Genomic DNA, 52,210 nt, shown 5'->3' on the forward strand with positions numbered 1-52,210 from the left:
ATGGTGGGCTCCTGCGAGCTCCCCCCGCCTCCCCGGCGGCAGGCGGGCCAAATCTGCCCGCCCGTTCGAAGCGTTCATGCCTCGAACCGGCAGCCTACTCATAGACTATTGCGTTGTGGTGAAAGTCACAGCACCAAGGACATGAATGTACACTTGTGCACTGAAATTTTTATTCAAGCCCCTTTTGAGGCTCATTCGGGTGCCTAAGACTGCCGCACTTTCGCTTTTCACGCCAGTCGCAGATGGTGGAAAGACCATCACTACGACACCCACCGCTGCAGAATCTGCTGCAGATCATTACGTTTGAACGGCTTCGCCAGATAATCGTTCATCCCTGCCGACAGACAGGTTTCGCGGTCTCCCTGCAAAGCATTGGCAGTCAGCGCGATGATCGGCACGTCGTTGCGCCCGGCCAGCTGGCGAATCTGCCGGGTGGCCTCATAGCCATCGATGATCGGCAAACGACAGTCCATCAAAATCACTTCGAAATCATTGCCCTCGGCACTGCGCACTGCCTGCGCGCCGTCGGTGGCGACACTGACAGTAAAGCCCAGGCTGCGCAGCATTGCTTCAATCACGGTCTGGTTGACCGGGTTGTCTTCCACCAGCAACACATTGCGCCCCTCGCCGTGGCCATTGCCGTTCAGCGCACGGGGGGCGGCCAGTTGTGGCAACGCCTGCTTATAAAGAGCCAACGGAATTTCCAGGGTGAATACCGAGCCGCGACCTTCCTCGCTCTGGGCACGCAAGGTGCCGCCCATGCGTTCGGCGAGGGTGCGGGCGATCGGCAGGCCGAGCCCGGTGCCGCCGTAGCGCCGCGAAATCGAGCTGTCGGCTTGCTGGAATGCGTTGAACATCGACTCCAGGCTCTCGGACGAAATACCGATGCCGCTGTCGCGCACCGAGCAGGTGAACCACAGCAGCTCGTGATCGAGCGACTGCCATTGCGCCTCGATGCTGACCCGGCCCTGTTCGGTGAACTTCAGGGCATTGCCGACCAGGTTGACCAGAATCTGCCGGATCCGTGTCGGATCGCCCTGTACCTGCAAACCGCGCATGTCCTCGGGAATCCGCAGATTGAGGGCCAGGCCACGTTGCACCGCGCTGTGCTGGAACGACTGCGCGCAGGCGCCGATCAGTTCGGCGAGGTTGAACGGAATGTGCTCAAGCTCCAGCTCCGAACGCTCGATGCGCGAGAAGTCGAGAATATCGTTGATCACCTTGAGCAGATGCTCGGTGGACTCGGAGGCGAGGGCGGCGTATTCGATCTGCTCCTCGGTCATCTCCGTGGTTTCGAGTAATTGCAGCATGCCCAGCACACCGTTCATGGGCGTACGCAATTCATGGCTCATCATCGCCAGAAAGTCGGATTTGGCGTTGTTGGCCTTTTCCGCTTCTTCGCGGGTCTGGATCAATTGCGCCATGGCCTGCTGCTGTTCACGGCTGGCCTGTTCCAGCGCCTGGGCGAGGTTGTTGATGTGTTGCGACAGTGCGCCGAGTTCGGTGTCATCGACGATCGGCAGCGGGGTTTTATAGTCGCCGTCCTGAATCGCCTTGACCGCGTTGCCGATATCGCGAATCGGCTGCGAGAGACTGCCGGCCAGACGTCGCGCCAGAACAAAAGTGAAGAGCAGGGCGAACAACGCCAGAATCCCCGCCTTGAAAAGGATCTCCTGCTGACGCTGGCTGAAGGCGTCGTTGGACAGGCCGACGATCACCCGCCCCAGATAGTCCTCGCTGGCCCCGCCATTGCTGACTTTGGCGTCCTGGAAGAAGTCATTCTGCAAGGCAATCCGTTGCAAGCGCACCGGCGCCTGAAACACTTCGACCTGATGCGGGCGGCTGTGGGCGTTCGCGGGTTGTTCGACATACACCAGAATGCGGTTGGCGCTGTCCTGCACTTCCAGAAAACGCACATTGGGCGTCGCCAGCGTGGCCTTGAGCAGGCTTTCGAGGACTTCGTTGTTACCGGAAATCACCCCGTACTCGGTGGCGGGCGCCAGTTGGTTGGCGATCAGTTGGCCGGTGTGATTCAGCTCCTGGCGCAAATCCTGAATGCGCACAAAGGTAAAGAAACTGATCAACAGCAAGGTCAGCAACAGCGCGGGGCCCAGACTGATCAGCTGGGTGCGGGTGTTGATGTCCCAACGACGACGGAAACTCATGGGCGGCTTTCTCCTTCAGCCAACGCGCTGGCAACAGACGCTTCATTCAGTGGTTCGATTCCAAGAGAACGAGCCACCTGGGCATTACTTGAGACTTTGAACGATGCGGGATAAAGCGTGCGCGGCCAGTTGGCGGGTGGCTGGTCGAGCAAATGGTCGAGCACACTCAGCCAATCGTTCTGGTCGCTGTAAGTGCTGGCCAGGCTGCCGGCCCGGACAAACGCGGCGTTCGGGCCGATCAGCGCCAATTGTCGTGAGTAGCTGCTGAGCAGCAGGTTTTTCGCGGTTTTCGGGTTGTACAGATCGGGATCGTCGAGGCCCAGCAGCACGTCGCTGTTTTTCAGCACCGTTTGCAAGGGGCGACTGTCGTGGGTGTTGTCCCAGCGCTGGCTGACGATTTCCAGATTCAGTGGCTGCGCCGCCAGATGCAGCTCTTTAAGGAGAAACTCGCTGTGCTGGTCGAACAAAACGCCAACTCGACGCGCCTGCGGCAGGATTCGCCGGATCAATTGCAGTTGTCGGCCCAGCGGTGGATCGCTCCACAACAGGCTCAAGCGGGATGGCTGAGCCGAGCCGAAACGTTGACGGGCTTGCAGGCGACTGATGCGCAACACCAGCGTCGCCGGGCCCTGGGATTCTTGCAGGCGCCAGTCGAGGCTCGGCAGATCGAGCAGGATCAGGCGCAGGCTGGCCGGCAATTTACCCGGCGCCGGCAGGCTGGCCAGTGGCTGGAAGCGGACGGTGTCGGTCGGGCGCAGCTCACTCAGCGCCTGCACGAAAGCTTGCACACCGGGGCTTTCTTCGGCGCCGGTCAACAGAATGTCGGCGGCCTGCACCGCCACACCGTGCAGCCACGCAGTCAGAAACAGACACAACCCGGCCAGCCATTGAGCCAGAGTTGGCGTCTTGCGCGGCATGCCGTAGCGCACCTTAGAATTCCAGCTCGGCGCTGAAGTACAGCACGCGGCGCTCGTCGTAATTGTTGTCGACGAAAGTGGTCGGCTCATGGTCGAGACGTTGTTGCAGCACGCCGGCCAATTGCACTTGAGCCTTGCCCAGCGCAATGCGCTTGGCGATCCGCGTGTCGACCCGCTCGAAGCGGTAGCCGTTGAGCGCATTGTCGCCGTAATAGAAGAGGGCACTGTTCCAGCCATGGCCCCAGTCGCGCAGCCAGCCGGCGGAACCGCTGTTGCTGGCGGTGAATTGCTGATCCAGCGGATTGCTCGCCTCGGCATCGACGTAGGCGTAGGTCAAACGCAGGCGGTCGACGGTGCTCAGGCGCCAGTCGAGTTGGGTTTCGGTGCCGCGAAAGCGTGAGCTGTTGGCGTTGCTGGCGATGTATTGGTTGTTGCGCAGCGGTTCGCTGATCATCCCGGTGATCTCGTCGTAGAACAGCTTCACGTCGAGCGCCAGACCCAGATCGGCGAAATAGCCGTTGTAGCCCAGCTCCCGCGAGCGCATGTGTTCCTGATCGAGATCGCCCGGGCCGCGAGTCTTGACGAAGTAACGCGCCGAAGACTGGCCGTAGGCCGAGGGCCGCAGCTTGCTGACCTGGTAGCTCCAGTTGACGTTGTTCTCGAACATGTCGGGCGAGCGAATCGCCTCCGAATACACCGCGCGCAGGCCGTGGCGCGGATTGATCAGGTAATTGACCGCGAAGCGTGGCGTCAGCGAACTGCCGATCAGTTGCGTGTCTTCGAACATCGCGCCGCCCTGCAACAGCCAGTGTTCACTGGCGCGCCATTCCAGTTGGCCGAACGCGCGCCAAGTGGTGTCGTCCAGCGTGCCGTTGAAGTAAGTCTCGGAATCAGCCCGGTCGTAACGATAGTTCATGCCGCTGACCAGACGCACGCTGTCGGACAGGCTGAGGGTGTCTTGCAGTTCGAGGTCGTAGCGCGATTCGCGGGCGCTCTGGTCGATCTCGCCGCACAGAGTCTGGCTGGCGCCGTTGCGCCATTGATCGAGCACGCGGTTGGCCAACGCCATTTCCTGCGGCGTACCGGGGGCGGCGCCCGGGCCGGTGAAGCGGGTGATGTTGCGTGCCAGACGTTCGGTGTAATTCGGGTTGAGCTGCCACAGTTGCGTCAACTCAGGGCTGAACGACACCTCGGCGTCGCAGGCACGCCAGGTTTGCTGACGATCCCAATGCTGCGCCGAGCCCTGGATATAAAGGCTGTGCTCCGGGTTGATGTCGAGATTCCAGCGCACCGAGCCGGCGTAGTCCTTGGCCACCACGTCGGAATTGTTCCCGGCGGCGGTAATCCCCGAGAACACCGGCCGGTACGTGTAGGGCCGCTGGTTAGTGCCATCCTTAGCGTTGACCTGCCAGTCGAGGCTTTGGTTGTCGCTGAGGGTCTGGCTGACGGCGAGGCTGAAGCGGTTCAAGCGGCGGCTGTCACGGTAATCGGCACCGCTGCGGTCGTGGTCGAAACCATCGTCTTCCTGGCCGGACAGCGACAGGCGCAGATCGCCGCCATTCCAACCGGTGCCCTGGCTGGCATAGAAGTCATTGATGCCGCGTTGGCCACGGGTGTACTTCAGGCGCGTGCCGTGGCTGTCCGCCGGGTTGCGGGTGATGATGTTGACCACCGCCATCAGTGCGTTGGCGCCGTAGCTGACGGTGTTCGGGCCGCGAAAGACTTCGATGCGCTCGATGTCCTCGATGGCCACCGGAATGTCGCTCCAGTCCACCGTCGCCAGGCCTGCGCGATAAACCGAGCGGCCATCGATCAGCACCTGCATGCGCCGCGCTTCGGTGGCGTTGGTGCCGTGGTAATTGACCGCCGCCTGATTGCCGCTGATGTTGCCGACCATCATCCCCGGCACCAGCCGCAGCAGTTCACTGATGTCGCGGGCACCGCTGGCGTTGATCAATTCGCTGTCGAGTACGGTCATGCTCCCCGGCACTTCTGCGGGCGTCTGCTTCAGACGCGTGGCGGTCAACACCTGCGGCAGCGCTTCGCTGTCCATGAACAGGTCGTCCGCCTGCAACACCGGGCTGAACAACAGCGCGAGCAGCAGGGAGGAACGCGGTGGGAGAGCGGCAAAAAACACGACACAGCCTATAGAGCGAAGAATTGGCGCGCATGTTAACCGAGGGCAGCGACTTTTCCAGTCACGTTAGAGGCATTTTCCTAGGTTTTATTGGTCTTCTTCCTACAAGTGTCGGTAATTGACGCGGGGGCTGGCCGCGACCGGGTCGCCCCGTATAATGCCGGCATCGCCACTGGTATGGATTAACGGATTGCATATGACTGAACAGCGCCCGATTGCGGTCCTGGGAGGCGGAAGTTTTGGAACCGCCGTGGCCAATCTTTTGGCCGAGAACGGCCATCAAGTCCGGCAGTGGATGCGTGACCCCGAGCAGGCCGAGGCCATCCGGGTCAATCGCGAAAACCCGCGTTACCTCAAAGGCATCAAGATTCTGCCGGGGGTGACCGCCGTCACTGACCTGCAGGAAACCCTCGACGCCTGCGACTTGTGCTTTGTCGCGCTGCCGTCCAGTGCCTTGCGCACGGTGCTGGCGGCTCACGCCGAGCGCTTGCGCGGCAAGATGCTGGTCAGCCTGACCAAAGGCATCGAAGCCCACACCTTCAAACTGATGAGCCAGATCCTCGAAGAGATCGCCCCGCAAGCGCGCATCGGCGTGTTGTCTGGACCGAATCTTGCGCGGGAAATCGCCGAGCATGCGCTGACCGCCACGGTGGTCGCCAGTGAAGACGAAGAACTGTGCAAACAGGTGCAGGCCGCATTGCATGGCCGCACCTTCCGCGTGTACGCCAGTGCTGATCGTTTCGGTGTCGAGCTGGGCGGGGCGCTGAAAAACGTTTACGCGATCATTGCCGGCATGGCGGTGGCGCTGGAGATGGGCGAAAACACCAAGAGCATGCTGATCACTCGCGCCTTGGCCGAAATGACCCGGTTTGCGGTGAATCAGGGCGCCAACCCGATGACCTTCCTCGGTCTGGCCGGTGTTGGCGACTTGATCGTGACGTGCTCGTCGCCGAAGAGCCGCAACTATCAGGTCGGCTTCGCCCTGGGCCAGGGCCTGAGTCTTGAGGACGCGGTGTCGCGCCTCGGTGAAGTCGCCGAAGGGGTCAACACCCTGAAAGTGCTCAAGGCCAAATCCCAGGAGGTGGGCGTGTACATGCCGCTGGTCGCCGGGCTGCACGCGATCCTGTTTGAGGGGCGCACGCTGGAACAGGTCATCGGTCTGCTGATGCGGGCCGAGCCGAAAACCGACGTCGACTTTATTTCCACCAGTGGTTTCAACTGATTCAGCAGGGAGTGAGCCATGAACGATCCGAAAACCGAAGCCAAGTACGAATCCATCCTGCTGCGGGTGTTGTGGATGATCGTCTACATATTGGTCTGGCAGGTGGCGCAGTTCATCCTCGGCGCGGTGGTGCTGGTGCAGCTTGTATATAGACTGATCTACGGCGCCCCGAGCGCCAGCCTGATGAATTTCGGCGACAGTCTGAGCCAGTTTCTGGCGCAGATCGGCCGCTTCGGCAGCTTCCACAGCGACCAGAAACCGTGGCCGTTCGCCGACTGGCCAACGCCGCGTACGCCCGAAGGTGAGGCGCCACACGCCGTGCCGCCAGCACCGCACCCGGCCCGCGATGAGGAGCCCAAGCTATGAAGCTCTGGGTGTTGCGTCACGGTGAGGCCGTGCCTTACGGCTCGTGTCCTGACTCCGAGCGGGAACTGACTGATCACGGTCGCCAGGAAGCCTTGAGCAGCGCCGCTCGCCTGATCGGCCAGCCGCTGACGGCGATCTACGCCAGCCCCTATCTGCGCGCGCAACAGACCGCGCAGATTGTTCGCGAGGCGTTGGCTTTTGAACCGGAGATCCGTACGGTCGATTGGTTGACGCCGGAGGTCGATCCGGACCGGGTGGCCGAACAACTGGTGTCGGTGAGCAATGTGCTACTTGTCAGCCACAACCCTTTGGTGGGCAATCTGCTCAGCTATCTGCAGCATGGCGCCGGGTATCCGCCGGAGAAGGTCAGCACCGCTGGCCTGGCTGAGCTGGAACACAGCGAGTTGCTGATCGGTTCGATGAAGCTCAACAGCCTCAAGCACCCCTGAGATCGAGTCGCCTTCATCTCTGGCAAGCCAGCTTCCACAGGATCTTTTGTGAACTTGAATTGAAAGATCACACTGAATCTGTGGGAGCTGGCTCGCCAGCGATGAGGCCTGCAAATCCGATGAAATTATTTGTTTGAATTTTCCAACCAAGCACTTGCTTGGTTGACTACGCTTGCTCCAGACCCAAAAAACAGGAGCGAGTCGCATGTCTGCCGCATTCCGTTTGCCGCTGGACGTGTTTTACGAACGCGAGGCCCGGCATCCGCGCCAACGCTTTCTCGTACAGCCCATCGGTGGCGGGCAGGTCGAGACCCTGACCTGGGCCGACGTCGGCCATCAGGCCCGGTGCGCCGCGTACTGGCTGCGCGCGCGGGAGTTGCCGCCCGGCAGCCACATCGCCCTGATCTCGAAAAACTGCGCACACTGGATCATCGCCGACCTCGCCATCTGGATGGCCGGGCATGTTTCGGTGCCGCTGTATCCCAATCTCACCGCCGACTCGGTGGCCCAAGTGCTCAAGCATTCGGAAAGCGTGCTGGCGTTTATCGGCAAACTCGATGACTGGCCCGGAATGGCGAAAGGCGTGCCCGCCGATTTGCCGACCATCAGCTTGCCGCTGCATCCACCAGGCGAGTTCGATTTCAACTGGGCGGACTTGCAGCGTTGCTCGCCAATTCAGGACGATCCGCGTCCTGCCGCTGAACAACTGGCGACGATCATCTATACCTCCGGCACCACCGGCCTGCCCAAAGGCGTAATGCACAGCTTTGCCAATCTCGGTTTCGCCACGACCCGTGGCACGCAGCTGTTCGGGCTCAATGAGAACGACCGGCTGCTGTCATACCTGCCGCTGTGCCACGTTGCCGAGCGCATGTTCGTTGAACTGGCATCGATCTACACCGGGCAGACAGTGTTCTTTGCCGAAAGCCTCGACACCTTCATCACCGATCTCAAGCGCGCGCGGCCAACCGCGATGTTTGGTGTGCCACGGATCTGGACCAAATTTCAGATGGGCGTCTACAGCAAGATCCCGGCGAAGCGTCTGGATTTTCTCCTTGGCCTGCCGTTCATTGGCAAGCGGATAGGGCACAAAGTGCTGGCGGGGTTGGGTCTGGATGCCTTGCGCGTCGCTTTGTCCGGCGCGGCGCCGGTGCCACAGACCTTGCTTACCTGGTATCAGAAACTCGGCCTCGATGTGCTGGAGGTCTACGGCATGACCGAGAGTTGCGGTTATTCGCACATCTGCCTGCCGGGCCAATACAAGCAGGGCTGGATCGGCAAACCCTGCCCGGATGTCGAGGTGCGTATCGACGAGTCGGGCGAGGTGCAGGTGCGCAGTCAGGCGAACATGCTGGGCTACTTCAAAGAACCACAGAAGACCGCTGAGACGCTGACCGAGGAAGGCTTTCTGCGTACCGGCGACAAGGGCGAACAGGATGCCCAAGGACGTTTGCGCCTGACCGGTCGGCTCAAGGAAATCTTCAAGACCAGCAAAGGCAAATACGTCGCTCCGGCACCCATTGAAAACCGTCTGGCGGTGCATTCGCGGATCGAACAGGTATGTGTGGTCGGTGATGGCTTGAGTGCGCCGTTGGGTTTGTGTGTGCTGTCGACGGTCAATCAGGAGGAGGGCCGGGCGAGTCTGCATTCGAGCCTGGAGAAACTGCTGGAGGAGGTCAACGCCGTGCTCGACAAGCACGAGCGTCTGCGCCGACTGGTGGTGGTCAAGGACAGTTGGGCGGTGGAAAACGGCTTTCTCACGCCGACCCTGAAAATCAAGCGCAACGTTATCGAAGACACCTACGGCGCCCGCTTCGAAGAATGGAGCGAGCGTAGCGAGGCGGTGCTGTGGCAGGATTGAGCGTCGACCAAAACAACAAAGGAAGTCTGCGATGAGCCTGTGGCGTACCACTCCCGACATCGAGCAGTTGAACGCAATCCAGAAAAACACCATCGGCGAAGTGCTGGATATTCGCTTTGAAGCGTTCGACGAAGAGTCGCTGACCGCGAGCATGGTCATCGACCATCGCACTCATCAGCCTTACGGCTTGCTGCATGGCGGCGCGTCGGTGGTGCTGGCGGAAACCGTCGGTTCGATGGCCAGTTATCTGTGCATCGATGCCAGCAAGTTTTACTGCGTAGGGCTTGAGATCAACGCCAACCATCTGCGCGGCTTGCGCAGTGGCCGGGTGACGGCGGTGGCCAAGCCGATTCATATCGGCCGTACGACGCACGTCTGGGATATCCGTTTGACCAGTGATGAAGGCAAGGCCAGCTGTGTGTCACGCCTGACCATGGCGGTGGTACCGCTGGGTGAGCAGCCGCCGGCACGGTAATTGTCGATTTGCCCATGGCGTTGACCTGACTGTCATCATTCCTGGCAGTTACGGTCATTGCCGCAGAACGTGGTCTTGCGGACAATCAACGCCACGTTTCCCGTTCATGGATTTGCCTGTATGTCGCAACCTATCTTTTTCGCCCACGCCAACGGGTTCCCTTCGGGCACCTATGGCAAGTTGTTCGCGGCGCTGGCGCCCGAGTATCGGGTTGCGCATCTGCAACAGCATGCGCATGACCCGCGTTTCCCGGCGGATGACAACTGGTACAACCTGGTCGACGAGTTGATCCACCATTTGCAGCAGCAGGATCAACCGGTGTGGGGTGTCGGTCATTCATTTGGCGGCGTTCTGCACCTGCACGCGGCGCTGCGTTGCCCTGAGTTGTATCGCGGTGTGGTGATGCTCGATTCCCCTGTACTGACCCGCAGTGATCAGTGGGTCATTCGCGCCGCCAAACGCTTTGGTTTCATCGACAGGCTGACCCCGGCCGGGCGCACCCTGGGGCGCCGTGAGGAGTTTGCCGACCTCGACAGTGCGCGCAGTTACTTCGCTGGCAAGTCGCTTTTTCGCGGTTTCGATCCGGAATGCTTCGACGCTTACCTGCAACACGGTTTACATCCGGTGGGCGACAAGCTGCGCCTGCGTTTCGACCCAGCCACCGAGATCAGCATCTATCGCGGCGTGCCGCACACAAGCCCAGGCCGTACCCGGCAATTGAAAGTGCCGCTGGCGGTGGTGCGCGGGCACAAAAGCAACGTGGTCATGCGCCATCACACCCGTTTCGTGTCGCGCATGCCACAAGGTGAGGCGCTGAGCATGCCCGGCGGGCACATGTTTCCCCTTGAGCGCCCGCAAGACACCGCACGGTTGCTGAAAAACCTGTTCACCCGCTGGGAATCCCGTCAGGACAAGGATTGCGCATGAGCCCTGTTTTCGAAGAAGTGCGCCTGAGCCTGCCGCATATCGAACTGGCGGCGCATTTGTTCGGCCCCGAGGACGGCTTGCCGGTGATCGCCCTGCATGGCTGGCTCGACAATGCCAACAGCTTTGCGCGGCTGGCTCCGAAGCTCAAAGGCTTGCGCATCATTGCGCTGGACATGGCCGGGCACGGGCACTCCGGGCATCGGCCCAATGGCGCTGGCTATGCGCTGTGGGACTACGCGCATGATGTGCTGCAAGTCGCCGAGCAACTGGGCTGGACGCGTTTCGGCCTGCTCGGGCACTCGATGGGTGCGATTGTCTCGCTGGTGCTGGCGGGATCGTTGCCCGAGCGGATCACGCATCTGGCGTTGATCGATGGGGTGATTCCTCCTACAGATAAAGGCGAAAACGCTGCCGAGCGCATGGGCATGGCTCTGCAGGCACAGCTGGATCTGCGCGAGAAGCGCAAACCGGTCTACAACACCCTCGACCGCGCCATCGAAGCGCGGATGAAAGGCCTGGTGGCGGTCAGTCGTGAAGCCGCCGAGTTGTTGGCTCAGCGCGGCTTGATGCCGGTGCCCGGGGGTTACACCTGGCGGACCGACAACCGCCTGACCCTGCCATCACCGCTGCGCCTGACCCAGGAGCAGGCCATGGCCTTCGTTCAGCGCATCACTTGCCCGGCGCAACTGATCGTCGCCGCCGACGGCATGCTGGCCAAACACTCTGAACTGCTGGAGCGTCTACCCTTTAGCCGGGAACAGCTGGCAGGTGGGCACCATTTGCACCTGAACGATGAGGCCGGCGCGGATCTTGTCGCAGACTGTTTCAATCGCTTCTTCGCCATTCCTTGACTTGCCGCGGGCAACTGTCGAGGCTGGGCGGGTTGAAATGGGAGACAACCACGATGGATTTCTATACCGCTACGACCCCGAACCGCCAAGCCATGCCGATCCGATGAGCCTGACCAAGCGATCACTCAGTCTGCTGGCACTGTGCTGTTTCAGTTCCGTTTCGTTCGCCGCCGATGTGCCGGGCAGTCAGGATCTGCAGATCGTGCCGCGTCTGGCCGATGCGCAAATCGTCGACTATCGCCCGCCGATGGAACTGGAGCGGATCTACCCGCTGGGCGCGATCCGCAAGATCAGTGGCCAATTGCGTTTCGACGGTCAGGTGACTGCCCGTGGCCAGACTACTTCGGTGACCTACGAGTTGCCGCCCGAACATTCCGCCACCGAAGCCTTCACCGCCGCCCGCGAAGCCCTGCAAAAGCAGGACGCCGAGTTGCTGTTCTGGTGTCAGGCTCGGGACTGCGGCGAAAGCAGCCTGTGGGCCAACGAGGTGTTCGGTAATTCCAAGTTGTACGGGGCTGACGAGCAACAGGCCTATCTGTTGCTGAGGCTGGCGGCACCGAAGGACAACACGCTGGTGGCGCTTTACAGCATTACCCGCGGCAATCGCAAAGCCTACCTGCATGTCGAACAGTTCGAGGCCGTTGCGCCACTGGGTGAGTTGCTGCCGACGTCGGCGACTCTACTGCGCCAACTGAAAAGCACCGGTGAACTTGATTTCCCTGATCGCGTGAATGATCCGGATGACACCTGGCTACGCCTGATTTCCCGTGGTCTTAATCTCGATACGACGTTGCGCGTGACGGTCTCCGGGCCGAAAGCCGAGGCCTGGCGTCAGGCCCTGATCAATCAGGGCGTGCGCGCGGCGCGGATGGAAACCGGCAGTGTCGACGGCTCTGGCTTACGCATCGATCTGTTGCGATAAGCTCTCTCGGGCGAGCACGCGCGCTGTGTTCGCCTATTCTTGGCCTGACTGATTTTTTCGAGACTCTACATGCTCAATAACGATCGACTGCTGGTGCAGATCCTGCTGCTGGTGTTGTTTGGTGCCAGCCTTTGGGTGATGGCGCCGTTCTGGTCGGCGCTGTTCTGGGGCGCGGTGCTGGCGTTTGCCAGTTGGCCGCTGATGCGGCTTCTGACCCGGCTGCTCAATGGCCGAGAGTCGCTGGCTGCGGCGATCCTGACCCTGGGCTGGATGTTGTTGGTTGCGGCGCCATTGGTCTGGCTGGGGTTCAACCTCGCCGATCATGTGCGCGATGCCACCGCCTTCATCAAGGACGTGCAGGTCGATGGATTGCCGGAAGCGCCGGCCTGGCTCGGTACCTTGCCGTTGGTGGGCGAGCGATTGGTCGGGATCTGGAACAGCATCGATCAGCAGGGCGCGGCACTGATGGTGTCGATCAAGCCTTATCTGGGGCAGGTCGGTAACTGGTTGCTGGCGCGCAGTGCGCAGATCGGCGGCGGGATTCTCGAGCTGACGCTGAGCATTGTCTTTGTGTTCTTTTTCTATCGCGACGGGCCGCGTCTGGCGGCGTTTGCTCATCGGTTGCTGGAGCGTTTGATTGGCGAGCGCGCCGGGTATTACATCGAGTTGGTGGCTGGCACGGTGCAGCGGGTGGTGAACGGGGTGATCGGCACGGCGGCGGCGCAGGCGGTTCTGGCGTTGATCGGGTTTTTGATTGCCGGGGTGCCGGGGGCGCTGGTGTTGGGGATCGTCACGTTTCTGCTGAGTCTGATTCCGATGGGGCCACCGTTGGTGTGGGTGCCGGCTACGGCTTGGCTGGCCTGGAAGGGTGAGTATGGGATGGCGGTGTTTTTGGGGATCTGGGGGACGTTTATCATCAGTGGTGTGGATAACGTTCTGAAGCCGTATCTGATCAGCCGGGGCGGGAATCTGCCGTTGGTTATTGTGTTGCTTGGGGTGTTTGGCGGGTTGATTGCGTTTGGGTTTATCGGGTTGTTTATCGGGCCTACGCTTTTGGCTGTTGCTTATAGTTTGTTGACGGATTGGAGTAAGAGTCAGGCTCGGGTTTAGGTGGGGTTTTTTTGGGGGGTTGTGAGCATATCCGTTGCTGCGGGTGTTGCTGATTAGGGTTCCGCCCTTACGGCGGGTCACTTTTTCCAGACGCCGAAAAAGTAACCAAAAAGGCTTTACCCTGACGTACGGCCCTCGCTGTGGCTCGGGTTCCTTCGCTGCGGGATCGATCCGGGGGTCATCGCCTCCGGTTTGCTGCGCTGCACCTCCTCTCGATGTGTTTGGCTTCGCCAAACGGTCGCTGCGCTCCCACCCCCGGATCAATCCCTCCGCTCAGCCTTCCGACGGGCGCTTAAGATCAAGAGCGGTACTCGAGCTAACGCTCATTGTGTTGAGTGGGGCGGCATGCGCCGCGTGCGGGGGTGTACTCATTTTCTTGTGGGAGCTGGCTTGCCTGCGATGGCGGCCTGATAGCCGACCTGTTTATGTCGGTTGTACTCCACCCCTGTGGGAGCTTGCTTGCCAGTGATGGCGGCCTGACAGCCGACCTGTTTCTGTCGGTTGTACTCCACTCCTGTGGGAGCTTGCTTGCCAGTAGTGGCGGCCTGACAGCCGACCTGTTTCTGTCGGTTGTACTTCACCCCTGTGGGAGCTGGCTTGCCAGCGATGGCGACCTGACAGTCGACCAAGCTTTGGCGGTTGTACTTATGCCTTGTAGGCACTGCCGAAGGCTGCAATCTTTTGATTGGCTTTGGCTTTGGCTTTGGCTTTGGCTTTGGCTTTGGCTTTGGCTTTGGCTTTTGATCTTGATTTTCAGGCCCATCGGCAGGCCGAGCGGAGGTGTTCATCCGGGGTAGGCGCGCAGCGCCGTTTGGCGAAGCCAAACACATCGAGAGGAGGTGCAGCGAAGCAAACCGGAGGCGATGCCCCCGGATGGACGCCGTAGCGAGGGAACACTGAGCCTAAGCGAAGTGCCGTACGTCCGGGAGCAGCCTTTTTGGTTACTTTTTCGGCGTCTGGAAAAAGTGACCCGCCGTAAGGGCGGAACCCCAAGCAGCCATCACCGCAGCAACGGATATGCTCAGAAAACCCAAACCCCAGATGCTTATCAAAAAACCTGGCAAACCCTGCGATCTTCCGCTCTAGCATAAAAACTCCAGATCAAAAGATCGCAGCTCTTAATACACAGTCATTTACGTAGCAACATTGAGATATTTGCCCACCGGCGCGGCGCTGGTAAGCGAATACTGCCTACTCAGATTGGCAATCATGCGGTTCAGCACTTCGGCCGTGGTCTGCGCACTGGCCGTCTCTTCATCCGACGGACGCTCACGCCCCGCCTGTAACGCGGCCTTCAATTCATCACTGCTCACACCACCACTACTGTCGCTATCCAAAACCTTCAGCAGCGCCGCACTGGTATCAGTGCTGGTTGTCGAGGTGCTGTCGCTAACCTGCAACCCGCTACTCAATTCGCTGGCGGTGACGCTGCCATCACCATCGGCATCAAGCTGGCTGAACAGTTCGTCGCTGTTGACTTGTGGTGGAGGCGGCGGTGGCGTCAGGCTGGCGGTGAGTTCGTCCTGACTGACGGTGCCGTCCTTGTTTTTGTCCAAGGCCGAGAAGATTTCGTTGCTGTCGACGGTGCTGCCAGCGCTGGTGAGGCCGCTGCTCAGTTCGTCGCCGCTGATGGCGCCGTCGCCATCGGTGTCGAGGGCGCTGATCAGGGCGTCGGCGAGGTCGGTGTTCGGGGCCTGATCTCGTGGCGGTGGCGGCGCCATGGCGGTCATTTCTTCGGCGCTGAGGTTGCCGCTGCCGTCGCTGTCCAGATCGCCGAATTGTTTGCTCAGGTTGACCAGCAGACCATCGTCGGACTTTTGCGACAAGGCGCTGTTGAGTTCGTCTTGATCCACCGCGCCGTCGCCGTTGCTGTCGAGCTTGGCGAACAGTTGTTTTTGCAGTTGCTGGCTGCGGGCGTTTTGCGTGGTGGTGCTGCTGGTGCTGGTATAGCTCGTGTAGTTGCTGACGCTACCGATCATCGGGCTCACTCCTTGGACGGTAAAACCGGTGGGCGTACCGGCTTATGCAGCCTCAAGGGGCAAGTTGTCGTGGGTATGTGGGGTTTGTACCGGTGGGTACACAGATCTTTAGATTCTTGGCAGGCGGATGATGGCGGTCAGGCCGCCGCCCGGGGTTTCTTCCAGATTCAATTGCCCACCCAGACGCTGAGCCGCTTCCCGGGCGATGGTCATGCCCAATCCCACGCCACCGGAATTGCGGTTGCGCGAACCTTCCAGGCGATAGAACGGCTCAAACACCGCCTCACGTTTGTCCTCGGCAATCCCTGGCCCATGATCGATCACACGGATCAGCAGTTGCTCGCGCTGATCCTGCAGTTCGATGCGTGCCTGGCCGGCATAGCGCAGGGCGTTGTCCATCAGGTTGTTGATACACGAGCGCAGTGCCATCGGTTGCACTGGCAGTGGCGCGCAATGGCCGCTGACTTGCACGTCTGCGCCTTGATCCTGGGCGTTTTCGCACAGCGATTCGACCAGCGCCTGCACGTCCATCAGTTGCAGCGCTTCGCTGGTACGTTGTTCGTGCAGATAGGTGAGGGTGGCGTCGAGCATGCCGATCATGTCGTTGAGGTCCTGACGCATCTGACTTTGCAGCTTGTCGTCGCTGATATTTTCCAGACGCAGTTTCAGCCGCGACAGCGGTGTGCGCAGGTCATGGGATACCGCACCGAGCATGCGCGCGCGTTGCTGGACCTGTTCTTGAATGCGTTGTTGCATCAGGTTGAAGGTATGCGCGGCTTGCCTTGCTTCTCGCGGGCCGGACTCGTCGAGAGGGGGGCTGTCGAGGTCTTCGCTGAGGCGCTCGGCGGCGTCGCTGAGGCGCTGGATCGGTCGGCTGAGCAGTTTGGCGCCGTACCAGGCAGCGATCATCAACGAGACAAACTGAAAGGTCAGCGGCACGATCGGCCCGCCAAACCAGGGGCGCGGCGGGCGTGGCGGATAACGTGGATCCGGGGGCGGTCGCTGCCCCTCGGCGGTTTGCGAAAACTCCGGCGGAGGTGGTGGCGGAGGCGGGCCGTAGTGGTGGAACCAGGCGAAGGCCAGCAGGTGCGCGAGGACGATCGCCACGAACAGCACGCCAAACAGGCGACCGAACAGCGTGTCGAAGCGCGCCCGCATCAGCCGATGTCCCGCGCATCGAAAAGGTAACCCTCACCGCGTACGGTTTTGATCAGTTGCGGAGCCTTCGGATCGTCGCCAAGTTTTTGCCGCAGTCGCGAGACGAGCAGGTCGATGCTGCGGTCGAAGGCTTCGATCGAGCGGCCACGGGCGGCGTCGAGCAACTGTTCGCGGCTGAGCACCCGGCGCGGGCGTTCGATGAATACCCAGAGCAGGCGGAATTCGGCGTTGGACAGCGGCACGACGAGGCCATCGTCAGCGATCAACTGGCGAAGGACGCTGTTCAAGCGCCAGTTATCGAAGCGAATGTTGGCCCGTTGCTCGGTGCGATCGTCGCGTACCCGACGCAGGATGGTCTGGATGCGAGCGACCAGTTCACGGGGTTCGAACGGTTTGGCCATGTAATCATCGGCGCCCAGTTCCAGACCGATGATGCGGTCGGTGGGTTCGCAACGGGCAGTCAGCATCAGGATCGGGATGTCCGATTCGGCGCGCAGCCAGCGGCACAGCGACAAGCCGTCTTCGCCGGGCAGCATCAGATCGAGCACGACGACGTCGAAGTGCTCGGCCTGCATCGCCTGACGCATCGCCGCGCCGTCGGTGACGCCGCTGGCGTGGATGTTGAAACGCGCGAGGTAATCGATCATCAGCTCACGGATCGGCACGTCATCGTCGACGATCAGGGCACGGATGCTCCAGCGCTTGTCATCTTTGGGCTCATCAGTTGCGGTCGTTTGGGTGTTGTGCATGGGGTTGTTCATCTGCCAGTTGGCCGCCAACCACAAAGATGGGCTGCGAGGTGGTGGTTTCAGCATAGGCGTCCAGCCGAGGGGCGGGAAGTGCTGATGTAAGGACGTGTTGCGGCTGGCGAGGCTAGCGTGGGCGCTTGTTGGCGGCGTGTCGGTTGTGTATCGAGTTCGACACAATAGCAGCGAGCGCTATGCTGATCACGGCCGGGGCGACGATTTACCGATCATCGGGTGCCGCGCCGCCGCCGGTTCCGCTACAATGCGCGCCGATTTCGACTTGCCTGAGAGCCCATCCATGTCCGCCTGCCAGACTCCTATCATCGTCGCCCTGGATTTTCCCACCCGTGACGCCGCACTGAAGCTGGCCGACCAGTTGGACCCGAAACTGTGCCGGGTCAAAGTGGGCAAGGAACTGTTCACCAGTTGCGCCGCCGAAATTGTCGGTACCCTGCGTGACAAGGGTTTTGAAGTGTTTCTCGACCTGAAATTCCACGACATTCCCAACACCACCGCGATGGCTGTGAAAGCTGCCGCTGAAATGGGCGTGTGGATGGTCAACGTACACTGCTCCGGCGGCATGCGCATGATGGCGGCCTGCCGTGAAGAGCTGGACAAGCGCACCGGCCCGCAACCGCTGCTGATCGGCGTGACCGTGCTGACCAGCATGGAGCGTGAGGATCTGGCCGGTATCGGCCTGGATATCGAGCCGCAAGAGCAGGTGCTGCGTCTGGCGGCACTGGCCGAGAAAGCCGGGATGGACGGTCTGGTGTGCTCCGCGCTGGAAGCCCAGGCCCTGAAAACCGCCCACCCGTCGTTGCAATTGGTGACCCCGGGGATTCGTCCGGCGGGCAGCGCGCAGGACGATCAACGCCGCATCCTGACCCCGCGTCAGGCGCTGGATGCAGGTTCCGACTATCTGGTGATCGGCCGTCCGATCAGCCAGGCCGCTGACCCGGCCAAGGCATTGGCTTCGGTAGTCGCCGAAATCGCCTAAGCAAACACCGCAACACCCTGTAGGAGTGAGCCTGCTCGCGATAGCGGTCTGTCGGTCAACATTACCGTTGTTTGACAGATCGCTATCGCGAGCAGGCTCACTCCTACATTTGTTTTGTGGTGGCCTTAAACTTTGAGCACCAACTTGCCAAAGTTCTCGCCGCTGAACAATTTCATCAGCGTCTCCGGGAAGGTCTCCAGTCCTTCGACGATGTCTTCCTTGCTCTTGAGTTGCCCCTTGGCCATCCACCCGGCCATCTCCTGCGCGGCACTTGCGTACTGCGCCGCATAGTCCATCACCACAAAACCTTCCATTCGCGCGCGATTGACCAGTAGCGACAGATAGTTGGCCGGGCCTTTGACCGCTTCCTTGTTGTTGTACTGGCTGATGGCACCGCAGATCACCACCCGCGCTTTCGGCGCCAGGCGACTCAGCACGGCGTCGAGAATCTCACCGCCCACGTTATCGAAATACACGTCCACGCCTTTCGGGCATTCACGCTTGAGCCCGGCCAACAGGTCTTCGTTTTTGTAATCGATGGCGCCGTCGAAGCCCAGTTCATCAATCAGGTATTTGCACTTGTCAGCGCCGCCGGCGATGCCGACCACGCGGCAGCCTTTGATCTTGGCGATCTGCCCGGCAATGCTGCCCACCGCACCGGCTGCACCGGAGAGCACCACGGTGTCACCCGCCTTCGGTGCGCCGACATCGAGCAAAGCGAAGTAGGCGGTCATGCCGGTCATGCCCAGCGCGGACAAATAGACCGGCAGCGGCGCCAGTTTCGGATCGACTTTGTAGAAACCTCTGGGCTCACCGAGGAAATAATCCTGCACGCCAATGGCACCGTTGACGTAGTCCCCGACCGCAAACCCCGGATTGTTCGACGCGACGACTTTGCCTACGCCCAGGGCGCGCATGACTTCGCCGATGCCGACCGGCGGGATGTAGGATTTTCCCTCGTTCATCCAGCCGCGCATGGCCGGATCGAGGGACAGATATTCGTTCTTGACCAGAATCTGTCCCGCCGCCGGCTCGCCCACCGGGACTTCCTGATAAGTGAAGGTCTCGCGGGTCGCAGCGCCCACCGGGCGCTTGGCGAGCAGGAACTGGCGATTGGTCTGGTTGGTCATGGCAGGCACTCGAATTGAATGAAGCCTTGTTGATAGACCTTCAGTGACGATGTCGCAAGGTTGGCTGATGCGGCGAATGCACGTCGATCCAGTGCAGTGATAGTCACCGGCATGGGTTTATCACTGCGGCGCATGGGCGCCTAGACAGCCCTCTGATAGTGCTGACGCCCTACGGACCCCTGTGGCTATGCTGTGTTGCATAAAAGCTCCCCTGCATCTATCCGTTCGAGGACATAACAATGAGCATGACGTTTTCCGGTCAGGTTGCCGTAGTCACCGGCGCCGCCAACGGCATTGGCCGGGCGACCGCCCAGGCATTTGCCGCCGAAGGCTTGAAAGTCGTGGTGGCGGATCTGGACGCTGCCGGGGGCGAAGGTACGGTGGCGCTGATTCGTACAGCCGGTGGCGAAGCGACCTTCGTGCGTTGCAACGTCACCGTCGAAAGCGAGGTGAAAAATCTGATGGACGAGGTAATCAATACCTACGGCCGTCTCGACTATGCCTTCAACAATGCCGGGATCGAAATCGAGAAAGGCAAATTGGCCGAAGGCTCGATGGACGAGTTCGACGCGATCATGGGCGTCAATGTCAAAGGCGTCTGGCTGTGCATGAAATACCAGCTGCCACTGTTGCTGGCGCAGGGCGGCGGGGCGATCGTCAACACCGCCTCGGTGGCCGGGCTCGGTGCGGCGCCGAAAATGAGTATTTACGCGGCATCGAAGCACGCGGTGATCGGCCTGACCAAATCGGCGGCCATTGAATACGCGAAGAAGAAAATCCGTGTCAACGCAGTGTGTCCGGCGGTGATCGACACGGACATGTTCCGCAGGGCCTACGAGGCCGATCCGAAGAAGGGCGAGTTCGCCAACGCCATGCACCCGGTCGGGCGTATCGGCAAGGTCGAGGAGATCGCCAGCGCCGTGCTGTACCTGTGCAGCGACGGTGCGGCATTCACCACCGGTCATTCGCTGGCGGTGGACGGCGGCGTTACCGCGTTCTGAACCCTGTCGCTGGAAGAAGCCCGCATTCGTGCGGGCTTTTTTATGGGCCGCGTTCAGTTCCCTTAAACGCCTAAACAATGTGTATCAAATGATTAGATCGGTCGCTTTTGGCGGCGTTGTCGCACAGCCTGTGCGGCGCGGCTGTGATTAACTGCCGCCAGCAAAACGGACAGGAGTTTGCTTGCTCATGGAATTGAGAATTGATCGACAGGCAATGGTGCCGGTCGTGCAGCAGATTGTTGACGGACTGACTGAATGGATCTTGCAAAGCGGGGTACCGCCGGCCACTCGCTTGCCCTCCGTTCGGCAAATTGCCAAGGGTAATCTGCTCAGTCAGTCATGTGTCGTCGAGGCCTGCGAGCGGTTGGTATCGCAGGGCGTTCTGACCACGCGCCAAGGCGCAGGTTTTATCGTCGCAGCATCGCCATCGAAGCAGAGCGAAGAGGAAGAATCGTTGCCGTTCGAGGGACGCCATGCCTGGTGCGATGTGGTGTGCGGCGCTGCCGGCGGCTTGAAACTGGGTGCTGGCGGCTTACCGGAGAGCTGGCGCGAGCCCGACGATCTCAGTTACGCGTTGCGTGAAGTGGCGCGCACCGACATGGCCAGTCTGTTCAACTACAGCACGCCCTTGGGCCTGCCGGCCTTGCGCGAGCAGATTGTCAAACGCCTGAAACTGTTCGGCATCGAAGCGCGCAGCACGCAGTTGCTCAGCACCGGCGGCGCCAGTCATGCGCTGGATCTGATCGTTCGCACCTTGTTCAAGGCCGGCGACTGCGTAGTCGTCGAAACGCCCGGTTATGCGCCGCTGTTCGACCTGTTGCGCCTGCATGGCATCCGCATGCTTGAAGTGCGTCGCACGCCGAGCGGGCCGGATGTCGAGGCACTTGAAGCATTGCTGCGGCAATGTCGGCCCGTGGCGTTGTTCATTAACAGCCACCATCACAATCCCACTGGCAGTTGCCTGACACCGGCGGTGGCCCAGCGCATCGTGCAATTGAGCAAGACCTACGATTTGCGCCTGATTGAAGACGACGTCTACGCGGACTTGCACACGGGCAATGGCACGCGTCTGGCCGCGCTGGATGATGAGGGGCGGGTGATTTACGTGGGCAGCTTTTCCAAGACGTTGAGCAGCTCGTTGCGAGTCGGGTTCGTGTACGCCGACAGCGAGTTGGTTGCGCGACTGGCTCAGGTCAAGATGGTCAGTGGTCTGGGTGGCTCAAGGTTTGCCGAGGCCGTGCTGGCCAGCCTGATGGCGACGGGTGCCTACCGCAAACTGGTGCAGCGCCAGCGCCAGCGCCTGAATGCCGATCGCGCTGCGGCGTTGCAGGCACTGGAGGATGCCGATTGGGAGATATTCGGCAAACCCTGCGGTGGCTTGTTTATCTGGGCGCGTTCGCGGATGGCCGATCAGGCCGGGGTGCGCAGACAGGCTCAACGCTGCGGCGTACAGCTATCGGCCCCGGATGCGTTCAGTCCCAGTGGCGAGGCCGGCGAGTGGTGCCGTATCAACGTGGCTTACGCCTGTGATCCGCGGGCTCGACTGTTTTTTCGAAATACCGGTGTGGATCGACCTCAAGTGTTCTGAAAACGACGCGGGCGTAGCTTTTTGCCATTATTCCGACGCCAGAGACTTGTGCTGGTTCATGGCCATTGCGACTCTTCGTCAACTGACTATGGCAGGGGATTACGCGCAATGATTTCGGCCGTGCAAGGACGTTTTGCCAACCTCGGTATGGCGAAAAAACTGGGTATCGGGTTTGTACTGGTGCTGCTGTTGACCGCGCTGGTCGCCGCCATTGGCGTCTGGTCCCTGCAGACCATCAGTCAGCGCTTCGACGGGCTCAAGCAGATGTCATCGCTCAATAGCGGTCTGCTCAAGGTGCGCCTGCTCGAACAGGAATACGCCTTGCGCGGTAACCCGAAAACCGCGGATGCCTTGCGCGAAGGGCTTGATGGGCTCATCGCCAAGGCCAACGAACTCAAAGCGCAGTCGTCGGCCAATGTGCCGGTCATGACCGATGTCGAACAGTCGCTGGGTGCCTATCGCAAGGCGTTCGATGAGTTCGTCTCCTTGACCCAGGCCAAGGATCTGGCACTGGAAATGGCCAGTTGGTCGGTATCCAGCGTAGCCAACAACCTCGACGTGTTGCAGGCCGGGCTGGCCGATGACGGTGCGTATACCTTGAAGGACACTGAGGGCAAGGACGGCGCGCAGTTCATCGAACAGGCCAGTCAGGTCAGTCAGGTGTCGAGGCTGATGCTGCAAGCGATGAATGAAGCGCGGATCCGTCTCGATCAAAGCCGCAAGGGCGATGCCGACAGTGCCGGCAAAGGCAATATCGAACAGGCCGCGCAGGCCCAGGCCCAGGCCGAGGCGCTGAAATCCACGGTCAAGGACGAGGGTTATCTAACGGTGCTCAATGAAGTCTCCGGGCACATCGCCGGGTTCAACGACAAACTGGCCGAGTACACCGGACTGCTGGCTCAGGAAAAGACTGTTTACGAACAGCTGCATCAGCGCGCTGCACAAGTGATGGACCGGGTGGATCAGGCTTACGTCGCCGAAGACGGGGCCATGCAGGCAGAGCTGAAAAAGAACTCGGTGCTGATTCTCGGTTCTTCGGCGCTGGCGCTGCTGGTCGGGCTGCTGGCCGCGTGGGTGATCACGCGTTTGATCGTCGCGCCGTTGCGCAGCGTGATCGAAGTCGCGCAACGGATTGCTGCGGGTGATTTGAGTGCCACAGTTGACGTCAGCCGACGTGACGAAATTGGCCAGTTGATGTTGGCGATGCAGCAGATGGGGGCGGGGTTGAGCACGATTGTCAGCGGGTTGCAGGCCGGCATTGAACAACTGGCCAGTTCCGCGCAATCGTTATCGGCGGTGACCGAGCAGACCAATCTTGAGGTCAGCAGTCAGAAGGAAGAAACCGAGCAGGTGGCCACGGCCATGAACCAGATGACCGCTACCGTCCACGATGTTGCGCGCAATGCTGAAGAAGCGGCGTTGGCGGCGCAGACGGCGGACGGCAAGGTCGAGAGTGGTCAGCAGGTGGTGCGTCAGAGCATGGCGCGGATTGAGCAATTGGCGGATTCGGCGACATCGGCCAGTTCCAGCATCGAAAGCCTCAGTGCCGAAATCCAGAATATCGGTACGGTGCTGGAGGTGATCAAAAGCGTCGCTGAGCAGACCAATTTGCTGGCGTTGAATGCGGCGATCGAGGCTGCGCGGGCCGGGGAGCAGGGCAGGGGGTTTGCGGTGGTGGCCGATGAGGTGCGTGCGTTGGCGCGGCGTACGCAGCAATCGACCGAGGAGATCGAACGGTTGGTCAGTGCCTTGCGTGCGGCGGCGCATTCGTCGGTGCAGCAGATTCAGAGCAGTGGTGAGTTGGTGAAACTGGCGGTGAGTGATGCGCTGCAGACGGAAAGCGCGTTGGGGAGTATTGCGGCGGCGGTGTCGTTGATTCAGCAGATGAATCAGCAGATTGCGGCGGCGGCCGAGGAGCAGAGTTCGGTGGCTGAGGAGATCAATCGCAGTGTGACGAGTATTCGCGCGAGTGCTGATCAGTCTTCGTTGGCGATGCGCGGGAATGCGGCTTCGAGTATTGAGCTGGCGCAGTTGGGGAGTGAGTTGCGCGGGATGGTTGGGCATTTTCGGCTTTGACTTGGCGGCCTTTGGGCCGACCATGTTCTTGGGGTTTGGGGGGGATATCCGTTTTTTGGGTGATGGCGGCTTAGGGTTCCGCCCTTACGGCGGGTCACCTTTTCCAAACGCCGAAAAGGTAACCCAAAAGGCTTTGCCCTGACGTTCGGCCCTCGCTGTGGCTCGGGTTCCTTCGCTCCGGGATTGATCCGGGCGCATCGCCTCCGGTTTGCTTCGCTGCACCTCCTCTCGATGTGTTCGACTTCGTCGAACGGCGCTACGCGCCTGCCTCCCGGATCAATCCCTCCACTCAGCCTGCCGACGGGCGTTGAGATCAAGAGCGGTACTCAAGCTAACGCTCATTGTGTTGGGTGGTGAAGGTCAAAAGCGGTACTCGAGCTAACGCTCATTGTGTTGAGTGGTGAAGGTCAAAAGCGGTACTCGAGCTAACGCTCATTGTGTTGGGTGGGGCGGCATGCGCCGCGTTTGGGGTGTACTCATTTCTTTGTGGGAGCTGGCTTGCCAGCAATGGCGGCCTGATAGCCGACCAAGCTCTGGCGGGTGAGCTGGCTTCAAATTGTGGGAGGGGGCTTGCTTCCGAAGACGGCGGTTTGGTCAGCGAGGGTCTGGCGGTCGGAACTTTCAGTGCACAAAAAAGCCACCTTTCGGTGGCTTCTCTTCAGCATCTGTAATCAGTCGTAGATCACTTTCTTTTTCCAGTCTGCATCCGCCTCAACATCTTTGAGGCCGGCTGTCAGTTGGTTCTCTTCACCTTCTACCGGTGCAATTTTGTCCATCACTTGGGCGTTGGCGCGGGCGAGGAGTTTTTCCAGGTATTGCAGTTGTTCCGAGTAGATCTGCGGGTTCTGCTGTTTGCGCAGGTACTGCACGCCGCGTTCGAAGGCGAGGCGGGCCTGGCCGGGCTGGTTTTGTTGCAGGGACTGTTGGCCGAGGTTGTTGAAGAACTCGATGTGCAGCAGGACCAGAATATGGCGGACTTCGCGCACCCAGTGTTTGGCTTCGTTCGGTGGCAGGAAGCCGTCATGGGCGGCGCGGGTGATCTGGCCGTGCAGGGCTTCGAGGAGGAAGCGTACGTCTTTGGCTTTGGCTTCGGTCAGGATCGGCGCGGGCGGGTTGTTCACGGGGATCGATTCACCCTGGGCGACCAGTGCGCTGAGTTCGCCGATGCGTGCCTTGGTGGTTGCGCTGGTTTTCTCAAGGTTCAGCAGGCGCTGGCAGACGTTGAGTTCCAGGCGGGTCAGCAGCAGCTTGAGTGCCGGGGTCATGAACTGGCCGGGAAAGGTTTCGGTCAATTCGCCACAGCGGCGCAAGCGGTCGTTGAGTTCGACTTTGGTGCGGGCCTTCTCCAGTTTGTTGTTTTCCACCACATGGTTCATGTAGCCAATGGCGATCAGAATTGCGATCCCGGCTATGACTAGCAGGGTGATCATGAGTGGTGTCACCGGTAAGACCTCTTTATAGGGTTCGCATGCGAGTGTAGTGGCTGGGCATTTAGGCGCCTAGCACCGCTCGACGAGTTGGATCGGCTGGTCAATCTGTATCGGCCGCGTGCTGCTTATATGAATGCTGGCGCTTGATATGCAGATTGCCATCACTGTGCGCGGACTATAACGTCTTGGCGACTGCCGGAATATAGGCGTCAATCGTCGGTCGACGGAAAAGCCTGCCTGGCCCCGTAAAGCAGGTCGAAGTCATTGATTTAAATAAATTTATATCTGGGGGTTGACGACCTCCCAATCCATCCATAGAATGCGCGCCACTTGCAGCGTAAAGCACACAGCGAAGCGCAGCAGGGAGTGAATGTTGTAGTGTGTCCCCTTCGTCTAGTGGCCTAGGACACCGCCCTTTCACGGCGGTAACAGGGGTTCGAGTCCCCTAGGGGACGCCATTTGCGGGAATAGCTCAGTTGGTAGAGCACGACCTTGCCAAGGTCGGGGTCGCGAGTTCGAGTCTCGTTTCCCGCTCCAAATTCAAAAACGCCGCTCAGTGAGCGGCGTTTTTATTAGTGAAAGTTGTAGTCTGTCCCCTTCGTCTAGTGGCCTAGGACACCGCCCTTTCACGGCGGTAACAGGGGTTCGAGTCCCCTAGGGGACGCCATTGCGGGAATAGCTCAGTTGGTAGAGCACGACCTTGCCAAGGTCGGGGTCGCGAGTTCGAGTCTCGTTTCCCGCTCCAAATTCACAAAAACGCCGCTCAGTGATGAGCGGCGTTTTTGTTTGTGCGTTTTTTGTATTTCTGCCCTCTGTTACAAATCTCCTACAGCGAAAACGAAAAATCCGGAAGCGTCCGACAGCCAGCGCAAGGTTGATTCTGGGATAACGATCCCGTCGTCGGCTCCCGTGGCCGATCCCGTTTATCGCCTCTCAGGATCTTCTCTTAATGTCATTGATATCTGCATCTCGTGGCGCTCTGCCCGAGGTTCGTGCAACGGCGCTTCTGGCGCTGCCGTTGGTCGTGGGGCACGTGTGTGCCGGATTGATTGCCTTCGTTGACAATCTCATTGCCGGCAATCACGGCACAGACACCTTGGCCGCCGTGACGCTTGGCACCGCGCTGCTGTGGCTACCGATGCTGGTGCCGATTGGCACGTTGATCGCGCTCACGGCCTCGGTGGCGCGCTTGTCTGGCGCTGATCGCCTGTCTGAGATTGGCCCGATTTTTCGCCAGGCTTTGTGGCTGGCGTTGTCGATGGGCCTGCTGATGTTTGTCTTCCTGAGTATCGCGCCGGTGCTGCTGGAGCCTGCCGGCATCGCCGAGGAGATGATTCCCGGGGCGCAGGCCTTTTTGCACGCGGTGCGTTGGGGGAGTCCGGCGCTGACGTTGTTTTTCTGCATGCGCTATTTATGCGAAGGGATGCACTGGATGCGCCCAACGATGATTTTCAGCTTCGGCGGGCTGTTGGTCCTGGCACCTCTGGGGTATGTGCTGACCAACGGCAAGCTCGGGTTTCCCGAGTTGGGCGCGCAAGGTCTGGGCATCGCGTCGGCGATCATGATGTGGCTTCAAGCACTGCTGTTTGCCGGGTATCTTTGGTACGGCAAACGTCTTGCGCATTTGCAGCTGTTCGCCCGTTTCGATCCGCCATGCGGTGCGGCAATCGCCGATTTGTTGAGGACGGGCATGCCGATTGGCATTGCCATCCTGATGCAGGGCAGTCTGTTTATTGTCACGTCGTTGTTGATCGGGCGGCTGGGATCGACTTTTCTTGCAGCTCATCAGATTGCGGTGAACCTGGCTCAGTTGTGTTTCATGATCCCGGTCGCCGTGGCCGAGGCGACGACAGTACGCGTCGGGCATGCATTGGGGCGCGGTGATTTCAAGGGTGTCAGGCAGGCCGCATGGGCGGGGTGTGTCATCGTCCTCGCGGCCCAAAGTGTGTCGGTGCTGATACTGCTGTTGGGCAATGAAGCGATCGCCAGTTTGTACAGTTCGGACATCGCCGTGACCGCGTTGGCCTCGACGCTGTTGTTGTACGCCGCGGCATTGCAATTTCCCGACGGTTTGCAGATGTTGTCCGCCGGCGCGTTGCGCGGTTTGCAGGACACTCGCATACCCATGTGGATCGCGATCTTTTGCTATTGGGGAGTGGGCGTACCGCTGGGTGTCGGATTGGCCTTTGGCCTGGAGTGGGGTCCGCAAGGCATCTGGTCAGGTCTGATTACCGCGTTGACGCTGGCAACAGTGTTGATGGGCTCGCGGTTTATTCATAGCAGTCGGGTCAGGTTAGCGCCCGGCAGTTGAAATGAAAAAGGCCCGCCGATGAAAGTCGGCGGGCCTTTTGCGTTGCAGGGCAAATTACCAGGACAGCATCAGTCGACCGGCAAACAGAATCAGCACCACGCCCATCGTGCGTTCGAACCAGTGGCCCATGCGCATGAACAGCAAGCGCACTTTGTTGCTGGAGAAAAACAGCGCGACGATCACGAACCACAACGCGTTCACAAAGCACATCCACAAGCCATAAAACGCCTGGATCTGCAGCGGCGTACTGGCGCTGATGATCGTGGTGAAGATCGCCAGAAAAAACAGCGTGGCTTTGGGGTTGGTGGCATTGGTCAGAAAACCGGTGCTGAAGGCTTTGAACAAGGTTTGTTCAGCGACCGGCTCATCGGTCCCTTTGTCACCTTCAAGTGTCGATTTCGGTTTGCTGCGCAACAGGCTGACACCCAGATACAGGATGTAGGCACCGCCAATCACTTTGGCGACCGTCAGCAACCACGGGGTGGTGTGCATCAATGCGCCAACGCCGAGCAACGTATAGAGAACGTGTACGGAAATCCCTGCACCGATGCCGAGCGCCGTGCAGATTCCCACCAGTCGGCCAAAGCGCACGCTCTGGCGAATGGTCACGGCGAAGTCCGGGCCGGGAGCGACCACAGCGAGGAAATGAATGGTGGCCAGCGCCAGAAACTCGCCCAGGTAATTCGATAACATCTCAGCTCCAGAAAGTCAGGGGTGAAGCATTGCCGCGATAGCCGACAAAGAAGGACAGGCTCAGGCGCGGATCCGCCACACCCGGCGTCACCGAGTGCATGCAGCGCGAATTGAACATGATGAAATCGCCGGGTTCGGGGCGCACCTCAAGGGTGGGCGGGCCGAGCAGCGCCGGGTCGATGCCGTAACTGTCGCCACGCATTTCGTCAAACTGATCCGGGGTAATGTCGTCGTCCCACATTTGCAACGCACCGCCCTCGGTCGGCATGTTCAGATAGACGTTGCAGGCGAACTGCGCTTCGAGGCTGCGCGCCTGAAAGCTCTCCGGCGCGTCCTTGGCGAAAATGTCGTGATGGGCGAGGAAGCACACGCCGGGTTTCACCACGCGAGACAGGCCGACATACATTTTGCGCCCGTAGAGGTTTTCCAGATGCGCACCGGCCGGCCAGGATTCGTCGAGCATGCAGCGCAGCGTGTCGACCGGCGAGGAGTAGGGCGCACAGCGATTGCGCAGTTCGGCGATGTTGCTGGTAGCGCGTTCGAAGTAATCCTCGATCAACAGCGGCTGGTTTTCCGCCTCATAAAACGCCATGCCGATACGGCCGATACTCGGTGCGTTGATGTAGCCCTCAAAGCCTGGAGCGAGAATCTTGTCGCCAATCTGGATCGCCAGCGGTTCGGGCAAAAAGCCTTTGACGCGGATGGCGAGGACTTCTTCGTTGGCCAGTTTTTTTATGCACGTCTCATCGAGACGCTCGACGTCTAGCATCATGTTATTTAGGTCCATCTATCGATAGTCAACGGAACCGGCGAGCGCGGTTCCCCGGCGCCGGACGCTGCGCGGGCAGCGTCCGAAATGCTCAATCCACGCTGTAGTGGACGGACAACGTGCCTTTCTTCTGCGAAAGGGACGCGATCGTGACTGTGCCCAGATCCTTCAGGCTACGTACATGGGTGCCACCGCAGCCGTAGGCAGGCAGATCACCAAAGCCGATTTCCCGCGCGCCTTCGCGCAGCGAAGTCAGGCGCGGCAGATCGTGCTCAATCCACTGGCCGATGCCGTGTTGAACGCTGTCTGCGTCAACTTCCTGAGCGGCGTCACCCGGCTTGAATTGCACCCGGCCCTCGTCCGGCCAGTGGTGTGCCTTGATCGGCGTCCAGCCCAGCGCTTGCACGAAATGCCCGATCAGGTGCCCGGCCGAGTGCATGCGCGTGTTGAAGCAGCGACGCTGTTCATCGATGCGGATCATGGTCATGCCGAGTTTCACCGGACGATCGACGTAATGAATGATCCGATCGGGTTCCTGGACGACGCGCAGTACCTGGCTTTCGCCGATCCAGCCGGTATCGCAGGGTTGGCCGCCACCTTGCGGATGAAACAGCGTGGCGCGCAGCACTACGGCAAATTCGTTCTCGTGGGGCGTGCAGTCGAGGACTTCCACATTGGCCTTGAGGTCATCACTATGGAAAAAGAGGCGAAGCGTCATATTCCATGCCCTTATTAAAGTTTCTATTTTTATTATATGAATCGTGTAATAACGTGATAATCCGTTCAAACATCAAAGGACTTGTGCGCTGTGAGCATAAATCTCCCGTTACCCCTGCTCGGCGAGATGGCGATATTCGTCAAGGTCGTGGAGACCGGCAGCTTCTCTGAAGCGGCGCGGCAGCTCGGATCTTCACCGTCGGCGGTGAGTCGCAGCATTTCGCGATTGGAAAAAGCCTTGGCCACGCGCTTGCTCCAGCGCACCACGCGTAAGCTGCGCCTGAGTGATGGCGGTGAAGAGGTGTTCAAGCGCTGTCAGGAGATGGTCAGTGCGGCCAAGTCAGTGATGGAGATCAGTGGCCAATTCACCCATGAAGCCGAAGGACTGGTGCGGGTCAGTGTGCCGAAGGCGGTGGGACGATTTGTCATTCATCCGCACATGCCTGAATTTTTGCGCCGTTATCCAAAGGTCGATGTCGAGCTGCTGCTGGAAGATCGGCAGGTCGATCTGATCGACGATCATGTCGACCTGGCGATCCGTATTACTGATCGCCCTCCGGCCGGGCTGGTCGGGCGGCAACTGCTGACCATCGATCATTTGCTCTGCGCCACCCCGCAATACCTCGCCGAACACGGCACGCCGACGCATCCACATGATTTGCTCAATTACAGCTGCATCTATCTGGGCGAAACCCCGAGCGATGCGCGCTGGAAATTCAAAAAGGGCAGCAAAGTGGTGACGGTTGGGGTGCGCGGGCGGTATGCGGCCAACCACACCGGCGTGCGTCTGGGCGCGGTGCTGCAGCACATCGGTATTGGCAGCCTGCCGTATTTCACCGCGCGCTATGCGCTGGAGCAGAAGTTGGTGGTGCAGGTGCTGCCGGACTGGACGTTTCTGGCGTCCTACCACGGCGGCCTCTGGTTGCTGCATTCGCCGACGCGTTACCTGCCGCCGAAGCTGCGGGTGTTTATCGATTATCTGGTGGAGTGCCTGGAGAAAGAACCGACCCTGAGCAAGCCGGGCAAGTCGGGTGGCGTGATCAACGCCGCGATGGCTTATGAGTTGCCGGAGAGTGAGGGGCTGCTTTAACCGCGCAGATAAAAAAAGGCCCGCATGGACAACTATGCGGGCCTTTTCATGAGCAGTTGAAAATCAGTGCTTGCTGTCCTGAGCGGACATGGCCATCAACTGTTTTTCCTGATTCCAGTCGAACGGCTCATCGTTCTGTTCGGCTTCGTAGCGGCGTTCTTCCAGTGCCTGATACATGTCGATCTCTTCATCGGACAGGTAGTGCAGGCAGTCGCCAGCGAAGAACCACAGCAGATCCCGCGGGATCAGGTGAGCAATTTGCGGGTAACGGGTAATCACTTGAGTCAGGATGTCCTGGCCCAGGTATTGGCTTTCGATCGGGTCGATCGGCAGGGACGCCAGCAGTTCATCGAAGCGCTCGAGGAACAAGGCATGGCTTTCTTCGGGAACCTGTTCGGCCTCACCTACGGCGACCAGGATACTGCGCAGATGGTCGAGCAAAACCAGATGATCGGCAACGACGTTGGACACGAGATAAGTCCTCAAGAGCAAAACGGGCGCAGGAGTATAAAGCTCCCGCGCCCATTTTTCACAAATAACAGCTACGTGGCTGTCGGGATCAGCGGACTTTACCCTCCGCCTGTTTCAGCTCTTCCTTGTCGAAGTCATCGACATCGATCACCTTGCGTCGCGCCGCTTCGGCTTCGCGCAGGTTCTGCGCTTCTCCGGGTTGCAACACCCCGGCTTCCAGCGCCGCGTCGATGGCATGCTCGCCTGCGACCGGTTTGACCTGACCGCTTTTCAGCGAGGTGTGGAGCTTTTTATGCAGCGGTTGCGCAGCGTTCAGCAGATCGCTGGCATGTTGCAGCGCACCCACCGCATCGTCTGGCGATTGCGGGCGATAGCAGCCAGCGAGCAATTCTTCCAGCGCCGGATCGCCTTTGGCCCGGCCGATAACGCCGGCCACTTCGGCACCGAGTTTGTCCGATGGTCCTTTGTGACGACGGCCGAACGGGAACACGATCACCCTTAGCAGACAGCCGAACACCTTGTTCGGGAAGTTGCTCAGCAGTTCATCCAGCGCGCGCTCCGACTGGCCGAGGCTTTCCTCCATGGCCCAGCGGAACAACGGCTCCATGTACGCCGGCGAATCCAGGTCGTGGTAGCGCTTGAGCGCGGCAGAGGCCAGATACAGGTTGCTCAACACATCGCCCAGGCGGGCTGACAGACGTTCGCGACGTTTCAGTTCGCCACCCAGCAGCATCATGCTGAAGTCGGCCAGCATCGCGAAAGCCGCAGCCTGGCGATTGAGTGCGCGGAAGTAACCCTGGCTGATCTTGTCGCCAGGCGCATGTTCAAAGTGGCCGAAACCGAGGTTCAGCACCAGTGTGCTGGCCGCGTTACTGACGGCAAAACCGATGTGTTTGAGTAGCAGGCCATCGAATTCTTTCAGCGCCTGATCCTTGTCTTCCCGACCGGCCAGGGCCATTTCCTTGAGCACGAACGGATGGCAACGAATCGCGCCCTGACCGAAGATCATCAGGTTGCGCGAGAGGATGTTCGCGCCTTCCACGGTGATGAAGATCGGCGCACCGTTCCAGCTGCGTCCCAGGTAGTTATTCGGACCCATGATGATCGCCTTGCCACCGTGGACATCCATGGCGTGGCTGATGCACTCGCGACCGCGTTCGGTGAGGTGGTACTTGAGGATTGCCGACAACACCGACGGTTTCTCGCCCAGGTCCACCGCGTTGGCGGTCAGCATGCGCGCGGCGTCCATCATCCAGGCGTTGCCGCCGATGCGCGCCATCGCTTCCTGAATCCCTTCGAAGGCCGACAACGGTACGTTGAACTGCTCACGAATCTGCGCGTACTGTCCGGTGACCAGGCTGGTGAACTTGGCGGCACCCGTGCCAACGGCCGGGAGCGAAATCGAACGCCCGACCGACAGGCAGTTCATCAGCATCATCCAGCCTTTGCCGAGCATTTCCTGACCGCCGATGAGGAAGTCCAGCGGGATGAACACATCCTTGCCGGAGTTCGGGCCGTTCATGAAGGCTGCGCCCAATGGCAAATGCCGACGGCCGATTTCCACGCCTGCGGTATCGGTTGGAATCAGCGCGAGGCTGATGCCGAGGTCTTCCTTGTCGCCCAACAGGTGATCCGGGTCATAAGCCTTGAAGGCCAAGCCGAGGAGGGTGGCTACCGGGCCCAGGGTGATGTAACGCTTTTCCCAGTTCAGGCGCAGACCAATGACTTCCTGGCCCTCCCACTGGCCTTTGCAGATGACCCCGGTGTCGGGCATCGCGCCGGCATCGGAACCGGCGAGCGGGCCGGTGAGGGCGAAGCAGGGAATATCATCGCCGCGGGCCAGACGCGGCAGGTAGTGATTGCGTTGTTCGTCGGTGCCGTAGTGCAGCAGCAGCTCGGCCGGGCCCAGAGAGTTGGGGACCATGACTGTCGAAGCGAGGTCGCCGCTGCGGGTAGCGAGTTTCATCGCTACTTGCGAGTGGGCGTAAGCGGAGAAACCCTTACCACCGAATTCTTTTGGAATGATCAGGGCGAAGAAGCCATGTTCCTTGATATGGGTCCACGCTTCGGGCGGCAAATCCATTGACTGGCCGATTTGCCAGTCAGTGACCATTGCGCAGAGTTCTTCGGTCGGGCCGTCGATAAAGGCCTGTTCCTCTTCGCTCAATTGCACCTTGGGATAAGCGAGCAGCTTGTCCCAGTCCGGCCGGCCGCTGAACAGTTCTCCGTCCCACCACACCGTGCCGGCATCGATCGCGTCGCGTTCGGTCTGCGACATCGGCGGCAGGGTTTTCTGGAACCAGTTGAACAGCGGGGCGGTGAAATGTTTGCGGCGCAGGTCAGGCAGCAGCAACGGTGCTGCGACCACCGCCAGCACAATCCAGAAAATCAGCAGCAGCCAGCCCGGTGCGTGACTGAATATACCCATCGCTAGCAGGTAAACGGCAACGATGCCCAGCGCGGGCAGCGGGGCGATACGCCGGTGGGCGAGGTACGCCACACCAATGATCAAAACCAGTATCCACAACAACAGCATATTCAGTCCTCCGTGAACCAAGGCAAATCGACCCTCCAGAGCTTAGACGGCATCTGCAAAACCGGGTGGTCAGAGCAAGGTGATTGAAATCGTGGGAAACCCCGGATGCTTTTCGTAGGTTCAGTGGGCAACACGTGTGGGAAATCGTTCGCCGATCCCGCGTCTTTGCGTCCAAGTTTGGCCGAAACGTCGTTATCTCTGTGCTTGAGCTGTCGCTAGACTCGGGACTCACCCAGGAGATCTGTCGTCATGCGCGAGTATCTGAGTCCCGGCCGCTTCATCGATAGTGACCACCCGGCGATGGTGGAGTTCGCCGAACAACATCGTGGTGCCAGCCGCGATCCGCTCGAGCAGGCGATCAATCTGTATTACGCCGTGCGCGAGGCGGTGCGATACAACATGTACACCTTCAGCCGCGACCCGCAGACCTTGCGCGGCAGCTACGCGCTGGCAGCCGGTGAGAGTTATTGCGTGCCTAAAGCCACGCTGCTGGCCGGTTGTGCGCGGCATTGCGGGATCCCGGCGCGCATCGGTCTGGCGGACGTGAAAAACCATCTGTCGACGCCGCGCCTGCTGGAGCTGCTGAGAAGCGAAGTGTTCGCCATGCACGGTTACACCGAGCTGTTTCTGAATGATCGCTGGGTAAAAGCCACACCCGCGTTCAACCAGAAACTCTGCGAAATGTTCAACGTTGCGCCGCTGGAATTCGACGGCATCCACGACAGCGTTTTCCACCCGTACAACAGCGATGGCGCGTTGCTGATGGAGTACCTGGTCGATCACGGCCAGTTCGCCGATGTACCGGAAACCTTGTTCTTCGAGCATCTGCAAAAATGCTATCCGCACCTGTTCAACGACCAGCAGACGCCGCTGTCGGGTGAAATGCGCAGTGATTTCGGCGGTCGCTGATCCGGCGTATGCTGCTTGGCCACTTGATTTGAAAAGAGGCGGTCATGCTGAAAATCTGGGGACGTAAAAACTCATCGAATGTCAGGAAACCACTGTGGGCTGCCGAGGAACTTGGCCTGGCCTACGAGGCGATCGATGCCGGTGGTGCGTTCGGTGTGGTCGACACGCCCGAGTACCGGGCTATGAACCCGAACGGGCGGGTGCCGGTCATCGAAGATGATGGTTTCGTGCTCTGGGAATCCAACGCCATCGTCCGCTATCTGCTGGCCAGGCATGCGCCGAACACGGCGTGGTATCCCGCCGATCCGCAAGCGCGGGCCATCGCTGACAAGTGGATGGACTGGACCACCTCAAGTTTTGCAGGGCCTTTTCGCACCGTGTTCTGGGGCGTTCTGCGCACCCCGGCCGACAAGCAGGACTGGCCTGCGATCAACGCCGCCATCAAAGAATGCAATGAGTTGCTGAACATGGCCGATCAGGCTCTGGCCAGTCAGCCGTACTTGTCCGGCAGCGAAATCGGCATGGGCGACATTCCCCTCGGCAGTTTCATTTATGCCTGGTTCGAGATGCCCATCGAACGCGCCCCGCAACCGCACTTACACGCCTGGTACGAGCGGCTGAAGCTGCGTGCGGCGTATCAAAAAGCGGTCATGACCGCGTTGACTTGATAATAACTATCGACACACTTGACTGTACTTGTGTGGCGAGGCCAAGCACCATTGCGTTCATGCGCCGCGGTTGCATCCCTCACCGCCCGCCCTTGTTTATCCCTTCCTTTCCTTCATGGTGCGTAAATCAGATATGAGTTCCGCTCTGTCCATCCGGCAGCTAACCAAAACCTACGGCAACGGGTTCCAGGCCTTGAGTGGTATCGATCTGGACGTCGCCGAAGGTGACTTTTTCGCCTTGCTCGGCCCCAACGGTGCCGGCAAATCCACGACCATCGGCATTCTCTCCACCCTGGTCAACAAGACCAGCGGCACGGTGAATATCTTCGGCAATGACCTGGACAAAAATCCGGCAGCGCTCAAGCGCTCGATCGGCGTGGTGCCCCAGGAATTCAACTTCAATCAGTTCGAAAAGACCTTCGACATCGTCGTGACCCAGGCCGGTTACTACGGCATTCCGGCGAAGATCGCCAAGGAACGCGCCGAGCAGTACCTGACTCAGCTGGGCCTGTGGGACAAGCGTGATGTGCCGTCACGGTCGCTGTCCGGCGGCATGAAGCGGCGGCTGATGATCGCCCGTGCACTGGTGCATGAACCGCGCCTGCTGATCCTCGACGAACCGACTGCCGGGGTGGACATCGAATTGCGCCGTTCGATGTGGACATTCCTCACCGAGCTGAACCAGAAGGGCATCACCATCATTCTCACCACGCACTATCTGGAAGAGGCTGAGCAGCTGTGCCGCAACATCGGCATCATCGACCACGGCACGATTGTCGAAAACACCAGCATGCGTCAGCTGCTTGGTCAGTTGCATGTGGAAACTTTCCTGCTCGACCTGAAAGGTGATCTGGCCGCCGCGCCGCAACTGGTCGGCTATCCGTCGCGCCTGGTGGATGCGCACACGCTGGAAGTGCAGGTCGACAAGTCGATGGGCATTACCGCGTTGTTCGGTCAGTTGGCGTTGCAGAACATCGAAGTGCTGAGCCTGCGCAACAAAACCAATCGCCTCGAGGAGCTGTTCGTGTCCCTGGTGGAGAAAAATCTGTCGAAGGTGGCGGTATGAGTTCCGAATTCCGTCCCAATCTCGTCGCGCTCCAGACCATCGTTTACCGCGAGGTCAAACGCTTCACGCGGATCTGGCCGCAGACCCTGCTGCCACCTGCGATCACCATGGTTCTGTACTTCGTGATCTTCGGCAACCTGATCGGCCGGCAGATCGGCGACATGGGTGGCTTCACTTACATGGAGTACATCGTGCCGGGGCTGATCATGATGTCGGTGATCACCAACTCCTATGGCAACGTGGTGTCGAGTTTCTTCGGCAGCAAGTTCCAGCGCTCGATTGAAGAGTTGATGGTTTCACCGGTGTCGCCGCATACGATATTGATCGGCTACGTCTGTGGTGGCGTGCTGCGTGGTTTGATGGTCGGCGTGATCGTGACGATTCTGTCGCTGTTCTTCACCCATTTGCAGGTGCATCACCTTGGCGTGACCATTCTGGTGGTGGTGCTGACAGCGACGATCTTCTCGCTGCTGGGCTTCATCAATGCTGTGTTTGCACGCAACTTCGATGACATCTCGATCATCCCGACCTTCGTGCTGACGCCGCTGACCTATCTGGGGGGCGTGTTCTATTCGATCACGTTGCTGCCACCGTTCTGGCAGACCGTGTCGCTGGCCAACCCGGTGCTGCATATGGTCAATGCCTTCCGTTACGGCATTCTGGGCGTGTCGGATATTCGCATCGGTATTGCGATCACCTTCATGTTGGTGGCGACGGTGGTGTTGTATTTCGGCTGCGCGCGCTTGCTGGTGAGCGGGCGCGGGATGCGTACCTGATACCCAAACCGCGGCGCTGCTATCGCGGGCAAGCCCGCTCCCACAGGGTTTGGTGTCGGTCACAAAAAATCGAGCAACCCGGATCATGTGGGAGCGGGCTTGCCCGAGATGACGTCTTACCAGACGCCACACAGTAAAACGGCCTCCCATTGCGGAGGCCGTTTTGCATTCAAGACATTCGTTTCTTCTTGCGCCGCGCCCACTGCCGCGCCACCCACCAGCGCCAGTACATCATCACCACGAAGTAGGCGAGGGCGCCAAGCACCAGCCCGACGACTACGGAACCCAACAAAAACGGTTGCCACAACGTCGACAGTTCGCCGCTGATCCATTCCCACGTCAGTTCATCCGGCAGATGCCGTGCGGGCACATCCATCAACCATGCTCCGGCCTGATACGTACAGAAAAATACCGCCGGCATGGTGATCGGATTGGTCAGCCACACCAGGCTGACAGCGATCGGCATATTGCCGCGAACGATGATGGCCAATGCGGCCGCCACCAGCATCTGCGCCGGAATCGGCAGGAATGCCGCAAACAATCCGACCGCCATCGCACGGGCAACCGAGTGGCGATTGAGGTGCCAGAGGTTCGGGTCATGCAGCAACTTGCCGAGAAAGCGTAAGGATTTGTGTTCCCTGATGCTCGTCGGGTCGGGCATGTAACGTTTGAATAAGCGCCGGGGCATAAGGCTTCTCGGTCGGTTAAGGCGGCAAGTATGTCTGGATTCTATGAACCGCCCATTCAGACTTTGTGACAATTGTTGACGACGCTCGTGCCCGACACCCGCTATGCCTAAGGCAGGGACTCTCAAGGACGGGCTTATGCGCACAGGGATGATGGCGCTGGCAGTCGGTCTTCTGGCTCCGGTTTTTATGTCGGCGTTACCGCCGGTCTGGTTGATGGTGTTGCTGCCGGTTGTGGGTTTGATGTTGCTGCCGTTTCGCAGCTACCCGCTGGCGTTTTTGCTGTTCGGCTTTACTTGGGCCTGTATCAGCGCGCAATGGGCCTTGAATGACCGGTTGTCCGTTGAGCTGGATGGAGAAACCCGCTGGGTCGAAGGGCGGGTGATCGGTCTGCCGCAGCACAGCGATGGCGTGGTGCGATTCGAATTGGCAGATGCACGCTCGCGTCACGAAAAACTGCCGACATTGATGCGCCTGGCCTGGTACGCCGGGCCGCCGGTCAACAGCGGCGAGCGCTGGCGTCTGGCCGTCAAACTCAAACGCCCGGTGGGTTTGCTCAATCCTGGCGCGTTCGACTACGAAGCCTGGCTGCTCGCGCAACGCATCGGCGCAACCGGCACGATCAAGGATGGTGAGCGCCTGACAGCCGCGCGCGGGGCCTGGCGCGATGGCATTCGCCAGCGCTTGTTGACGGCGGACGCGCAAGGCCGGGCCGGGGCGCTGGCCGCGTTAGTGCTGGGTGATGGCTCAGGACTCAGTCGCGAGGACTGGCAGATTCTGCAAGACACCGGCACCGTGCATTTGCTGGTCATTTCCGGTCAGCACATCGGGATGCTCGCGGCGGTGATGTACTTGCTGGTCGCAGGTCTTGCCCGTTATGGGCTGTGGCCGCTGCGCTGGCCGTGGCTGCCGTGGGCTTGTGGTCTGGCATTCGCGGCGGCGCTCGGTTACGGGCTGCTCGCCGGGTTCGATGTGCCGGTGCGACGCGCCTGCGTGATGGTCGGCCTGGTGCTGCTGTGGCGCCTGCGCTTTCGCCATCTCGGTGCGTGGTGGCCGCTGTTATTGGCGTTCGACGGCGTGCTGTTGCTTGATCCGCTGGCCAGTCTACGCCCCGGTTTCTGGTTGTCCTTCGCCGCGGTGGCGGTGCTGATTTTCACCTTTGGCGGGCGCCTCGGGGCATGGCGCTGGTGGCAGACATGGACGCGAGCGCAGTGGCTGATTGCGATCGGTCTCTGTCCTGTGTTGTTGGCGCTTCACTTGCCAATCAGCCTGAGCGGGCCGTTGGCGAATTTGTTGGCGGTGCCCTGGATCAGTCTGCTGGTGCTGCCGCCGGCATTGCTCGGGACTTTGCTGTTACCGGTGCCGTATGTCGGCGAATGGCTGCTGTGGCTGGCGGGTGGTTTGATCGATTGGTTGTTTCAGGGCTTAGCCGTGATCGCCGGGCAATGGCCCGCGTGGCTTGCACCGTCAATTCCCGTGTGGGCGTTGCTGATTGGCAGCCTCGGCGCCGTGCTGTTGCTATTGCCGCGCGGTGTGCCGATGCGTCCGTTGGGCTGGCCCCTGCTGCTGGTGCTGGTAGCGCCGCCACGCGAGAAACCGGGCGAAGGATTGGCCGACATCTGGCAACTCGATGTCGGCCAGGGCCTGGCGATTGTGGTCCGTACCCGGCATCACGTTTTGCTCTACGACGCCGGGCCGCGTTTCGGTGATTTCGATCTCGGTGAGCGCGTGGTGCTGCCAGCCTTGCGCAAGCTGAATGTCGAGAAACTTGACCTTATGCTGCTCAGTCACGCGGATGCCGATCACGCCGGCGGCGCATTGGCCGTGGCGCGTGGTTTGAAAGTGAATAGAGTCATCAGCGGCGATCCACTGGGACTGTCTGCCGAACTGAACGCCGAAACGTGTGAAAGTGGCCAGCAATGGCAGTGGGACGGTGTCAGTTTTCAACTCTGGCAATGGACAGATGCCCATGACAGCAACCAGCGTTCCTGCGTGTTGCAGATCGAAGCCAATGGCGAGCGCCTGTTGCTGACGGGCGATATCGACACTCACGCCGAACGTGTTTTGCTGCAAAGTCCTCTGGCTGTTGAAACGCAATGGCTGCAAGCACCGCATCATGGCAGCCGCAGTTCCTCATCCATGGCCCTGCTCAAGACATTGAAACCTCAGGCCGTGCTGATTTCTCGCGGTCACGGCAACTCGTTCGGCCATCCGCACCCGACGGTTCTGGCGCGGTATCGCAAACAAGGCCTGCGCATTTACGACAGTGCCGAGCAGGGTGCCATTCATCTGCAATTGGGTACCTTCAAAGCGCCATGGGCGATGCGCCAGCAGCCGCGTTTCTGGCGCGATCCGCCCGCACTGGCCCGTTGATCGGGCGCGCGCGACTGCGACATCACGGTCGTCGGGGCGGCGGGTCCTGATCGCGAACCGGTATGGTAAAGTGGCGCACTTTTTCGAGGGGACTGTCACTGTGTGGGAATTGGTCAAATCCGGCGGCTGGATGATGTTGCCGATCATTCTGAGTTCCATCGCTGCCATGGCGATTGTCGCCGAGCGTCTGTGGACCCTGCGCGCCAGTCGCGTCACCCCCGAGCATCTGCTGGGCCAGGTCTGGGTCTGGATCAAGGACAAACAGCTCAATAAAGAGAAGCTCAAGGAATTGCGCGCCAATTCGCCGCTGGGGGAAATCCTCGCTGCCGGTCTGGCCAACTCCAAGCATGGTCGCGAGATCATGAAAGAGTGCATCGAAGAGGCCGCCGCTCGGGTCATTCACGAGCTCGAGCGCTACGTCAATGCTCTGGGCACCATCGCCGCGATGTCACCGTTGCTCGGTCTGCTGGGTACGGTGCTGGGCATGATCGATATTTTCAGCGCCTTCACCGGTTCCGGCATGACCACCAATGCTTCGGTCCTGGCCGGTGGTATCTCCAAGGCGTTGATCACTACAGCCGCAGGCCTGATGGTCGGTATTCCGGCGGTGTTCTTCCACCGTTTCCTGCAACGCCGCATCGACGAGCTGGTGGTGGGCATGGAGCAGGAAGCGATCAAACTGGTTGAAGTGGTGCAGGGCGACCGTGACGTCGATCTGGCTGAGGGCCGCGCGTGAAATTCCGTCGCAAGCCTCGGGAAACGATCGACATCAACCTCGCGTCGCTGATCGATGTGGTGTTCATCCTGCTGCTGTTTTTCGTCGTGACCACTACGTTTACCCGCGAAACCCAGTTGCGCGTTGATCTGCCGGAAGCCGTCAGCGGCTCGCCGGCCGAAGATCAGCAGCTCAAGCAGATCGACGTGGCCATCAGCGCTGAAGGGGTGTTTTCGGTGAACAACAAGGTTCTGCCGAAAAACGATCTGGCGACCCTGATGGACGCCATGCAGAAAGAATCCAACGGTGATACCAACATGCCATTGTCGATCAGTGCCGACGGCAAGACTCAGCATCAATCGGTGATCACCGCCATGGACGCGGCCGGCAAGCTCGGTTTCAGCCATTTGCGCATGACCACGGTCGAGGCGGCGCCCAAGTCCTGATGAGCCTGTCCGATCGTTTGCTCGCCGCGTGGTATCAGGGGCACCCGGCCCTGGCGCTGCTGCGGCCGCTGGAAATGCTCTATCGCCGCGTCGTGGTGGGCAAACGCCAGCGCTTTCTTGATGGCCAGGGCGAGATCTATCAGCCGCCAGTGCCGCTCATTGTGGTCGGCAACATCACTGTTGGCGGTACTGGCAAGACGCCGATGATCCTCTGGCTGATCGAGCATTGCCGCCGCAGCGGTTTGCGTGTCGGCGTGGTCAGTCGTGGCTACGGTGCCAAACCGCCGCAGTTGCCTTGGCGAGTGGAGGCCGAGCAGAGCGCTGATATTGCCGGCGACGAACCCCTGTTGATCGTCCAGCGCACCGGGGTGCCGCTGATGATCGACCCCGATCGCAGCGCAGCGGTCAAAGCCTTGCTCGCCAGCGAACCGCTGGATCTGATTCTGTCCGACGACGGCATGCAGCATTACCGCCTCGCACGGGATCTGGAACTGGTGCTGATCGATGCCGCCCGTGGCCTCGGTAATAAACGTTGCCTGCCGGCTGGGCCGTTGCGCGAGCCGATCGAACGCCTGCAAAGTGTCGACGGCGTGCTGTTCAATGGCGCGACGGCTGATCGTGAAGACGGTTTCGCCTTTCGTCTGCAACCCACGGCGCTGGTCAATCTGCGCAGCGGCGAGCGCCAGTCGCTCAAGCATTTTGCGCCGGGGCAGAGCGTGCACGCGGTGGCCGGGATCGGCAATCCGCAACGTTTCTTCAATACCCTCGAAGCGCTAGACTGGCGAGCAATCCCGCATGCGTTTGCCGACCACGCCGAATACAGCGTGCAGGCCTTGAATTTCACACCGTCATTGCCAGTGGTGATGACCGAAAAGGACGCGGTGAAGTGCCGTGCCTTCGCTGCTGCCGACTGGTGGTATCTGGCGGTCGATGCCGCGCCTTCGCCGGCCTTCGTGGCCTGGTTCGACACACAGCTGATGCGCCTGTTGCCGGATCGTCTTTTGCCTTAACTCTTCTATCCAGGGAATGTTCATGGACACCAAATTGCTCGACATCCTCGCGTGCCCGATCTGCAAAGGCCCGCTCAAGCTCAGCGCCGACAAGACCGAGCTGATCAGCAAAGGCGCCGGCCTGGCCTATCCGATCCGTGACGGCATCCCGGTGATGCTCGAAAGCGAGGCCCGTACCCTGACCACTGACGAGCGTCTGGATAAATGACCACTGCCTTCACCGTTGTCATTCCGTCGCGTTTCGCCTCGACCCGCCTGCCGGGCAAGCCGCTGCTGGACATCGCCGGCAAACCGATGATCCAGCACGTCTGGGAACAGGCGAGCAAAAGCAGCGCCGCCCGCGTGGTGGTTGCGACTGACGATGCGCGCATTGTCGAGGCCTGCAAGGCCTTTGGCGCCGAAGTGGTGCTGACCCGTGAAGATCACAACTCCGGCACCGATCGTCTGGCCGAAGTTGCGGCGAAACTGGGCCTAGAGCCCGATGCAATCGTGGTCAACGTGCAGGGCGACGAGCCGCTGATCCCGCCAAGCGTGATCGATCAGGTCGCCGCCAATCTGGCCGCCCACACTGAAGCGCGCATGGCCACCCTGGCCGAGCCGATCGAAGATGTGGAAACCCTGTTCAACCCGAACGTGGTCAAGGTCGTCAGCGACATCAATGGGCTGGCGCTGACTTTCAGCCGAGCCACCTTGCCGTGGGCTCGCGACGCGTTCGCCAAGAGCCAAGAGCAATTGCCCGAAGGCGTGCCGTACCGTCGGCACATCGGCATTTATGCCTACCGCGCCGGGTTCCTCCAGGACTTTGTGAGCTGGGGTCCGTGCTGGCTGGAAAACACCGAATCCCTCGAGCAGCTGCGTGCCCTGTGGCATGGCGTGCGCATTCATGTGGCTGATGCGTTGATCGCACCGCCAACCGGCGTTGACACCGTCGAAGACCTTGAGCGCGTTCGACGCCTGCTGGAGGCCTGATGCGGGTTCTGTTCGTGTGCCTGGGCAACATTTGCCGGTCGCCCACTGCCGAAGGCGTATTGCGCCACAAACTGCTGAAAGCAGGGCTGGCGGATCAGGTCGAAGTGGCCTCTGCCGGCACCGGCGACTGGCACGTCGGCAATCCACCGGACAAACGCAGTCAGGCTGCGGCCAAACTGCGCGGTTATGATTTGTCGGCGCAGCGCGCCCAGCAGGTCAGCCGCGCCGACTTCGCCAGCTACGACCTGATTCTGGCCATGGACAACAGCAACCTGCGCAATCTCAAGGCGCTGCAACCGTCCACCGGCAAAGCCGAGCTGGACCTGTTCCTGCGCCGCTATGCCGGGCTGGTCGATGAGGTGCCGGATCCGTACTACGACGGTGATCAGGGCTTCGAGCAGGTGCTGGACCTGATTGAAGCGGCGTGTGACCAATTGCTGATCGAAGTGAAGGGCCGGTTATGAGTTTGCAGGTACAAGCGCAGGTTTCGCTGAAACCGTTCAACAGTTTTGGCGTCGACGTTAACGCACAACTGTTCGCCGAGGCCCACAGCGACGCAGATGTACGTGAAGCGCTGGCTTATGCCACAGCGCACGACGTGCCATTGCTGGTGATCGGCGGTGGCAGCAACTTGCTGCTGACCGCAGATATTCCCGCGCTGGTGCTGCGCATGGCCACTCGCGGAATCCGCGTGATCAGTGATGACGGCAGTCGCGTGGTGATCGAAGCCGAGGCCGGTGAACCTTGGCATGCCTTTGTGCAGCACACCTTGGCGTCGGGTTTTTCCGGTCTGGAAAACCTCAGTTTGATTCCCGGCACCGTCGGCGCCGCGCCGATGCAGAACATCGGTGCCTACGGGGTCGAGATCAAGGATGTGTTCGCCGGGCTTACCGCGCTGGATCGCCAGACTGGCGAGCTGCGTGATTTCAGCCTGGAAGAATGCAACTTCGCCTACCGCGACAGCCTGTTCAAGCAGCAGCCGGGACGCTGGTTGATTCTGCGGGTGCGGTTTGCGCTCGACCGCGTCGCTCATTTGCATCTGGAATATGGCCCGGTGCGTCAGCGCCTGACCGAGCAGGGCATTGAGCAGCCAACACCCACCGACGTCAGCCGCGCGATCTGCAGCATCCGCAGTGAAAAACTGCCGGACCCGGCGGTGCTCGGCAATGCCGGCAGCTTCTTCAAGAATCCGTTGGTGTCGGTGGCACTGGTCGCGCAGATCAAGGAGCAGCATCCGGATCTGGTCGCCTACGCGCAACCGGATGGGCAGATGAAGCTGGCTGCCGGCTGGTTGATCGAGCGCGCCGGCTGGAAAGGTTTCCGTGAAGCCGATGCCGGCGTGCATAAATTGCAGGCGCTGGTGCTGGTCAACTACGGCGCAGCCACCGGCCTGCAACTGCTGGATCTGGCGCAACGCATCCAGAAAGATATTGCCGAACGTTTCAATGTCGAGCTGGAGATGGAGCCCAATCGTTATTGAGACTACGCTTCAGGTCGGTATCCAAAGCCCTGCACTGATAAAAAAGTGCAGGGCTTTTTTGTTAATCGCGGGTTAACGTAGCCAGCTAACGATAACCGTCATTTGCTCCATCAAAGGCCCGGTGCAGACGTCGCCGTCAGCACAAGAGAGCCTGTGCCAACCACATATCAGTCAGCGTTGACTCCCTCGCCACAGGATCAGTGTTGAGCTTCACTGATGTGTATCGGCCGATTAGCCTGAGTCGATCTGCGCGAACCACACCGCTGATTTCCGGCGGCAGATTGCTCGACCCCATAACCACTAGAAATATGCGGGCGTGCCCATGATTACCCTGAAACTCAACGGTCAAGACCATCCCCTCGATGTCACCGAAGACATGCCACTGTTGTGGGCGATTCGTGATGTCGCCGGTTACAACGGCACCAAATTCGGCTGCGGCATGGGCCTGTGCGGCGCCTGCACCATTCATATCGATGGGTTGCCTGCACGCAGTTGCATCACACCGATTGGCTCAGTGGTCGGGCAAAACGTCACCACTATCGACAATCTGCACGCTGATCCGGTCGGGCAAATCGTTCAGCAAGCCTGGCTCGACACGGCTGTCGCGCAATGCGGTTTCTGTCAGGGCGGGCAGATCATGTCCGCGACGGCGCTGCTCAAGACCAATCCCAACCCGAGCGACGAGCAGATCGAAGAAGCGATGGTCGGCAACATTTGCCGTTGCGGCACCTATAACCGGATCAAAACCGCGATCCGTCAGGCCTCCACTCATCTGAAGGAGGTCAAGGCATGAGCCGTCTTCCGAACGATTTCGCCCTGAGCAATCTCAGTCGCCGAGGCTTTCTCAAAGGTGTCGGCGCAACCGGTGCGCTGGTGCTGGCCGCCAGTTGGGGCTGGCAGGATGCGCTGGCCGACGAGAAGGAAAAGAAATTCGGCGCCGATGGCATGCCCAACGGCTGGATCGATGATCCGAAGGTCTACGTCAGCATTGCGGCCGACGGTACGGTGACGGTGGTGTGCAACCGTTCGGAAATGGGCCAGGGCGTGCGCACCAGTCTGACCATGGTGGTTGCCGACGAACTTGAGGCTGACTGGGCTCACGTCAAAGTGCAGCAGGCCCCGGGCGATGAAGTACGTTTCGGCAACCAGGACACCGACGGTTCACGCAGCATGCGTCACTGGTACGAGCCGATGCGTCGCTGCGGCGCCGCTGCCCGGACCATGCTTGAGCAAGCCGCCGCCGACCAATGGAAAGTGCCGGTCGGCGAGTGTCACGCGCAGTTGCACAAAGTCGTTCATAAAACGTCCGGGCGTGAGCTGGGTTATGGCGAACTCGCCGCCGCAGCCAGTGCGTTGACGGTGCCGGCGCGTGACAGTCTGCGGCTCAAGCAGCCGTCGGAATTTCGCTACATCGGCAAGGAAGGCAACAAAGCCATCGACGGTGACGACATCGTCAACGGCCGCGCGGTGTACGGTGCCGACGTGCATTTCGACGGCATGCTCTACGCGACCATCGCCCGTCCGGCAGTGTACGGCGGCAAGGTCAAATCGGTGGATGACAGCGCCGCGCTGAAAGTCCCGGGTGTGCTTAAAGTGATTCAGATCGAAAACCGTCCGTTGCCTTCGGAGTTCCAGCCATTGGGTGGCGTGGCGGTCGTCGCGAGCAATACCTGGGCGGCGATCAAGGGGCGCGAGGCGCTGAAGATCGAATGGGATGATGGCCCGAACGCCAGTTACGATTCGATTGCCTACCGCAAGGAGCTGGAAGCCGCATCGCTGAAGCCCGGCAAAGTGGTGCGCAATACCGGCGATATCGACAAGGCCTTGAGCGGTGCTGCCAGCAGCCTTGAGGCTTCTTATTACCTGCCGCATCTGGCGCAGGCACCGATGGAGCCGATGGTTGCCATTGCCCGTTATAACAACGGGGTTTGCGAAGCCTGGGCGCCGAGTCAGGCGCCACAGGTCACCCGTGAGCGGATCGCCGAACGTCTCGGTTTGCCGTTCGATAACGTCACCTTCAATGTCACGCTGCTGGGTGGCGGTTTCGGGCGCAAGTCGAAGCCTGACTTCGTCGTTGAAGCCGCGATCCTCGCCAAGGAATTTCCGGGCAAAGCGCTGCGGGTGCAGTGGACGCGTGAAGATGACATCCACAATTCGTATTTCCACACCGTGTCCGCCGAATACCTGAAGGCCGGGATCGGCAAGGATGGCATGCCGTCCGGTTGGCTGCATCGCACCGTCGCGCCAAGCATCACCGCTCTGTTTGCTCCGGGCATGAACCATGAGGCGGCGTTCGAGCTGGGCATGGGTTTCACCAACATGGCTTATGCCATCCCCAACGTGCGTCTGGAAAATCCCGAAGCCACTGTGCACACGCGGGTCGGCTGGTATCGCTCGGTGTCGAACATCCCCCACGGTTTTGCGATCCAGAGTTTTGTCGATGAACTGGCGCACAAGGCCGGTGTTGATCCGTTGAAGTACCAGATCAAACTGCTCGGCCCGGATCGACAGATCGATCCGCGCACCCTGAGCGAAGAGTGGAACTACGGCGAATCCCCCGAGCGTTATCCGATCGACACCGGGCGTATGCGCACCGTGCTGGAAACCGCGGCCAAGGCGGCCGGTTGGGGACGTCAATTGCCCAAGGGGCGCGGCCTCGGTCTGGCGGTGCATTACAGTTTCGTCACCTATGTGGCGGCGGTCATTGAAGTCGAGGTCAAAGACGATGGCACGCTGATCGTGCACAAGGCGGACATCGCCGTGGATTGCGGGCCGCAGATCAACCCTGAGCGCATCCGTTCGCAGTTCGAGGGTGCCTGTGTCATGGGCCTCGGGAATGCGGTGCTGGGTGAGATCAGCTTCAAGGACGGCAAGGTGCAGCAGGATAACTTCCATATGTACGAAGTCGCGCGCATGTCGCTCGCGCCGAAAGAGGTTGCGGTGCATCTGGTGACGCCGCCGGGCGATGTGCCTTTGGGAGGTGTCGGTGAGCCGGGTGTGCCGCCGATTGCGCCGGCGCTGTGCAATGCGATCTTCGCGGCCACCGGTCAGCGTATTCGCAATCTGCCGGTGCGTTATCAGTTGCAGGGCTGGCAGAAGGCCAAAGCCTGATGGACAGCGCTGATCTCAATGTTCTGCGCAGCGTGCTCGAATGGCGCCGCGCCGGTCAGCGGGTGGTGTTGTTCAGTGTGGTGCAGACCTGGGGCACCGCGCCCCGGGCTCCCGGCGCCATGCTGGCGTTGCGCGAGGACGGCGTGGTGATCGGCTCGGTGTCGGGCGGGTGTGTCGAGGATGACTTGATTGCCCGCCTGCACGACGGACGGATTGCCGCTGACGGGGCGCCGGTGCAATTGATCACCTATGGCGTCACGCGGGAAGAGGCGGCGCGCTTCGGCTTGCCGTGCGGCGGTACGTTGCGTCTGACCGAGGAGCGGGTCGGTGATCCGGCCTGGGTCGCCGAGCTGTTGGCGCGTTGCGAAGCCCATGAGATCGTCGCCCGTGAGCTGAATATCGAAACCGGTGAAGTGGTTCTGACGGCCGCGAGCAAATCCGACTGGCTGGAATTCGACGGCAAGACCCTACGCGCGATTTATGGCCCGCGCTGGCGGCTGCTGTTGATCGGTGCCGGGCAGTTGTCGCGGTACGTGGCGGACATGGCGCGGTTGCTGGATTTCGAGGTGCTGATCTGCGATCCACGCACCGAATTCGTCTACGGTTGGGAAGAGCACCACGGTCGTTTCGTCCCCGGTATGCCGGATGATGCGGTGCTGAGTATTCAAACCGATGAGCGCACGGCGATTGTCGCGCTGACTCACGATCCACGGCTGGATGACATGGCGTTACTCACAGCGCTGGATTCGCCGGCCTTTTATGTCGGAGCGCTGGGCTCGCGGGTCAACAGTCAAAAACGCCGGGAGAATCTGGCTCAGCTAGGCTTGTCGGAACAAGCCATCGCTCGTTTGCACGGGCCGATCGGCTTGCACATCGGCAGTCACTCGCCGGCAGAAATCGCTTTGTCCTTGCTGGCAGAAATCGTCGCGATCAAGAACGGGGTCGAGTTGAAACAGAAGAAAACAGTGGAGGGCGCATGAGTCGATCGATCGGCGTGGTGGTGCTGGCAGCGGGCGAGGGCAGCCGCTTCCGCCAGGTTGCCGGTGCGGACAAGGACAAGTTGCTGGCCGATTGCACCGGGCGCGATGGCGCCCTGCGTTCGGTGATCGAGCAAGTGTTGGTGAATCTGCCGGCCAGTCTCGACAAGCGCGTGCTGGTGACCACTGAAGCGCGGCCGCAGGCAATGCGCATGGCTCAGGCGTATGGGTGTGAGGTGGTTTCGATCGAGTCTACCGGGATGGGCGACAGCATTGCAGCCGGTGTGGCGGCGTGCCCGGAAGTGGATGGCTGGTTGATCGTGCTGGGGGATATGCCGTTTATCCTGCCGTCGAGTATCGAGCGGGTGGTGGCGGCAATGGCTGACGATGCGGTGAGCGTGCCGGTGCAGGCTGGCGAGTTTGGGCATCCGGTGGGGTTTGGGCGTTCGTTCGGTCCGGGCTTGCTTGCGTTGAACGGTGATCGCGGGGCCAGGCCGTTGTTCAAGCAGGGGCGGGTGGTTGAGGTTGCAGTGGATGATCCCGGAGTGTTGTGGGATATCGATGTGCCTGAATCTTTGGTCTTCCCTTAATACTGAGCCAAGCATAGATCCCCTGTGGGAGCGAGCCTGCTCGCGAATACGGTGGTTCAGCTACATGAATATTGCCTGGCACACCGCTTTCGCGAGCAGGCTCGCTCCTACCATGGTTCGGGGTTGTGCTGATATTGGAGGTATAAAAAAGCCCCGCCAGGCTTTCACCGGGCGGGGCTTTTTATTGGCTTTTGGAATCAGACGAGAGGTTTAGGCTCGTGTTCTTTTTCCTGGGCCTCTTCGTGTTGCTCTACCGCGTCCTGAACGGAGCGTGGAGCTTCAGCGATGACCGATTCAACCACGGCTTCTTCAGCAACCGGGGCAGGCGCTGCCTCGACCACTTCAGCAACAACGGCTGGCTCGGCAGCAACCGGAGCAGCAGCGGCAGCCAGTTCGGCTTCTTTCGCCAGACGCTCTTCTTCACGCTTGCGACGACGCACTTCACGTGGATCGTTTGGCGCGCGACCGTTTGGCGTCAGGGCGCTGGCTGGAGCTGGCTCAGCCACCGGGGCTGGAGCTTCGGCAACCACTGGCGCTTCGACCACCGGTGCTTCAACGACTGGCGCTGGAGCAGGTTCGGCAACCTTGGCTTCTTCAACCACTGGCGCTTCGAATGCAGGCGCTGGTGTTTCAGCGACGGCTGGCTCGGCAACCCAGTTGAATGCGGTTTGCTCTTCGCGAACTTCACGCACGGTTTCGGTCACGATTTCAGCGACGGTTTCGACAACCGGCTCTGCAACAACGACTGGTGCCCCGGCGACTTCAGCAGCAGGTTGAGCGAACGCTTCAAACTGCGACTGGGCTTCGCGAACCGGAGCCACTTCAACCTCTGGAGCAGCAGTCACTTCTACTGGAGTGGTTGCTTCAACAGCGGGAGCTTCAACAACCGGTGCTTCAACTGGAGCGGTTTCCAGCGTCGCAGCAGTAGCGCGTTCAGCCTGCTCGTGAGCTTGGGCTTCAGCTGGAGCGCTGATCACCGTGCTGGCAACAGCAGCGGTAACAGCCAGACCAGCAGCCAGATCGGCAGTGCTTGGCGCTTCAGCGTTTTCGCCGGTTTCGGATTCGGATTCTTCCGAACCTTCGATCACGTTGCCGTTGGCATCACGCTGACGCTCACGACGGTTGCTGCGACGACGCTGGCCGCGGGAGCGACGACGTGGACGATCGCCTTCGGCGTTCTCCGAACCGTCTTCCGGCAGTTGCTCTTCATTGCTGATGACTTCTTCTTCAGCAACGACAGCAGCGGCTTGCTCAGGACGCGGTTGACGCTCTTCACGCGGCGGACGCGGTGCGCGTTCTTCACGTGGCTGACGGGCCGGACGCTCTTCAGCGGTCACAGCAGCGGCGGCAGCAACTGGAGCAGCGTCCAGAGGTTCGCGCAGTTCACGTACACGTTCTTCACGCTCGCCACGAGGCTTGCGATCTTCACGCGGAGCGCGCGGTGCACGTTCTTCACGCGGAGCACGTGGCGCGCGTTCTTCGCGGGCTACAGGCGCTTCGGTGCGGGCTTCACGAGGCTCGCGGACTTCACGGGCTTCGCGTGGCGCACGCTCTTCACGCGGCTCGCGTGGGGCGCGTTCTTCACGTGGAGCGCGCTCTTCGCGCGGCTTGCGTTCTTCATCGCGACGACCGTTACGGTTGCGGCTCTGTTGACGACCGTTGCGACGCTCTTCGTTACGGGCCGGACGTTCGGCGGCTGGTTTTTCAACCACAACCGGAGCGGCTGGTTCTTCTTTGGTCGCGAACAGGCTGACCAGCGATTTCACCAGACCTTTGAACAGGCTTGGTTCTGGCGCAGCAACCGGAGCAGGCGCTGGGGCAACAGGTGCGGCAGCTTCGGTCGGAACCGGAGCGTTGGCACGGGCCGGAGCGGTCTTGACCGCGGCTTCCTGACGAACCAGGGTGCGGGTCGCAGCGGCTGGCTGGACTTCCTCGACTTCGGCAGCGGCGGCAGCGATTTCGTAGCTGGACTGGTTGGTCGCGGCTTCCGGGCTGTCGTCACGCAGACGCTGAACTTCGAAGTGCGGGGTTTCCAGGTGATCGTTCGGCAGAATGACGATGCGAGCACGGGTGCGCAGTTCGATCTTGGTGATCGAGTTACGTTTTTCGTTGAGCAGGAAAGCCGCGACCGGGATCGGCACTTGAGCGCGAACTTCGGCAGTGCGGTCTTTCAGGGCTTCTTCTTCGATCAGACGCAGGATCGCCAGCGACAGCGATTCAACGTCACGGATGATGCCGGTGCCGTTGCAACGCGGGCAGACGATGCCACTGCTTTCGCCCAGCGATGGACGCAGGCGCTGACGGGACATGTCCTGCAGGCCGTCGCGCGTGATGCGGCCG

Annotated in this window: 46 protein-coding genes, 4 tRNA genes and 1 pseudogene; 36 read left to right on the plus strand and 15 right to left on the minus strand. The window is 60.5% G+C overall.

The window, feature by feature from the left end; all coding sequences use genetic code 11:
- Window positions 1-260: 260 nt before the first annotated feature.
- From ACIONG_RS19760 to ACIONG_RS19770, 3 genes are read right to left on the minus strand one after another with little or no spacing between them, the layout of a single operon-like run.
- Window positions 261-2,165, minus strand: coding sequence for a response regulator (locus ACIONG_RS19760; RefSeq protein ID WP_401302164.1), 1,905 nt, complete (start codon window positions 2,163-2,165; stop codon window positions 261-263).
- On the minus strand, window positions 2,162-3,094 hold the full coding sequence (locus tag ACIONG_RS19765) for an ABC transporter substrate-binding protein (RefSeq protein WP_401302167.1): 933 nt from the start codon (window positions 3,092-3,094) through the stop codon (window positions 2,162-2,164). Before ACIONG_RS19765 ends, ACIONG_RS19760 begins: the two co-directional genes overlap by 4 nt.
- A 1-nt stretch (window position 3,095) precedes the next feature.
- Window positions 3,096-5,219, minus strand: a complete 2,124-nt coding sequence (locus ACIONG_RS19770) for a TonB-dependent receptor plug domain-containing protein (RefSeq protein WP_401302170.1) — start codon at window positions 5,217-5,219, stop codon at window positions 3,096-3,098.
- 196 nt (window positions 5,220-5,415) lie between these two features.
- On the opposite strand from ACIONG_RS19770, the gene ACIONG_RS19775 reads away from it, so the two are divergent.
- From ACIONG_RS19775 to ACIONG_RS19815, 9 genes are all read left to right on the plus strand, one after another.
- Complete coding sequence (locus ACIONG_RS19775) at window positions 5,416-6,441, plus strand: NAD(P)H-dependent glycerol-3-phosphate dehydrogenase (protein WP_213026308.1); 1,026 nt, start codon at window positions 5,416-5,418, stop codon at window positions 6,439-6,441.
- Between the two features lie 18 nt (window positions 6,442-6,459).
- Window positions 6,460-6,807, plus strand: coding sequence for a DUF4389 domain-containing protein (locus tag ACIONG_RS19780; protein ID WP_315449124.1), 348 nt, complete (start codon window positions 6,460-6,462; stop codon window positions 6,805-6,807).
- A complete protein-coding gene (gene sixA / locus ACIONG_RS19785) occupies window positions 6,804-7,256 on the plus strand; it encodes a phosphohistidine phosphatase SixA (RefSeq protein ID WP_401302175.1) in 453 nt (150 codons plus the stop codon). The genes ACIONG_RS19780 and sixA overlap by 4 nt, the downstream gene beginning before the upstream one ends.
- Before the next feature lie 205 nt (window positions 7,257-7,461).
- Window positions 7,462-9,117, plus strand: coding sequence for an AMP-binding protein (locus ACIONG_RS19790; RefSeq protein ID WP_401302178.1), 1,656 nt, complete (start codon window positions 7,462-7,464; stop codon window positions 9,115-9,117).
- A 31-nt stretch (window positions 9,118-9,148) separates the two neighbouring features.
- A complete protein-coding gene (locus ACIONG_RS19795) occupies window positions 9,149-9,592 on the plus strand; it encodes a hotdog fold thioesterase (RefSeq protein WP_008087813.1) in 444 nt (147 codons plus the stop codon).
- Between the two features lie 120 nt (window positions 9,593-9,712).
- The gene (locus ACIONG_RS19800) at window positions 9,713-10,519 is read left to right on the plus strand and encodes an alpha/beta fold hydrolase (protein WP_103306861.1); all 807 of its coding nucleotides are present in this window, start codon (window positions 9,713-9,715) and stop codon (window positions 10,517-10,519) included.
- The gene (locus ACIONG_RS19805; protein ID WP_103306860.1) at window positions 10,516-11,370 is read left to right on the plus strand and encodes an alpha/beta hydrolase; all 855 of its coding nucleotides are present in this window, start codon (window positions 10,516-10,518) and stop codon (window positions 11,368-11,370) included. Before ACIONG_RS19800 ends, ACIONG_RS19805 begins: the two co-directional genes overlap by 4 nt.
- Window positions 11,371-11,473: 103 nt before the next feature.
- Window positions 11,474-12,292 carry a DUF4892 domain-containing protein gene (locus ACIONG_RS19810; protein ID WP_103306859.1) on the plus strand — a complete coding sequence of 273 codons (819 nt, stop codon included), beginning with the start codon at window positions 11,474-11,476 and terminating at the stop codon, window positions 12,290-12,292.
- A gap of 69 nt (window positions 12,293-12,361) precedes the next feature.
- Window positions 12,362-13,402, plus strand: coding sequence for an AI-2E family transporter (locus ACIONG_RS19815; protein WP_103306858.1), 1,041 nt, complete (start codon window positions 12,362-12,364; stop codon window positions 13,400-13,402).
- Between the two features lie 1,133 nt (window positions 13,403-14,535).
- Here the strand turns inward: ACIONG_RS19815 and xopAW are convergent.
- The 3 genes from xopAW to ACIONG_RS19830 all read right to left on the minus strand — a co-directional run bounded on the left by xopAW (window position 14,536) and on the right by ACIONG_RS19830 (window position 17,300).
- Window positions 14,536-15,381 (minus strand): XopAW family type III secretion system calcium-binding effector, encoded by an 846-nt coding sequence (xopAW, locus tag ACIONG_RS19820; protein ID WP_401302183.1) that lies wholly within the window; start codon window positions 15,379-15,381, stop codon window positions 14,536-14,538.
- A gap of 108 nt (window positions 15,382-15,489) precedes the next feature.
- A complete protein-coding gene (locus ACIONG_RS19825) occupies window positions 15,490-16,539 on the minus strand; it encodes an ATP-binding protein (RefSeq protein ID WP_401302186.1) in 1,050 nt (349 codons plus the stop codon).
- Window positions 16,539-17,300 (minus strand): response regulator, encoded by a 762-nt coding sequence (locus ACIONG_RS19830; protein WP_401302189.1) that lies wholly within the window; start codon window positions 17,298-17,300, stop codon window positions 16,539-16,541. Before ACIONG_RS19830 ends, ACIONG_RS19825 begins: the two co-directional genes overlap by 1 nt.
- A gap of 283 nt (window positions 17,301-17,583) precedes the next feature.
- On the opposite strand from ACIONG_RS19830, the gene pyrF reads away from it, so the two are divergent.
- Complete coding sequence (gene pyrF / locus ACIONG_RS19835) at window positions 17,584-18,282, plus strand: orotidine-5'-phosphate decarboxylase (RefSeq protein ID WP_177431481.1); 699 nt, start codon at window positions 17,584-17,586, stop codon at window positions 18,280-18,282.
- A gap of 125 nt (window positions 18,283-18,407) precedes the next feature.
- On the opposite strand, the gene ACIONG_RS19840 is transcribed toward pyrF, so the two are convergent.
- Window positions 18,408-19,412, minus strand: coding sequence for an NADP-dependent oxidoreductase (locus ACIONG_RS19840; protein ID WP_213026300.1), 1,005 nt, complete (start codon window positions 19,410-19,412; stop codon window positions 18,408-18,410).
- Window positions 19,413-19,651: 239 nt separating this feature from the next.
- Between ACIONG_RS19840 and ACIONG_RS19845 the strand changes: the two genes are divergently transcribed.
- From ACIONG_RS19845 to ACIONG_RS19860, 4 genes and pseudogenes are all read left to right on the plus strand, one after another.
- Window positions 19,652-20,413, plus strand: coding sequence for an SDR family oxidoreductase (locus tag ACIONG_RS19845; RefSeq protein WP_007917441.1), 762 nt, complete (start codon window positions 19,652-19,654; stop codon window positions 20,411-20,413).
- 187 nt (window positions 20,414-20,600) lie between these two features.
- Complete coding sequence (locus tag ACIONG_RS19850; RefSeq protein ID WP_401302194.1) at window positions 20,601-22,001, plus strand: PLP-dependent aminotransferase family protein; 1,401 nt, start codon at window positions 20,601-20,603, stop codon at window positions 21,999-22,001.
- 990 nt (window positions 22,002-22,991) lie between these two features.
- Window positions 22,992-23,216: pseudogene (locus ACIONG_RS19855) on the plus strand (HAMP domain-containing protein); the annotation flags it as partial.
- On the plus strand, window positions 23,214-24,077 hold the full coding sequence (locus ACIONG_RS19860) for a methyl-accepting chemotaxis protein (RefSeq protein ID WP_371919340.1): 864 nt from the start codon (window positions 23,214-23,216) through the stop codon (window positions 24,075-24,077). The pseudogene ACIONG_RS19855 and the gene ACIONG_RS19860, both read left to right, overlap by 3 nt.
- A gap of 671 nt (window positions 24,078-24,748) precedes the next feature.
- Here ACIONG_RS19860 and ACIONG_RS19865 read toward each other — a convergent pair.
- A complete protein-coding gene (locus ACIONG_RS19865) occupies window positions 24,749-25,507 on the minus strand; it encodes a hypothetical protein (protein ID WP_177431482.1) in 759 nt (252 codons plus the stop codon).
- Between the two features lie 382 nt (window positions 25,508-25,889).
- On the opposite strand from ACIONG_RS19865, the gene ACIONG_RS19870 reads away from it, so the two are divergent.
- The 5 genes from ACIONG_RS19870 (at window position 25,890) to ACIONG_RS19890 (ending at window position 27,818) form a co-directional block, all read left to right on the plus strand.
- A tRNA-Glu gene (locus ACIONG_RS19870) sits at window positions 25,890-25,965 on the plus strand.
- Window positions 25,966-25,968: 3 nt separating this feature from the next.
- Window positions 25,969-26,044 (plus strand) — tRNA-Gly (locus tag ACIONG_RS19875).
- 54 nt (window positions 26,045-26,098) lie between these two features.
- Window positions 26,099-26,174: transfer RNA gene (locus tag ACIONG_RS19880), tRNA-Glu, on the plus strand.
- 2 nt (window positions 26,175-26,176) lie between these two features.
- A tRNA-Gly gene (locus ACIONG_RS19885) sits at window positions 26,177-26,252 on the plus strand.
- A gap of 204 nt (window positions 26,253-26,456) precedes the next feature.
- A complete protein-coding gene (locus tag ACIONG_RS19890) occupies window positions 26,457-27,818 on the plus strand; it encodes an MATE family efflux transporter (RefSeq protein ID WP_401302197.1) in 1,362 nt (453 codons plus the stop codon).
- 54 nt (window positions 27,819-27,872) lie between these two features.
- On the opposite strand, the gene ACIONG_RS19895 is transcribed toward ACIONG_RS19890, so the two are convergent.
- From ACIONG_RS19895 to ACIONG_RS19905, 3 genes are all read right to left on the minus strand, one after another.
- A complete protein-coding gene (locus tag ACIONG_RS19895) occupies window positions 27,873-28,511 on the minus strand; it encodes a LysE family translocator (RefSeq protein ID WP_213026298.1) in 639 nt (212 codons plus the stop codon).
- A 1-nt stretch (window position 28,512) separates the two neighbouring features.
- The gene (locus ACIONG_RS19900; protein ID WP_201237217.1) at window positions 28,513-29,283 is read right to left on the minus strand and encodes a 2OG-Fe(II) oxygenase; all 771 of its coding nucleotides are present in this window, start codon (window positions 29,281-29,283) and stop codon (window positions 28,513-28,515) included.
- An 88-nt stretch (window positions 29,284-29,371) separates the two neighbouring features.
- Window positions 29,372-29,998: a hypothetical protein gene (locus tag ACIONG_RS19905; RefSeq protein WP_103307274.1), complete on the minus strand. Its 627-nt coding sequence runs from the start codon at window positions 29,996-29,998 to the stop codon at window positions 29,372-29,374.
- Between the two features lie 90 nt (window positions 29,999-30,088).
- On the opposite strand from ACIONG_RS19905, the gene ACIONG_RS19910 reads away from it, so the two are divergent.
- Complete coding sequence (locus ACIONG_RS19910) at window positions 30,089-31,087, plus strand: LysR family transcriptional regulator (RefSeq protein WP_401302201.1); 999 nt, start codon at window positions 30,089-30,091, stop codon at window positions 31,085-31,087.
- A gap of 63 nt (window positions 31,088-31,150) precedes the next feature.
- On the opposite strand, the gene ACIONG_RS19915 is transcribed toward ACIONG_RS19910, so the two are convergent.
- Complete coding sequence (locus ACIONG_RS19915; RefSeq protein WP_103307272.1) at window positions 31,151-31,558, minus strand: PA2817 family protein; 408 nt, start codon at window positions 31,556-31,558, stop codon at window positions 31,151-31,153.
- 88 nt (window positions 31,559-31,646) lie between these two features.
- Window positions 31,647-34,094 carry an acyl-CoA dehydrogenase gene (locus ACIONG_RS19920; protein WP_401302205.1) on the minus strand — a complete coding sequence of 816 codons (2,448 nt, stop codon included), beginning with the start codon at window positions 34,092-34,094 and terminating at the stop codon, window positions 31,647-31,649.
- A gap of 249 nt (window positions 34,095-34,343) precedes the next feature.
- Between ACIONG_RS19920 and ACIONG_RS19925 the strand changes: the two genes are divergently transcribed.
- The 4 genes from ACIONG_RS19925 to ACIONG_RS19940 all read left to right on the plus strand — a co-directional run bounded on the left by ACIONG_RS19925 (window position 34,344) and on the right by ACIONG_RS19940 (window position 37,513).
- Window positions 34,344-35,003 (plus strand): transglutaminase family protein, encoded by a 660-nt coding sequence (locus ACIONG_RS19925; RefSeq protein ID WP_401302208.1) that lies wholly within the window; start codon window positions 34,344-34,346, stop codon window positions 35,001-35,003.
- 44 nt (window positions 35,004-35,047) lie between these two features.
- Window positions 35,048-35,671 carry a glutathione S-transferase family protein gene (locus ACIONG_RS19930; RefSeq protein WP_103307269.1) on the plus strand — a complete coding sequence of 208 codons (624 nt, stop codon included), beginning with the start codon at window positions 35,048-35,050 and terminating at the stop codon, window positions 35,669-35,671.
- Between the two features lie 133 nt (window positions 35,672-35,804).
- The gene (locus ACIONG_RS19935) at window positions 35,805-36,737 is read left to right on the plus strand and encodes an ABC transporter ATP-binding protein (RefSeq protein WP_401302212.1); all 933 of its coding nucleotides are present in this window, start codon (window positions 35,805-35,807) and stop codon (window positions 36,735-36,737) included.
- A complete protein-coding gene (locus ACIONG_RS19940) occupies window positions 36,734-37,513 on the plus strand; it encodes an ABC transporter permease (RefSeq protein ID WP_103307267.1) in 780 nt (259 codons plus the stop codon). Before ACIONG_RS19935 ends, ACIONG_RS19940 begins: the two co-directional genes overlap by 4 nt.
- Window positions 37,514-37,682: 169 nt before the next feature.
- Here the strand turns inward: ACIONG_RS19940 and ACIONG_RS19945 are convergent, their stop codons facing one another.
- Complete coding sequence (locus ACIONG_RS19945) at window positions 37,683-38,201, minus strand: DUF2062 domain-containing protein (RefSeq protein WP_103307266.1); 519 nt, start codon at window positions 38,199-38,201, stop codon at window positions 37,683-37,685.
- A gap of 136 nt (window positions 38,202-38,337) precedes the next feature.
- Here ACIONG_RS19945 and ACIONG_RS19950 point away from each other — a divergent pair, with 136 nt between their 5' ends.
- From ACIONG_RS19950 to ACIONG_RS20005, 12 genes are all read left to right on the plus strand, one after another.
- A complete protein-coding gene (locus ACIONG_RS19950) occupies window positions 38,338-40,572 on the plus strand; it encodes a DNA internalization-related competence protein ComEC/Rec2 (RefSeq protein ID WP_401302217.1) in 2,235 nt (744 codons plus the stop codon).
- 100 nt (window positions 40,573-40,672) lie between these two features.
- The gene (locus ACIONG_RS19955) at window positions 40,673-41,308 is read left to right on the plus strand and encodes a MotA/TolQ/ExbB proton channel family protein (RefSeq protein WP_007908216.1); all 636 of its coding nucleotides are present in this window, start codon (window positions 40,673-40,675) and stop codon (window positions 41,306-41,308) included.
- Window positions 41,305-41,733, plus strand: coding sequence for a biopolymer transporter ExbD (locus ACIONG_RS19960; protein ID WP_103307264.1), 429 nt, complete (start codon window positions 41,305-41,307; stop codon window positions 41,731-41,733). The genes ACIONG_RS19955 and ACIONG_RS19960 overlap by 4 nt, the downstream gene beginning before the upstream one ends.
- A complete protein-coding gene (lpxK, locus tag ACIONG_RS19965) occupies window positions 41,733-42,743 on the plus strand; it encodes a tetraacyldisaccharide 4'-kinase (protein ID WP_401302220.1) in 1,011 nt (336 codons plus the stop codon). The genes ACIONG_RS19960 and lpxK overlap by 1 nt, the downstream gene beginning before the upstream one ends.
- Before the next feature lie 22 nt (window positions 42,744-42,765).
- On the plus strand, window positions 42,766-42,951 hold the full coding sequence (locus tag ACIONG_RS19970; protein WP_003174668.1) for a Trm112 family protein: 186 nt from the start codon (window positions 42,766-42,768) through the stop codon (window positions 42,949-42,951).
- Complete coding sequence (gene kdsB / locus ACIONG_RS19975; protein WP_401302223.1) at window positions 42,948-43,712, plus strand: 3-deoxy-manno-octulosonate cytidylyltransferase; 765 nt, start codon at window positions 42,948-42,950, stop codon at window positions 43,710-43,712. Before ACIONG_RS19970 ends, kdsB begins: the two co-directional genes overlap by 4 nt.
- On the plus strand, window positions 43,712-44,176 hold the full coding sequence (locus ACIONG_RS19980; protein ID WP_401302226.1) for a low molecular weight protein-tyrosine-phosphatase: 465 nt from the start codon (window positions 43,712-43,714) through the stop codon (window positions 44,174-44,176). Before kdsB ends, ACIONG_RS19980 begins: the two co-directional genes overlap by 1 nt.
- Complete coding sequence (gene murB, locus ACIONG_RS19985) at window positions 44,173-45,192, plus strand: UDP-N-acetylmuramate dehydrogenase (RefSeq protein ID WP_401302229.1); 1,020 nt, start codon at window positions 44,173-44,175, stop codon at window positions 45,190-45,192. The genes ACIONG_RS19980 and murB overlap by 4 nt, the downstream gene beginning before the upstream one ends.
- A 322-nt stretch (window positions 45,193-45,514) precedes the next feature.
- On the plus strand, window positions 45,515-45,985 hold the full coding sequence (locus tag ACIONG_RS19990) for a (2Fe-2S)-binding protein (protein ID WP_213026287.1): 471 nt from the start codon (window positions 45,515-45,517) through the stop codon (window positions 45,983-45,985).
- Window positions 45,982-48,303: a molybdopterin cofactor-binding domain-containing protein gene (locus tag ACIONG_RS19995; protein ID WP_401302232.1), complete on the plus strand. Its 2,322-nt coding sequence runs from the start codon at window positions 45,982-45,984 to the stop codon at window positions 48,301-48,303. Before ACIONG_RS19990 ends, ACIONG_RS19995 begins: the two co-directional genes overlap by 4 nt.
- Entirely contained in the window at window positions 48,303-49,283 is a 981-nt protein-coding gene (locus tag ACIONG_RS20000) for an XdhC family protein (protein WP_401302235.1), read from the plus strand. The genes ACIONG_RS19995 and ACIONG_RS20000 overlap by 1 nt, the downstream gene beginning before the upstream one ends.
- A complete protein-coding gene (locus tag ACIONG_RS20005; RefSeq protein WP_401302238.1) occupies window positions 49,280-49,870 on the plus strand; it encodes a nucleotidyltransferase family protein in 591 nt (196 codons plus the stop codon). Before ACIONG_RS20000 ends, ACIONG_RS20005 begins: the two co-directional genes overlap by 4 nt.
- Before the next feature lie 197 nt (window positions 49,871-50,067).
- Here ACIONG_RS20005 and ACIONG_RS20010 read toward each other — a convergent pair.
- Window positions 50,068-52,210: ribonuclease E (locus tag ACIONG_RS20010; RefSeq protein WP_401302241.1), on the minus strand; the 2,143-nt coding region annotated here is incomplete at its 5' end.

The organism is Pseudomonas sp. NPDC087817, from assembly GCF_044742875.1.
Taxonomy (GTDB): Bacteria; Pseudomonadota; Gammaproteobacteria; order Pseudomonadales; family Pseudomonadaceae; genus Aquipseudomonas.

Bases quoted from the DNA above. Each gene is read 5' to 3' on its own strand.
- ACIONG_RS19800 (WP_103306861.1), top strand. From the start codon at position 9,713: ATGTCGCAACCTATCTTTTTCGCCCACGCCAACGGGTTCCCTTCGGGC.
- ACIONG_RS19860 (WP_371919340.1), top strand. From the start codon at position 23,214: ATGGGGGCGGGGTTGAGCACGATTGTCAGCGGGTTGCAGGCCGGCATT.
- ACIONG_RS19790 (WP_401302178.1), top strand. From the start codon at position 7,462: ATGTCTGCCGCATTCCGTTTGCCGCTGGACGTGTTTTACGAACGCGAG.
- ACIONG_RS19815 (WP_103306858.1), top strand. From the start codon at position 12,362: ATGCTCAATAACGATCGACTGCTGGTGCAGATCCTGCTGCTGGTGTTG.
- murB (WP_401302229.1), top strand. From the start codon at position 44,173: ATGAGTTTGCAGGTACAAGCGCAGGTTTCGCTGAAACCGTTCAACAGT.
- ACIONG_RS19825 (WP_401302186.1), bottom strand. From the start codon at position 16,539: ATGCGGGCGCGCTTCGACACGCTGTTCGGTCGCCTGTTTGGCGTGCTG.
- ACIONG_RS19970 (WP_003174668.1), top strand. From the start codon at position 42,766: ATGGACACCAAATTGCTCGACATCCTCGCGTGCCCGATCTGCAAAGGC.
- ACIONG_RS19850 (WP_401302194.1), top strand. From the start codon at position 20,601: ATGGAATTGAGAATTGATCGACAGGCAATGGTGCCGGTCGTGCAGCAG.
- ACIONG_RS19780 (WP_315449124.1), top strand. From the start codon at position 6,460: ATGAACGATCCGAAAACCGAAGCCAAGTACGAATCCATCCTGCTGCGG.
- ACIONG_RS19980 (WP_401302226.1), top strand. From the start codon at position 43,712: ATGCGGGTTCTGTTCGTGTGCCTGGGCAACATTTGCCGGTCGCCCACT.
- xopAW (WP_401302183.1), bottom strand. From the start codon at position 15,381: ATGATCGGTAGCGTCAGCAACTACACGAGCTATACCAGCACCAGCAGC.
- ACIONG_RS19810 (WP_103306859.1), top strand. From the start codon at position 11,474: ATGAGCCTGACCAAGCGATCACTCAGTCTGCTGGCACTGTGCTGTTTC.
- ACIONG_RS19935 (WP_401302212.1), top strand. From the start codon at position 35,805: ATGAGTTCCGCTCTGTCCATCCGGCAGCTAACCAAAACCTACGGCAAC.
- sixA (WP_401302175.1), top strand. From the start codon at position 6,804: ATGAAGCTCTGGGTGTTGCGTCACGGTGAGGCCGTGCCTTACGGCTCG.
- ACIONG_RS19930 (WP_103307269.1), top strand. From the start codon at position 35,048: ATGCTGAAAATCTGGGGACGTAAAAACTCATCGAATGTCAGGAAACCA.
- ACIONG_RS19895 (WP_213026298.1), bottom strand. From the start codon at position 28,511: ATGTTATCGAATTACCTGGGCGAGTTTCTGGCGCTGGCCACCATTCAT.
- ACIONG_RS19925 (WP_401302208.1), top strand. From the start codon at position 34,344: ATGCGCGAGTATCTGAGTCCCGGCCGCTTCATCGATAGTGACCACCCG.
- ACIONG_RS19840 (WP_213026300.1), bottom strand. From the start codon at position 19,412: ATGACCAACCAGACCAATCGCCAGTTCCTGCTCGCCAAGCGCCCGGTG.
- ACIONG_RS19940 (WP_103307267.1), top strand. From the start codon at position 36,734: ATGAGTTCCGAATTCCGTCCCAATCTCGTCGCGCTCCAGACCATCGTT.
- ACIONG_RS19995 (WP_401302232.1), top strand. From the start codon at position 45,982: ATGAGCCGTCTTCCGAACGATTTCGCCCTGAGCAATCTCAGTCGCCGA.
- ACIONG_RS19990 (WP_213026287.1), top strand. From the start codon at position 45,515: ATGATTACCCTGAAACTCAACGGTCAAGACCATCCCCTCGATGTCACC.
- pyrF (WP_177431481.1), top strand. From the start codon at position 17,584: ATGTCCGCCTGCCAGACTCCTATCATCGTCGCCCTGGATTTTCCCACC.
- ACIONG_RS19890 (WP_401302197.1), top strand. From the start codon at position 26,457: ATGTCATTGATATCTGCATCTCGTGGCGCTCTGCCCGAGGTTCGTGCA.
- ACIONG_RS20000 (WP_401302235.1), top strand. From the start codon at position 48,303: ATGGACAGCGCTGATCTCAATGTTCTGCGCAGCGTGCTCGAATGGCGC.
- ACIONG_RS19760 (WP_401302164.1), bottom strand. From the start codon at position 2,165: ATGAGTTTCCGTCGTCGTTGGGACATCAACACCCGCACCCAGCTGATC.
- ACIONG_RS19845 (WP_007917441.1), top strand. From the start codon at position 19,652: ATGAGCATGACGTTTTCCGGTCAGGTTGCCGTAGTCACCGGCGCCGCC.
- lpxK (WP_401302220.1), top strand. From the start codon at position 41,733: ATGAGCCTGTCCGATCGTTTGCTCGCCGCGTGGTATCAGGGGCACCCG.
- kdsB (WP_401302223.1), top strand. From the start codon at position 42,948: ATGACCACTGCCTTCACCGTTGTCATTCCGTCGCGTTTCGCCTCGACC.
- ACIONG_RS19865 (WP_177431482.1), bottom strand. From the start codon at position 25,507: ATGATCACCCTGCTAGTCATAGCCGGGATCGCAATTCTGATCGCCATT.
- ACIONG_RS19805 (WP_103306860.1), top strand. From the start codon at position 10,516: ATGAGCCCTGTTTTCGAAGAAGTGCGCCTGAGCCTGCCGCATATCGAA.
- ACIONG_RS19950 (WP_401302217.1), top strand. From the start codon at position 38,338: ATGCGCACAGGGATGATGGCGCTGGCAGTCGGTCTTCTGGCTCCGGTT.
- ACIONG_RS19795 (WP_008087813.1), top strand. From the start codon at position 9,149: ATGAGCCTGTGGCGTACCACTCCCGACATCGAGCAGTTGAACGCAATC.
- ACIONG_RS19775 (WP_213026308.1), top strand. From the start codon at position 5,416: ATGACTGAACAGCGCCCGATTGCGGTCCTGGGAGGCGGAAGTTTTGGA.
- ACIONG_RS19945 (WP_103307266.1), bottom strand. From the start codon at position 38,201: ATGCCCCGGCGCTTATTCAAACGTTACATGCCCGACCCGACGAGCATC.
- ACIONG_RS19905 (WP_103307274.1), bottom strand. From the start codon at position 29,998: ATGACGCTTCGCCTCTTTTTCCATAGTGATGACCTCAAGGCCAATGTG.
- ACIONG_RS20005 (WP_401302238.1), top strand. From the start codon at position 49,280: ATGAGTCGATCGATCGGCGTGGTGGTGCTGGCAGCGGGCGAGGGCAGC.
- ACIONG_RS19920 (WP_401302205.1), bottom strand. From the start codon at position 34,094: ATGCTGTTGTTGTGGATACTGGTTTTGATCATTGGTGTGGCGTACCTC.
- ACIONG_RS19900 (WP_201237217.1), bottom strand. From the start codon at position 29,283: ATGATGCTAGACGTCGAGCGTCTCGATGAGACGTGCATAAAAAAACTG.
- ACIONG_RS19830 (WP_401302189.1), bottom strand. From the start codon at position 17,300: ATGAACAACCCCATGCACAACACCCAAACGACCGCAACTGATGAGCCC.